This is a genomic window from Sphingomonas ginsenosidimutans (genome assembly GCF_002374835.1).
In the GTDB taxonomy this organism is placed as follows: Bacteria; Pseudomonadota; Alphaproteobacteria; order Sphingomonadales; family Sphingomonadaceae; genus Sphingomonas; species Sphingomonas ginsenosidimutans.
This window is the reverse complement of sequence record NZ_NWVD01000009.1, coordinates 1-56431: the sequence shown is the minus strand read 5'-3', so window position 1 is coordinate 56431 and position 56431 is coordinate 1. Positions and strand designations below refer to the sequence as shown.

Sequence of the window (56431 nt, the reverse complement as noted above, 5' to 3'; positions counted from 1 at the left end):
TGTACGGCGCGCTGGGCGGCGGGTGGGATCCCGCCGTCGTCCCCGAAGCGCCTGCCGCCACCGCTACCGACGGAACCCGCTGATGGCCGATCCTGCTACCGACGAATTCCTGGGCGTCACGCCGCAGCCGGCGTGGCGGCGCCGGATCAAATGGATCGTGCTGGCGGTCGTGCTGGTCGGTCTGGCGCTGCTGCTGTCGAAATGCGTGTTCGGCGGATCGGACAAGCCCGATTACGCGACCGTACCGGTCCAGCGCGGCAACCTGACCGTCACGGTATCCGCCACGGGGAAGCTGGCGCCGACCAATCAGGTGACGGTCGGCTCGCAGCTGTCCGGGCTGGTCACGCGCGTGGTGGTCGACGTCAACGACCGCGTCACCGCGGGCCAGCCGCTGGCGCTGATCGACCCCGAACAGATCGACGACCAGATCCGCGCCGGACAGGCGCAGCTGGCCGCGAACGTCGCGCAGGTCAATCAGGCGCGCGCCACCGTCGCGGAGGCGCAGGCGCAGCTGGCGCGGCTGGAGGAAGTGTCGCGGTTGTCGAACGGGCGCGTCCCGTCGAAGGCGGAATTGCAGACCGGGCAGGCCGACGCGCAGCGCGCGGTCGCCGCCTTGCGCGTGGCGGAGGCGAACGTCACCGCGGCGCGTGCCCAGCTGGCGCAGTCGCAGACGCAGCGCGCGCGGGCGATCATCCGCTCCCCCGTTAATGGCGTGGTGCTGGCGCGGCAGGTCGATCCGGGCCAGACGGTGGCCGCGTCGTTCAACACGCCAACCCTGTTCGTCATCGCCGAAGACCTGTCGAAGATGAAGCTGGAGGTCGCGATCGACGAGGCCGACGTGGGCGAGGTGCGTACCGGGCAGAAGGCGACCTTCACCGTCGATGCCTTTCCCGGGCGCACGTTCCCGGCGACCATCACGCGTGTCGATCTGGGGTCGAACCTGACGGTCAGCAACGCGACCGCATCATCCAGCTCGACCGGCAGCAGTGCGACCGCTTCGACCACCGGGCAGGTGGTGTCCTATGCCGCCGACCTGACGGTCGCCAACCCGACGTTCCAGCTGCGCCCCGGCATGACCGCGACCGCCGATATCGTCACCGCGGACAAGCGCGACGCGCTGCTCGTTCCCAATGCAGCGTTCCGGTTCAAGCCCGACAGCGGCGCCGGGGACGGCGCGCGCGGCGGGATCGCGGGATCGCTGGTGCCGCGTGGCCGGCGGCGCGGCAGCGGCGGGGATCGTACCGCGACGCTGACGCGCGGCGCGCAGCAGACAGTGTACGTCAGGGGCGACGACGGTACGCCGCAGCCGGTGCAGGTGACGACCGGCGACACCAACGGCACGCTGACCGAGGTGCTGTCCGGCGCGCTGAAGCCGGGGATGCAGGTCATCACCGGCCAGCTGGCGAGCGGCGACGATGCCGCCGTCGGCGACAGCCGGCGGCGTTCGGGCGGGCGGCCCGGCGGGGGCGGCGCGGGTGGCCAGTAACCCGCCCCTGATCGAATTGCGCGGCGTCACCAAGGTCTATGGCGAGGGCGCCACGCAGTTCCACGCGCTGAAGGGCGTCGACCTGGATATTGCCGTTGGCGATTTCGTCGCGGTGATGGGGCCGTCGGGATCGGGCAAGTCCACGACGATGAACATCCTGGGGTGCCTGGACGTGCCCAGCGGCGGCACCTTCCTGTTCCGCGGCCATCATGTCGAGGCGCTGGACCGCGACCAGCGCGCGTTGCTGCGGCGGCGCTACCTCGGGTTCGTGTTCCAGGGGTTCAACCTGCTCAGCCGCACCAGCGCGCTGGAGAATGTCGAGCTGCCGCTGCTGTACCGCGGCGACGACAAGAAGGCGCGGCGTGCCGCGGCGATGGGCGCGCTGGAGAAGGTCGGGCTGGACCGCTGGTGGGATCATACCCCCGCGGAACTGTCGGGCGGGCAGCAGCAGCGTGTGGCGATCGCGCGGGCGATCGTCACGCAGCCCGATGTGTTGCTGGCGGACGAGCCGACCGGCAACCTCGATTCCGAGCGGTCGGTGGAGATCATGGAGTTGCTGACCGGGCTGAACCGCGACAGCGGGATCACGGTGCTGATGGTGACGCACGAAGCCGACATGGCTGCCTATGCCCGTACCGTCGTGCATTTCCGCGACGGTCTGGTCGAGCGGATCGAGGCGCAGCATCCGCCCGGCGCGCCGGTGTCGGCCGCGGCCGGGGCGGGGAACGACTGATGCTGGGTACCACCTTCCTGCTGGCAATCCGCTCGATCCGCCGGCACCTCCTGCGTTCGTTCCTCACCATATTGGGGATCGTGATCGGCGTCGGCGCGGTCGTGACGATGGTGACGCTGGGCAAGGCGACGACCGCGCAGGTGCAGCAGAACATCTCGTCGCTGGGCACCAACATCCTGCAGATCCGCCCCGGACAAGGCTTCGGCCGCGGCGGCGGCGGCCCGCGCCCGCCCGATTTCAAGCCCGAGGACGTCACCGCGATTGCCACGCAGATCGCGGGCGTCACCGCGGTGGCCCCGCAGGCGCAGTCCACCGCGACCGCGATTTACGAAGGCGCGAACTGGTCGACGACGATCAACGGCACCACCAACGCCTATTTCACCGTCCAGCCGTGGCCGCTGGCCAGCGGGCGTTACTGGACCCCGGCGGAGCAATCGGCGGGCAAGGCGGTGTGCATCATCGGCAATACCGTGCGCCAGAACCTGTTCCGCGGCGGCGAGGCGGTGGGGCTGCGGTTCCGGCTGGGCAATGTCAGCTGCGACGTCATCGGCGTACTGTCGACGCGCGGGCAGGCGGGGTTCGGGGGCGACCAGGACGATGTGGTCATCATGCCGATCAACGCGGTGCAGCGCCGCTTCACCGGCACGCGCGACGTGCGGCTGATGCTGGTGGGGGTCGACCAGCGATATGCCAATGCGTCAGTGCAGGCATCGATCACCGACCTGCTGCGCGAGCGCCGCAACATCACCGGCGGCAAGCAGGACGATTTCAACATCTTCGACACCAAGCAGATCAGCGACACGCTGACCAGCACGACGCAGCTGCTCACCCGCATCGTCACCGCGGTGGCGGCGATCAGCCTGATCGTCGGGGGGATCGGGATCATGAACATCATGCTGGTGTCGGTGACCGAGCGCACACGCGAGATCGGTATCCGACTGGCGATCGGTGCCGTGGCGAACGAGGTGCTGATGCAGTTCCTGGTGGAGGCGGTGGTGCTGTCGATGCTGGGCGGGCTGGTCGGGCTGGTGCTGGCGCAGGTGGCGATCGGTGCGCTGTCGTGGGCGGGCGGGCTGCCGTTCCTGTTCGTGCCGGACATCAACGTCGTCGCCTTCGCGATTTCGGCGCTGATCGGGGTCGTTTTCGGCTATTTCCCCGCGCGCCGTGCCGCCGCGCTCAACCCGATCGACGCGCTGCGCCACGAATAGCCGTCAGTCCCCCGCCGTCCCGCGCAGCGCGTGCGAATCGGTGCGGTTAAGCGCCTCCGGCGCGTGGACCAGATCGCGCAGCGCGGCCAGATCGGCGCGCGTGTCGACGTCGATCAGTTCCGCCGCATTGGTCACGACATGCCGCCCGGCCTGGATCAGGTCGCGCGCGCCCTGGTCGCCGCGGATCGCCAGCACGTCGTCGAAGCGGTTGCGCCCGAACAGCGCCGGCGGGCGCGGCGCGACCCCGTCGCTGGAGGCGACGACCGCATCCTCGCTGTCGGCGGCGTCGAACAGGCGATAGATATGCGCGGCGGTGACGCGCGGCATGTCGGCGAGCGCGATCACCACCGCCTGCGCATCCAGCGACCTGGCGCATTCGACGCCCATCCGCACCGAGGAAGCCATGTCGCGTTCGGGATCCTCGTTATGGAGCACCCGGAACCCGTGCGCGCCGTAATCGAGCTTGCCTCCGTCGACGATCGCGATCCGTTGCTGGAAGGGCATATCCTCCAGCGCGACCGCGACGTGCAGCCCGAGCGGGCGCGCAAGGAACGGCTGGTCGAGCTTGCTGCCGACATCGCCGAACCGTTCGGACCGGCCGGCGGCGAGGAGGACGAGGACGCTGCGTTCAACCGCGATCATGGAATGCTCCCACCATGGCGGCGGCGATCGACAGGGCGATCTCCGCCGGGCCGATCGCGCCGATATCGATCCCCACCGGGCCGTCGATGCGATCGAGCTGTGCGGGGGTAACGCCCGACGCGCCCAGCCGCTCCCGCCGGGCGGCATGGCTGCGGCGGCTGCCGAGCGCGCCGACATAGGCAGCATCGCTGGCCAGCGCGGCAATGAGCGCGGGGTCGTCGATCTTGGTATCGTGGCTGAGCGTGACGACCGCGGTGGCGGGGCCGGGCTTCCATGCGGCCACCGCTTCGTCCGGCCAGCGATCGTCGAGGGTCACGCCGGGGAAGCGTTCCTCGGTCAGGAAGCGGCCGCGCGGGTCGATCACCACCGTCTCGATCCCCAATGTCTGCGCCAGTGCCGCGAGGCTCTGCGCGATCTGCACCGCGCCGACGATCAGTAGCCGCCGCGGCGGATCGTAGCGGTTGGCGAACACCGCGCCGGTTTCTAACGGACGCAGGTCGCTGTGCCCGGTGGCAAGGTCGGTATGGACCGTCAGCGAGCGGCCATCGGCGCGCGCCTGGGCGACGCGATCGAACAATTCGGGATCGAACCCGGTGGCGGACACCGGCTGGACCATCACCGAAATCTCGCCGCCGCACGGCAGGCCGACCTGCCAGGCGCTGTCGTCGGCGACGCCGTAGGTGTTCACCTGGAACGGTTTGCCCGCGATCACGCGCGCGGCGGTATCGAGAATGTCGCCTTCGACGCAGCCGCCCGACACCGATCCTTCGAACCGGCCGTCGGCATGGACCAGCATGTGGCTGCCGCGCGGACGCGGCGCCGATCCCCAGGTGGAGACGACGGTGGCGAGCGCCATCGGCGCACCTTTCCACGCGGCGGCGGCGGCGAGCACGGAGTCATTGTCGGCCATCGGCGGCAGTCCCGAATGTTGCGAATGTTGAGACGTTCGCGGGGGTGAAGCGAAGGTGGAGGGCGGGTCGAACGACGGTGTAGGCGCGGGCGCTGATGTAGGACAGGCGGCACCCGCGACCCGTCACACCGGCGGCAACCCCGCAAGCAACGTGTCGAGCGTCACCGGCACGTCGCGCACGCGGATGCCGGTGGCGTTGTAGATCGCATTGACCACCGCGGCGCCCGCTCCGGAGATGCCGAGCTCGCCGACCCCCTTCGCCCCCGCCTGATTGGCGGCATCGTCGATCTCCTCGATGAAATGGCATTCGATCTGCGGCACGTCGGCGTTCACCGCGACATGATATTCGCCGAAATCGGGGTTCACGAACCGGCCCGAGCGGGTGTCGACCACTGCCGCCTCGCCCAGCGCATAGCTGACGCCCCATACCATCCCGCCGATCAGCTGGTTGGCGGCGGTGGCGCGGTTGAGGACGCGGCCGACGTCGAACACGCCCAGCATCCGGCGCACGCGCACCTCGCCGGTCACCGCATTGACCGCGACCTCGGCGAAATGCGCGCCGTGGCTGGCCTGGCTGGTCTTCTTGGCCTGCGCGCCGGGGCTGCTCTTGCCGATGGCGTCGATCGCCTCGCCGCGCAGCAACTCGACCAGCGAGGCATCGCGCCCGCCCGCGCTGGCGCGGCCGTCCGCCAGCGTCAGCTCATCCGGGCTGGCGTTCATGCGGCGCGCCAGTTCGGCGACGATATCCTCGCACGCCAGCACCGCCGCCGACGCCGCGCTGCCCGCGCCGAACGACCCGCCGGAACCGGCGCTGCGCGGCAGATCGCTGTCGCCCAGTCGCACGTCGACGTGCGACGGGTCCAGCCCCAGCACCTCCGCCACGGTCTGCGCCAGGATGGTATAGGTGCCGGTGCCGATATCGGTCATGTCGCAGGACACCATGGCGCGACCGTCCGCGCCGAGCCGGACGCTGGCGCTGGCCTCCACGGTGAAATTGCCGCGCAGTGCGGCGGCCATGCCGATGCCGATCAGCCATTCGCCGTCGCGCACGCTGCCCGGTTTGGGTACCCGATCGGGCCAGCCGAAGCGGCGCGCGCCTTCGTCATAGCAATCGGTCAGGCGGCGGGTGGAGAAGGGCTTGCCATTGGTGGGATCGCGATCCGGCTCGTTCCGGCGGCGCAGCTCGATCGGGTCGAGCCCCAGCCGTTCGGCCAGTTCGTCCATCGCGCATTCGACCGCGAAAGTGCCGATCGCCTCGCCCGGCGCGCGCACCGCGCCGGTGGCGGGCAGGTCCAGCCGGACCAGATCGGTGCGGAAGCGCCGGTTCGCGCCGCCGTAGAGGGGCAGCGAGCCGAACGGGATCGGTTCCAGGAATCCGCCGTCGTCGTTCTGCGCGGCGGTGCCGGTATGTTCGAAGGCGGAAATGACGCCGTCATGGTCGCAGCCGATGCGGACATGCTGGACCGTCGCGCTACGGTGATGAACCAGATAGGCGGTGTCGCGGCGCGGCAGCGCGACCTTCACGGGGCGGCCGAGCCGTTCGGCGGCGATCGCGGCCAGGATCACCTCAGGCCCGACCCCGGTTTTCCCGCCGAAGCCGCCACCGACATAGGGGGCCAGGACGCGGACGCGTTCGGCGGGCAGGCCCATCGCCTTGGCGATCGTGTCGCGCGCGGCGCCGATCACCTGGTTGCTGGTGCGGACGGTCAGCACGTCGCCGTCGAACCAGACGGTGGAGGCGTGTGGTTCGAGCGCGGCGGGGAAGTGCACCGGCGTCGCATAATGTTCGTCCAGCACCACCGGCGCGGCGGCGAGCGCGGCGTCGACGTCGCCGACGTCGATCGCGGGAAGGAAGCCGAGCTTGTGGTCGCGCTGTGCCGGTTCGCCGTCCATGTCGAAGCGGCCGGCGGCGCGGTCGACATGGACGTGCACCAATGCGGCGGCCTCGCGCGCGGCGGCCTGCGTCTCGGCGACGACCAGCGCGACGGGCTGGCCGTGGTGGAAGATGCGGTCGGTGCCCCGGGCGGGCATGGCGCGGCTGTTGCCCTCCCCCACCGGCATGCGCGGATCGTCGCGGAGCACTGCGACCACGCCGGGAACGGCCAGCGCGGCGGCATCGTCGATCGCGGTGACGCGCCCGGCCCCGGCCGGAGCGCCGACCACCGCGGCATAAGCGACGCCGGCGGGGGCCTGTTCATAGGCATAGGGCGCGCGGCCGGTAACCTTCAGCGGGCCTTCGACGCGAGGCAGCGGGGTGCCCAGCACATTCTTTTGCGCGCGCGCCAGTACTCCCGGCCGCTCGCCGGAATCGATCGCCTGTTCGCTCATGCCACTCCCCTCGTCACCGTGGCCATGGATATGGGGCGGGGGCGCGGTCGCCGCCAGTTCAGCCCGGCAATCCTTCGAGCAGTTTGTCGCAGGTGATCGGATAGTCGCGCACGCGCACCCCGGTAGCGTTGTAGATCGCATTGGCGATCGCCGCGCCCGCACCCGAAATGCCCAGTTCGCCGATCCCCTTGGCATGGATCGGATTGGCATGGATGTCGCGTTCGTCGAGGAAGTGCACGTCGATCTGCGGCACGTCGGCGTTCACCGGTACATGATATTCGCCCAGGTCGCGGTTGACGACCTTGCCGTTGCGCGGATCGTGGACCAGCTCCTCGGTCAGCGCGGCGCCGATGCCGAAGGTCATGCCGCCCAGGCATTGCGAGCGCGCGGTCTTCTCGTTGAGGATGCGCCCGGCGGCGAACACACCCAGCATCCGTTCGACGCGCACCTCGCCGGTGACGGCATTGACCTTCACCTCGGCGAAATGCGCGCCGTAGCTGGCCTGGTTGAAGGCTTTCTCCTGCTTGCCCGGCGCGATCTCGCCCAGCGCGGACAGACCGTCGCCGACCAGCTCGGCGATGTCGACCGCGCGATTGTCGGCGATGGCGCGGCCGTCCTTCAGCGTCATCGATTCGGGCGAAGTGCCCATCGCCTTGGCCAGTTTCTCGCGCAGCAATTCGCAGGCGAGATAGACCGACGACCCGGCCGATCCGGCGCCCCATGACCCGCCCGATCCGGCCGAGGGCGGAGCGGCACCGTCGCCCAGCTGCACCTCGACCCGGTCGAGCGGCAGCCCCAGCGTCTCCGCCGCGATCTGCGCCAGGATCGTATAGCTGCCGGTGCCGATGTCGGTCATGTCGGTGGCGACAATCGCACGGCCCTCCGGCGTCAGCTGGACGCGCGCGGAGGATTTCTGGAGCATGTTCGACCGCACCGCCGCGGCCATGCCCATGCCGTGCCACCATTCGCCGCGACGGTCCGATGCGGGGGCCGCGTGGCGATCCGCCCAGCCGAACAGCTGCGCGCCCTTGTCCATGCACGGCACCAGCTGGCGCGAGGAGAAGGGCACCTGCTTTTCCGGGTCCTGATCGGGTTCGTTGCGGCGGCGCAGCTCGATCGGATCGAGCTGCAGCTTCTCCGCCAGTTCGTCCATCGCCGCTTCCAGCGCGAGCATCCCCACCGCCTCGCCGGGGGCGCGCATCGATCCCGCCAGCAGCCAGTTGAGCCGCACCAGCTTGTGATCGACCAGCCGGTTGGCGGCGGCATAGGCGAAATGCGTACCGATCCCGGCGGGTTCGAAGAAATCCTCCCCCGGCAGGTTGGTGGCGAGCGTTTCGTGCGCGATCGCGGTGAGGCGGCCGTCCGGGCCCGCGCCCAGCCGGATGCGCTGTTCGGTGTTCGATCGGCGGACCGTGGCGTCGAACACCTGCTGGCGCGCCATCGCAACCTTCACGGGCCGGGCGAGCTTCCTCGCGGCGACCGCGGCGGCGACGCTTTCGGGGGCGATCCCCAGCTTCGATCCGAACCCGCCGCCGACGTAGCGCGACACGATCCGCACCTTGTCCTTCGCCACGCCCAGCGCCGCGGCGAGCTGCGACTGGTCGGAGGCGACCATCTGATAGGCGCCGTGGAGGACAAGCGTGCCGTCGTCCTGCCAATGCGCGATCGACGCATGCGGCTCCATCGCGGCGCTGTTCTGGCTGGGGGTGGTGTAGGTGGCATCGACCGTCACCGCCGCGGCGGCCATCGCAGCATCGACGTCGCCTTGGCTGGTGGTCGGCGGGATCTGGTCGGGCGGGGGCGTCTCTGCCTGATCGCGATGTGCGGCGAAGACATAGGCGCCCTCCGCCGGTTCGGCATCGACATGGACCAGCGCCGCGCCTTCGCGCGCGGCCTCGAACGTGTCGGCGACCACGATGGCGACGATTTCGCCATGGTAATCGACCTTCTGCACGCCCTGCGTCGGCGCCTTCATCTCGCCGCCCTGCTGCGGGTTGCGGATGAACGTCGGGTAATCGGTGACGACGTCGATCACGCCGGGCACGCTGCGTGCGGCATCGGCGACTACGTCGCGGATCGTCCCCGACCCGAACGGCGCGCGTACCAGCACGCCATAGGCCAGATTCTCCGCGGGATATTCGGCGGCATAGGTGGCGCGGCCCGATACCTTCAGCGGCCCCTCGATCCGGTCGAGCGGGCGGCCGATCACCCCCTGCGTCCCCTGATCGAGCAGGCTGTGCGGGTGCGGCTGGTCCATCGTCAGGCTGCGCGTTTCCTCGCGACCCAGCAGGGTTCCGATCAGGCTCATCGCGTCAGTTCCTTCAGGCAGGCGGTCAGCACGCGGCGCGCGAGCGGGATCTTGAAATCGTTGGTGCCGAAGCCCTTCGCCCCGGCGAGCAGCGCATCGGCCGCCGCGGCGAACACTGCGTCGGACGGCGCCTGCCCGACCAGCGCGGCCTCCACCGCCGCATCGCGCCACGGCATGGGCGCAAGGCCGCCGAAGGCGAGCGCGGCGGAGGCGATCTTCCCGCCCTCCATCGTCACCACGCCCGCGACCGAGACGAGCGCGAAGGCATAGGAGGCACGGTCGCGGACCTTGCGGTACAGCTGCCGCCCGGCCGGCGGCGCGGGCAATTCGACATGGGTAATCAGTTCACCCGGTTCCAGCACGGTTTCCACCTGCGGCGTGTCGCCGGGCAGACGGTAGAAATCGCCGATCGCGATCCGCCGCTTGTCGCCGCCCGGCGTCTGGGTGACAATCACCGCGTCGAGCGCGCGCATCGCGACCGGCATGTCGCCGGGATGCGTGGCGATACACTGGTCGCTGGTGCCCAGGATCGCGTGGATGCGGTTGAACCCGCCGATCGCCTCGCACCCTGATCCCGGCGCGCGCTTGTTGCAGCCGGCGGCGGTATCGCAGAAATAATAGCAGCGCGTCCGCTGGAGCAGGTTGCCCCCGGTGGTCGCCTTGTTGCGCAACTGCCCGCTCGCCCCCGCCAGCAGCGCACGGCTGAGCACCTCGTATTTCGCGATGACGCGCGGATCGGCGGCCAGATCGCTGTTGGGCACCAGCGCGCCGATCGTCAGCCCGCCGTCGGCACGCTCCTCGATCCGGTTCAGGTCCAGTCGGCTGATGTCGACCAGCTTCTCGGGCGTTTCGACCTGCAGCTTCATCAGGTCGATGAGGTTGGTGCCCCCGGCGATGAAACGCCCGCGGGCGGCGACCGCATCCGCGACGCTGTCCGCGCGCGCATAGTCGAACGTCTTCATGCCGCCACCTCGTCGCGCTCGCCGGCGACCTCGCGGATCGCATCGACGATATTGGGATAGGCGGCGCAGCGGCAGATATTGCCGCTCATCCGCTCGCTGATCTCCGCATCGTCGAGCGTCACCGCGTCGAGATCGGCGCTGGCATGGCTGGGCCAGCCCTTCGCCACCTCGTCCAGCATCCCGACCGCGGAGCAGATCTGCCCCGGGGTGCAATAGCCGCACTGATAGCCGTCATGGCGAACGAACGCGGCCTGGAGCGGATGCAGCGCCTCCGGCGTGCCAAGCCCCTCGATCGTCACGATATCGTCATCCTGATGCATCACGGCGAGCGTGAGGCAGGAATTGATGCGACGGCCGTTCACCAGCATGGTGCACGCGCCGCACTGACCGTGGTCGCACCCCTTCTTGCTGCCGGTCAGCCCGAGATGCTCGCGGGCGAGATCCAGCAGCGAGGTCCGGATGTCGACCTCCGCCTCGTGGGATTGTCCATTGATGGTGAAGCGCATGTCCCTGCCTTTCGGTAACTTTCGCCCAACGCCGCCCGCTCGTTCCAGGTCCGTGCGAACGATTCTCATCGCCGCGGTCTGGTCGGGGCTGGCGGCGGCGTGCGCGCCGGTGCAGCATCGCGCGATGACCGATCCGTCGCTGCCGTCCGCCCCGCTCGTCATCGCGCATCGCGGCGCGAGTGGCGAGCGCCCCGAACATACCATCGCCAGCTACACGCTGGCCATCCGCCAGGGCGCCGACGTGATCGAGCCGGACCTGGTGCCGACGAAGGACGACGTGCTGGTCGCGCGGCACGAGAACGAGATTTCGGAAACCACCGACGTCGCGCAGCATCCCGAATTCGCGGACCGGCGCACCACGAAAACGATCGACGGCCAGACGCTGACCGGCTGGTTCGTCGAGGATTTCACGCTGGCCGAGCTGAAGACGCTGCGTGCGAAGGAACGCCTGCCGCAGCTGCGCCCCGCCAATGCCGCCTATGACGGGCAGGAGACGATCCCGACCTTCGCCGAGGTGATCGCGCTGGCCAAGGCGCATGGCGTCGGCATCTATCCCGAAACCAAGCACCCGACCTATTTCGCGTCGATCGGCCATCCCACCGACGAACTGGTTGTCACCGCGCTGCGCGAGGCGGGGTGGGACAGCGCACGGGCGCCGGTCTACCTCCAGTCGTTCGAGGTCGACAACCTCAAGCGGCTGGCGAAGATGACCAAGGTGCGGCTGATCCAGCTGGTCGCGGGGGAAGGCGCGCCCGCCGACGGGGCGGCGCCCAGCTATGCCGCGATGATGACCCCGGCGGGGCTGCACGCGGTGGCGAAATACGCCTATGGCATCGGGCCGGACAAGGCGATGCTGTGGTCGGGCGACGCCGCGTCGTCGCTGGTCAAGGATGCGCACGAGGCGGGGCTGCGCGTCCATCCATGGACGTATCGGGCGGAAAACTACTTCCTGCGCGCGCCCTTCCGCCGCGGCACCGATCCGCGCGCGCACGGCGACCTGGCGGGCGAGATCCGCGCCGCGCTGGACCAGGGAATTGACGGGTTTTTCACGGATTTTCCTGCTATCGGGGTCGCCGCCAGGGGGCGGGAGACCAAGTGACATGCGTAAGCTGATGATGGCGAGGCTGGCGGCGGCGATCGTGCTGCTGCCGGCGGCAGCAGGGTGCGTGCGCACCGTCGCCGGGGTGGTGACCGCGCCGGTCAAGCTGGCGGGCAAGGCCGTGGGCGGCACCGTCGACATGATGACCACCAGCGAGAAGGAAAAGGACGAGAAATACGTCCGCCAGATGCGCAAGCGCGACGAGGCGGAGGCCAGGGCGCAGCGCGAGCGCGAGAAGGAATGCCGCAAGCATCCGGAGCGGTGCGAGGGGTAGGGGGCGTAGGCGGGGCGGGTCGGGTTGGCGCTATCGCGGCGACACCATCGTTCGTCATGCCGGACTTGATCCGGCATCCACCGGCCCGCAGACGCACCGGCTGGTGCGCTTGCGGAACGATGGACCCCGGAACAAGTCCGGGGTGACGGGGAATGCGAGGCACGGTGCGGCGTCCTTAACGGTCTGGACGCATTCCCGCATGATCATGCCCACTCCTTCACCCCGCCAACCTCCATCATCCCCATTCGGGGTTCCTTCGGCGGGGGCATTGGGTTAACAGCCCGCCAATGACGGTCGAGGGTCAGGACCAGCCGGCGCAGGGACGGTTCGAGGGCGCGGCGCACCTGTTCGCGGTGCGCGTCTATTTCGAGGACACCGACCTGTCGGGCGTCGTCTATCACGCCAATTACCTGCGCTATATGGAACGCGCCCGGTCCGACATGCTGCGCGTCGCCGGGATCGACCAGCGCGCGCATTTCGAGGGCGGGGGCGGCGCCTACGCGATCGCCGACCTAGCCATCCGCTACCGTGCGCCGGCGCGGCTCGACGATGCCCTGCTGGTCGAAAGCCGCGTCGTCGTGGCGCGCGCCGCCAGTGTCGTCATTCATCAGACAGTCAGGCGCGGGACCCAATTGCTGACCGATGCCACCGTGACCGCGGCGCTGGTGGGGCCGGACGGCCGCCCGCGCCGCCAGCCTGCCGCGTGGATCGACCGTTTCCGCAGCCTCGTCCTCCAGGGGGAAGATACGCCGTGAACCCGATTTTGCAGACCGACGCCGCGACCCTGTCCCCGATCGCGCTGTTCCTTCAGGCCGACTGGGTGGTGAAGGGCGTGATGCTGGGGCTGCTGCTGGCCAGCATCTGGACCTGGGCGATCATCATCGCCTTCTGGGTGAAGCTGGGCCGCACGCGCAAGGCGAGCGAGACGTTCGAACAGGAATTCTGGCGCGCCGACGACATCGACGCCTTCGTCAAGACGCGCGGGACCGCCGACCTGCCGACCGCGCGCGTGCTGGCGGCGGGGGTGACCGAATGGCGCCGCTCGACCCAGGGCAACCGCATCGATCGCGACGGCACGCGCGAGCGGCTGGGCACGACGATGGGATCGGCGGTCGCCAAGGAGATCGACCAGCTGTCCGACCGGCTCAACGTGCTGGCGACGGTCGGGTCGGTGGCGCCGTTCGTCGGGCTGTTCGGCACCGTATGGGGCATCATGCGCAGCTTCACGTCGATCGCCAGCCAGCAGAACACCAGCCTGGCGGTGGTCGCGCCCGGCATCGCCGAGGCGCTGTTCGCGACCGCGATCGGGCTGTTCGCCGCGATCCCCGCGGTGATCGCGTACAATCGCTTCAGCCATGCGATCAACCGCATCGAGGCGCGGTTGATGCGCTTTGCCGACGGGTTCCACGCCACGCTGTCGCGCCAGCTCGACGGCGAGCGGTGACGCGCGCATGGCGATGAACCTTCCCTCGCAACGCGGGCGCGGGCGGCGCGCGCCGATGGCCGACATCAACGTCACCCCGCTGGTCGACGTGATGCTGGTGCTGTTGATCATCTTCATGGTCACCGCGCCGCTGCTGACGCAGGGGGTGCCGGTGAACCTGCCCGATACGCGCGCCAAGCCGCTGGACCAGGACCAGCAGCCGACCGAGATCGCGCTGGACCGCGACGGGCGGATCTTCATTGGCAAGGACGAGGTGTCGGCCGATGCGCTGCCGCCGCGGCTCGAGGCGATCGCGGGGGCGCGGACGGGCAAGGAGCCGCCGCAGGTGTTCCTGCGCGCCGACCGGGCGCTCGATTACGGCCGGGTGATGAAGGTGATGGGCGAGCTGAACCGCGCCGGGCTGACGCGCGTCGCGCTGGTGACGGTGGGCGAGGACTGACGGGCGTGGAGCGCGCCGAGAAGATCGGGCTGGCAGGGGCGGTCGCAGGGCATGTCGTCCTGTTCGGCCTGCTGTCGGTCGGGTTTCTCGACACGCCCAACCCGGTCAAGCTGAAACAGGCGCCGGTCGAGGTCAGCCTGGTCAAGGAGGTCGCGCTGGAGGCCGCCGCGCCGGCCGCGACCGAGCCGCCGTCGCAGGCGGTCGCGCCCGAAACCGGCGAGCCCGAGGACGCACCGCCTCCGGTGCCCGAACCGCAGCCGCGCCCCGAACCCGCGCCGCAGCCGGCGCCTGCGCCCGCGCCGAAGCCCGCGCCGGTACCCCCCAGGCCGACGCCGCCCAAGCCCGCACCGCCCAAGCCTGCGCCGCCCAAACCGGCCCCGGCGCCCAAGCCCGTGCCGCAGCCCAAGCCGCGGCCGAAGCCCGCCCCCCCGGCGGCGGAAAAAGCGCCCGCCAAGCCGGCGCCCGCGCGCCGGCCGGCGACCGCCGCCGCCAGCGCGACCAAGGCGCCGCCGGCCGCGTCCAAGGGCGCGGGTAAGACGCCCGCCGCCACCGCGGCGCGCCCGCGCGGCGGGCGGCTGGGCGATGATTTCCTCAAGGGGCTGACCGCGGAACCGAGCAAGGCGCGCAACAGCGATGCGCCGCCGTCGGCCGCGCGTGTCGACGGAAAGGCGCTGGCCGCGATCCAGCAGGCGATCGCGCGGCAGATCCAGCCGTGTGCCGACCGGCAGGTCGATCCGGGGCCGGGCGCCAACCAGATCGTCACCACGCTGAACCTGCGGCTCAACCGCGACGGCACCTTGTCGGCGACGCCGACGGTGGTGCGCCAGTCGGGGGTGGACGACGACAACCGTCGTTATGCGCGGCGTGTGGTCGATCTGGGCATTGCCGCGTTCAAGGGATGCTCGCCGCTGAAACTACCCGCCGAATATTATGCCACCGCCAATGGGGGGTGGAGCAACATCAACTATAATTGGAAGCTGCGCTGATGCGTCTGACGTTCCTGATCCCCGCCCTCATCGCCACCGCCGCGCCCGCCTGGGCGCAGGACGTGCCGCCGGTGACGCTTACCCCCCCAGCGGCCCAGTCCGCCGCGGCGCCCGCCGGGGCGACGCCGCCGCCGCTGGAGGTGGACGTCACCGGCGGGATCAGTGCGCCGATGCCGATCGCGATCCCGCCGATGCCGACGACGCAGGTGGTGCAGACCCCGGCCGGCTCCACCGACCAGCTGGGCCGGCAATTGTCGGAGATCGTCGCCAACGATCTGCGCAATTCCGGCCTGTTCACACCGCTCAGCCCGGCGCAGCTGCGCGCGATCGCCTTCCCCGAAGTGACCGCGCCGACGTTCGATTACTGGGGCGGCACCGGCGCGCAGGCGCTGGTCCAGGGCTATATCCGCGCCAATGGCGACGGGACGCTGACGGTCGGCTGCTATCTGTACGACGTGTCGGCGCGTACCGAGCTGACGCGGCAGGGGTTCGTCGTGCCGCCGTCCGACTGGCGCCGCGCCGCGCACAAATGCGCCGACATGGTCTATACCCGGCTGACCGGCGAGGGGCCGTATTTCGACAGCCGCGTCGTCTATGTCAGCGAAACGGGGCTGAAGGCGAACCGCATCAAGCGGCTGGCGATCATGGACCAGGACGGCGCCAACCACCGGTTCCTGACCGCCGGCTCCTCGATCGTGCTGACCCCGCGCTTCGCGCCGAACCAGCAGTCGATCGTGTACATGAGCTATGTCGGCAAGAACCCGGCGATCTACGTCTATGACATCGGGTCGGGGCGCCAGCGGCTGGTGGTGCAGAACGTCGCGACCACCTTCGCGCCGCGCTTTTCCCCCGACGGGCGGTGGATCCTGTTCTCGATGGCGCAGGCGGGCAACACCGACATCTATCGCGTTGCCGCGACCGGTGGCACGCCGCAGCGGCTGACGACGTCGCCGGGGATCGACACCGGCGGCAGCTATTCCCCCGACGGATCGAAGATCGTGTTCGAAAGCGACCGGTCGGGCGGGCAGCAATTGTACGTGATGAACGCCGACGGTTCGAACCAGCAGCGCATCAGCTTCGGCAACGGGCGCTATGCCACCCCGGTGTGGAGCCCGCGCGGCGACCTGATCGCGTTCACGAAGATCGCCGGCCCGTTCCGCATCGGCATCATGAGCCCGAACGGGTCGGGCGAGAAGCTGCTGACCAACGCCTGGCAGGACGAAGGGCCGACGTGGAGCCCGAACGGCCGGGTGCTGATGTTCTTCCGCCAGGGACAGGGCAATGCCGGCAAGGCCGACCTGTGGTCGGTCGACCTGACCGGGGTCAACGAGCGCCGCGTGCCCACCCCGCTGGACGGGTCCGACCCGGCGTGGGGACCGCTTCGTCCCTGATCGCGTTGATGGGGGCATCAACGGGGACCGACAGACCTGACATACCGCAAGGGAGAATGGCCATGGCACGACTGACGACGACGATCCTGATGGCAACCGCGCTGGTCGCCACCGCCGCCTGTTCCAAGAAGCGCCCCGAGGTGCTGCCGCCCGCACCGGGCGAAACCCCGCCCCCGCCCGCGCAGACCGGGCCGGTCGACCCCAACGGCGGGATCGCGCCGGGTTCGGCGGCCGATTTCAAGCGGTCGGCGCAGAGCGACACGGTGCATTTCGGCACCGACATGTACGATATCGATGCGACGGCGCGCGCGATCCTCGATTCGCAGGTCGACTGGCTGCAACGCTATCCGAACGTCACGATCACGATCGAGGGCCATTGCGACGAACGCGGCACGCGCGAATACAATCTCGCGCTCGGCGACCGGCGCGCCAATGCGGCCAAGAACTATCTGGCCGCGCGTGGCATCGCGCCGTCGCGGATCACCGTCATCAGCTATGGCAAGGAACGCCCGGTCGCGTTGGGATCGGACGAGGCGAGCTGGGCGGAGAACCGCCGCGCGGTGACGGTGGTGGTCAACGGCGCGTAAGGGGCGTCGTAACGGCGCGGGCGGGTTTTCCGACCCGTCAGCGCCAGGCGCGATCGATGGATCACGGGACGCGCTCGGCCGCCGCCCCGCGCGCGCCTTTACGCCCCGCGTTGCAATGCCCAGCGCAGCACGCGGTTCATCCCGCTGGCGCCCGCGCGGATCGCGGGGCGCACCATGGCGGCGGGGCGGCGGCCGTGCAGCGTCGCGGCCCAATCCGGCAGCAGGTCGATCCCCGCCGCCGCGGTCAGGCGCAGCCCGGCAGCCTGCGCGCCGTCCGGCCCGGCCGCCAGCAGCGCATCCGCGACCTCGCGCGTGCGGTGATCGGCGCGCAATTGCGGACGGATGCGGCGATAGTAATCCGCCACTTCGGTGCGTGAGCGGGGGATGTCGCGCGCGCCCAGCCGCTCCGCGACGATCGCGGCATCGGCGAAATAGCGGTCCTGCAACGCCGGCGCCAGCGCGGCGTCGCGATAGCGCAGATAGGCGCGCAGGAAGCTGTCGACCTCCGCCACATGGACCCAGGTGAGCAGCGCGGGATCGTTCGCGTCATAGCGGGTGCCGTCGGGCAGGGTGCCGTGCACGCGATCGTGGATCGTGCGGACGTGCGCGATCGCACGCTCGGCCGCGACGGTGCCGCCGAAGGTGGTGAGGCCAATGAATTGCGCGGTTCGTTTCAGCCGCCCGAGCCGGTCGCGGCGAAAATCGCTATGGTCCCACACCCCCGCCAGCGCGGCGGGGTGGAGCATCTGGAGCAGCAGCGCCGACAGGCCGCCGATCATCATCGCGGCGAAATCGCCGTGCACCAGCAAGGCGGGGCTGTCCGCATCGAACAGCCCCGGATCCCCGGGCGACCGCGCGAGGTCCACTTCCCCGCTGCCGACCAGCCCGCGCAGCCGCGCGGCCAGCGAAGCGCGAAAGCGATCGACGAACGGGTCGACGATCGCGATCGGCGCCGCGCGGGACACGCGCGCGATCGTCAGGCCTCCGTGGCCGCGGCGTTCGCCTTGCGACGGCCGCGCGGGGCGGGCGCCGGTGCGGCGGCTTCGGTCGCGGGGGCGGTATCGCCGCGGCGCTGACCGGGCTTGCGGCCCAGACCGATCTTCTTGGCCATGTCGCGACGCGCCTGCGAATAGTTTTCGGCAACCATCGGATAATCGGGCTTCAGCCCGTAACGGGTGCGATACTCATCCGGGGTCAGGCCATGACCGGCCAGATGGCGGCGCAGCGTCTTGTAGGGCTTGCCGTCGATCATCGAGATGAGATGATCCTTGGATGCGAGCGATTTGCGGACCGATACGGCCGGCGTATATTCACCCGCGCTTTCCTCCACCGGTGCCGGCGAAGTCGACGACGACAGGTTCGTCACCGCTTCGTGCATGGTGCGCAGAAACGCCGGCACGTCTTCACCCGAGGCACGGGTGTTGGGATTGGACAGCCATGCGATCGTCAGTTCGGTTGCGAGCTCGACTGCGTCGGCGCCGGCGGTCTCATCGGTCATGGTGGTGCTCCTGCTATGATAGCGTTGCCACCTAGTCAGTCATACCGGCGCGGTCAACGCGACTTTCGTTAAAGGCCTTCGCCGTTTTATTTATGTCGGGAATGGCAATATTTGCAATCGTAAAAATCGGTTAAGAGGAGCGCCGCGGGCTTGTCATGCGGCAAGGTGAGCCGGCTTGACCGCCGCCGCCGCCCCCGTCCATGGTCGCGCGCAGGGACGATAACGAACGAAAAGGGGATGGCATGAAACTGGGTCGCGGCGCGCGTGCGCTGGTGTCGATCATGGTGGCGACGACCGCCTTGTCGGCCTGTACCGACGGGGGCAGCCGGCCGCGGAGCGCATCCGCCCGTCCGGCGGGCGACGGCGGGTCGGAGAAGGCGGCGCCGGTCCGCTATGCGCGCGATCCCTATCCGTCGACCTATCACGCCTATCCCGGCGTGCCGACACTGCTGCGCAACGTCACCGTCTTCGACGGGGAGGGGCACCGCATCGACGGCGGATCGGTGCTGTTCGCCGATGGCAAGGTAGTGGCGGTCGGCACCGCGCTGGAGGCGCCCGCGGGCGCGCAGGTTATCGACGGGCAGGGCAAGTTCGTCACCCCCGGCATCGTCGATATCCACAGCCATCTGGGCGATTACCCGACCCCGTCGGTACAGGCGCATTCCGACGGAAACGAGGCGACGTCGCCGATCACCGCCGACGTATGGGCCGAACACAGTGTGTGGCCGCAGGACCCCGGCTTTGGCCGCGCGCTGGCCAACGGCGGGGTCACCACGCTGCAGATCCTGCCCGGATCGGCCAACCTGATGGGCGGGCGCTCGGTGGTGCTCAAGAACGTCTACGGCCGCACGATGCAGGCGATGAAATTCCCCGGCGCGCCTTATGGCCTGAAGATGGCGTGCGGCGAAAATCCCAAGCGCGTCTATGGCAGCCGCAACCAGAAGCCGTCGACGCGGATGGGCAATGTCGCGGTCGATCGCCAGACCTGGGCACGCGCCGCGGCGTACAAGCGCAAGTGGGACAAGTACGAGCGCGACGGCGGCGACCCGCCCGAGCGCGATATCGCGATGGATACGCTGCGCGGCGTCCTGTCGGGCGAGATCCTGGTGCAGAACCACTGCTACCGCGCCGATGAAATGGCCATCGTCCTCGATATGGCCAAGGAATTCGGCTATCACGTCACCGCGTTCCATCATGCGGTGGAAGCGTACAAGATCGCCGATTTGCTGAAGGCGAACGGCACCTGCGCGGCGGTGTGGGCCGACTGGTACGGCTTCAAGATGGAAAGCTATGACGGGATCGGCGAGAACCTGGCGATCCTGGAAAAATCGGGCGCGTGCGCGACGATCCATTCGGACGACGAGAACGGTATCCAGCGGCTGAACCAGGAAGTCGCCAAGGTATTGTCGTCGGCGCACCACGCCGGGATCGACATCGCGCCCGAAGTGGCGTGGAAGTGGCTGTCGCTCGGCCCGGCCAAGGCGCTGGGGATCGACGCGCAGACCGGCAGCCTGCGCCCCGGCAAGATGGCCGACGTGGTGTTGTGGAACGGCAATCCGTTTAGTGTCTATACCCGCCCCGAAAAGGTTTGGGTCGACGGCGCGCTGCTATACGATGCCGACAATCCGCGGTTGCGGCCGGTGAGCGATTTCGAACTGGGCCAGCCGGGCGAAGGAGACGTCAAGTGAAGCGCGCGCTCCTGATGCTCGCCACGATGCTGGCCGCCCCCGCCGGGGCGCAGACCGTCGCGATCACCGGCGGCACCGTCGCGATCGGCGACGGGTCCGCGCCGATCGAGGGCGGCACCGTCGTCATCGCCAACGGCCGCATCGTCGCCGCCGGGCGCGGTGTGGGCGTGCCTGCGGGCGCGCAGGTGATCGACGCGACCGGCAAATGGGTGGCCGCTGGCGTCGTTTCCGCGATCACCGCGCTGTCGCTGGTCGATGCCGAGGGCGTGTCCGAAAGCAACGACGCGGGCGCGCGCACTTCGCCGTTCAAGGCGGCGATCGACGTCGCCGATGCGGTGAACCCGGCCGGGGTGAAGGTGGCGAACGAGCGGCTGGGCGGCATCACCCGCGCGATCGTCGCGCCCGATGCCGCAGGGTCGATCTTCGCCGGGCAGGGCGCGGTGATCGACCTGGGCAACGATGCCAGCCCGGTCACCCGCGCGCGCGCATTCCAGTTCGTGGAACTGGGCGAGGCGGGCGGGCGGCTGGCGGGCGGCAGCCGCCCGGCGGCCTATGCGGCGTTGCGTGACGCCTTCCAGCAGGCGCAGGATTATCGTCGCAACCCGGCGAGCTTCGACGGCCGGTCGCGCGATGCGCTGGTGACGCGCGCCGATGCCGCCGCGCTGGTCAAGGTGCTGGACGGGCAGGTGCCGCTGTTCGTCCATGTCGACCGCGCCAGCGACATTCGCCAGGTGCTGTCGCTGCCGCGCGACTATCCGCGGCTGAAGCTGGTGCTGATCGGCGCGACCGAAGGGTGGCTGGTGGCCAAGGAGATCGCCGCCGCACGCGTGCCGGTGATCGCCGCGGCGCTCGCGGACCTGCCCGCCAGTTTCGAGAATCTGGCGGCGACCGAATCGAACGTCGGGCGGATGCGCGCGGCGGGCGTGCAGGTGTCGTTGATGAGCGGTGGCGGCGCGCAGGCGGGCGACCATGTGCTGCGCCAATATGCCGGCAATCTGGTGGCGATCACCCGCGTGCCGGGCGCGACCGGGCTGGACTGGGGACAGGCGTTCGCGTCGATCACCAGCGGCCCGGCCGCCGCGATCGGCATGGACGGGGAGATCGGATCGCTGCGCCCCGGCCGGCGTGCCGACGTGGTGATGTGGGACGGCGATCCGCTGGAGCTGTCGTCCGCGCCGGTGGCGATCTGGATCGACGGCCAGCCGCAGCCGATGCAGTCGCGCCAGACCAAGCTGCGCGACCGCTACCTGACCCCGACCGAGGGCGCGTTGCCCAAGGCCTACGAGCGGCGCTGACGCGCATGATGCGGATCGCGGCTGTTCAGTGCGCCGCGATCCCCGATGACGTGGCACGGGTCTGCGCGTCGGTGCGGGCGCGTGTCGCGTGGGCGGATGCGACGGGGATCGACCTGCTGCTGTTCCCGGAAGCATGGCTGACCGGCCATGCTTGGGAGCCAGAGACGATCACGCGCCGCGCCGATGCGGCGGCGGCGGCGATCGACGCGCTGTGCCGCGCGGTCGCGGGGGCGCGAGCGACGCTGGTGATCGGGGCGTTCGTTCGAGAGGCGGGACGGGTGTTCAACCGCGCGCTGGTGATCGCGGGCGGGGGCGTCGTCGGTCATTACGACAAGGCGCATCCCAACGAGCCGGGCGTGACGGCGGGCAAGGCCTTCCCGACATTCGCGGCGGGCCGCGGGCGGTTCGGGATCAATATCTGCGCCGATGCCAACCACCCCGACGCCGCGCAGCGTATCGCCGAGCAGCGCGCGGCGGCGATCCTGTATCCGTTGTCGAACATGCTGCCGGTGGCGACGGCGGCCCGGTGGCGCGCGCGCAGCGTCGACAATCTGGTCGCCCGGGCGCGGCAGACGGGCTGCTGGGTCGCCGCCGCCGACGTGACCGGCACGGCGGGCGACCTGATCAGCTTCGGCTGCACCGCGATCGTCGCGCCGGACGGCAAGCTGGTGGCGCGGGTGTCGGAAGGCGAGGAGGGCGTGGCACATTGCGCGATCGGGTGACCGCGCGCGCCGAGTCCACCGTCACGCCGCGGGGTCCGAACCGAGATGCGGTGCCAGCCAATCCGGGATCGCGGCGTCGCCCGGTGCTTCGACCCGGCGCAACGTCACCATCATTCCGCGATCGGGATAGGCGACACGCCGGCGCGTGTCACCATCGTCGATCGGCGCGACGAACAGCCGGCGGTTCACCTTCGCACGGTGATGCATCCGGGCGGTGTTTTCCTGCCCGACGTAGCAGCCCTTGGTGAAGCTGACCCCGTTCAGTTCGCGCGCATTCGCCTCCAGCCATAGCGTTTCGCCGGCGCCCAGCTCCGCCGCCCCTTCCGCCACGCCCAGCGACAGGCGGTGCGCGTGCCACCCCGCGGCCGCGGGCCCGGGCGCGGCGATCCAGCGCCAGCCCAGCGCCGCCAGCCGCGGATCAGGGACCGCGTCCGCCGCGTCGTCCGGCCGCGCCGTCGACCAGTGCACCGCCAGCGCATCATCGCGCGCAATCGTGATCGCGCGGCGCAGCCGGTACATCGCCAGCCGCCGCGCCAGCGGATCGGCCTGGTCGCGCTCGACATCGAGGAGGATGTCGTCACCATCGCTCCACACGATCATGTCGAACAGCGCCTTGCCCTGCGGCGTCAGCAGCCCCGCCCAGACCGGCAGCGCGCCGGCCACGTCATTGGTCAGCAGCCCTTGCAGAAAGCCGCGCACGTCGTCGCCCGCCAGCCGCAGCAGCGCGCGGTCGGCCAGCATGGTCCCCGGGGTAGTATCGTCCATGCCCGCAAGGTAGGGGGGCGGGCGATAGGACGAAAGAGCGGACGAGGCGACGGGTGATGGCGAGCTACGATCTTCTGCTGAGCGGCGGTACGGTGCATACCCCCGGCGGCCCTGTGGCGGCCGATGTCGGCGTCGTCGGCGGACGGATCGTGGAGATCGGCGCGCGCGGCGACGCGGGGCGGACGATCGACTGTACCGGGCTGGATATCCTGCCGGGCGTCATCGACACGCAGGTGCATTTCCGCGAGCCGGGGCTGGAGCATAAGGAAGACCTGGCGTCGGGCAGCGAGGCGGCGGTGCGCGGCGGCGTCGTCGCGGTGTTCGAGATGCCGAACACCAAGCCCAACACCGATTCGGCAGAGGCGATCGCCGACAAGCTGGCGCGCGCCAACGGGCGGATGTGGTGCGACCATGCCTTCTACGTCGGGGCGACCAATCACAATGCCCGCGACCTGACCGAGCTGGAGCGGCTGCCCGGCACCGCGGGGGTCAAGATCTTCATGGGGGCCTCGACCGGCGACCTGCTGGTCAGCGAGGATGCGCGGCTGGCCGAGGTGCTGGCGCATGGCCAGCGCCGCGTCGCCATCCATGCCGAGGACGAGGACCGGATGAACGCGCGCACCGGCGAGCGGATCACCGGCGATGCTGCGTCGCATCCGGTATGGCGCGACGACGAAAGCGCGCTGCTGGCGACGCAGCGCATCCTGCGGCTGGCGCGGGCGGCGCGGCGGCGCATCCATGTGCTGCACGTCACCACCCCCGCGGAACTGGAATTGCTGGGCCGCAACAAGGATATCGCCACCTGCGAGGTGACTCCGCAGCATCTGACGCTGGCGGGCGAGGAAGCCTATCCGCGGTTGGGCACGCTGGCGCAGATGAACCCGCCGATCCGCTCGGGCGCACATCGCGACGGCCTGTGGCACTGGCTGGCGCGCGGGGTGCCTGACGTGATCGGGTCGGACCATGCGCCGCACACGCTGGAGGAAAAGGCCAAGCCCTATCCCGCCAGCCCCAGCGGGATGCCCGGTGTGCAGACGCTGCTCCCGCTGCTGCTGGACCATGCCGCCAACGGCCGGCTGTCGTTGCAGCGGGTGATCGAGTTGACCAGCGCGGGCGCGCAGCGGATCTTCGGCCTGGCGGGCAAGGGGCGGATCGCCTGCGGCTATGACGCCGATTTCACGATCGTCGACCTGAAGAAGCGCTGGACGATCGAGGATGCGTGGCTGGCGTCGCGCGCAGGCTGGTCGCCGTTCACGGGCATGACGCTGACCGGCAAGCCGATCGGCACGATCGTGCGCGGGCATGTCGCGATGTGGGAGGACACGCTGGGCGACGCGCCGCAGGGCGCGCCGATCCGGTTCGAGGCGACCGAGTTTCCCGGCGGCCGGTAACGACCGCCGGGCGGGAGCCTATTCCTTCGCCGCGGCCTTCTTCGCAGTGGCTTTCTTCGCTGCAGGTTTTTTCGCAGCGGCTTTTTTCGCGGGCGCCTTCTTCTTCGGCTTGGCGGGGGCCGCCGCGGCGCGGGCGTCGATCAGTTGCGCGGCTTCCTCCAGCGTCAGCTGGTCGGGGGCGACCGTCTTGGGCAGCGTGGCGTTGGTGGTGCCGTCGGTGACATAGGGGCCGTAGCGTCCCTCCATCAGCCGCAGTTCGGCCTCGGTGCGCGGATGCGCGCCCAGAACCTTGAGCGGTGCGCGCGCCGCGCCGCGCGCCGGGCGTCCGCCGCCCGCCGCCGCCTCCGCCAGCTTGACCACCGCGGCGTTCATCCCGGTCTCGAACACCTCGGCGGTCGAGGACAAGCGTGCGTATTTGCCGTCATGGACCAGATAGGGGCCGTAGCGCCCGATGCTGGCGGCAATGTCCTTGCCGGTTTCGGGGTGCTGGCCGATCGTGCGCGGCAAGTGGAGCAGTTTGAGCGCCATCTCCAGATCGAGTTCGCCGATGTCCTTGGGGATCGAGGCGCGCTTGGCATCCTTGCCCTCGCCCAGCTGGATGTACGGGCCGAAGCGTCCGGACTTGCGCTCCACCGGCAGCCCGGTTTCGGGATCGTGGCCCAGCTGTTCGGGGCCGGTATCCTCGCCCGCTGCCTCGCCGCCCTGCGCGAAGCGGCGCGTGAACTTGCATTCCGGATAGTTGCTGCACGCGATGAACGCGCCGAACCGGCCGCCGCGCAGCGCCAGCTGTCCCGCACCGCAGGCCGGGCACAGGCGCGGGTCCGATCCGTCGGCCTTTTCGGGGAACAGGAACGGCGCCAGGAACTGGTCGAGCGCGGCGGTGACCTCGCTCGGCTTCTGCTCCATCACCTCGGAGGTACGCGGCTTGAAATCGCGCCAGAAGGCGGCGAGCACGTCCTGCCACTGCGCGCGCCCGCCGGACACGTCGTCCAGCTCCTCCTCCAGCTCGGCGGTGTAATCATAGCCGACATAGCGTTCGAAGAAGCGTTCGAGGAATGCCGTCACCAACCGCCCGCTCTCCTCCGCGAAGAAACGGTTCTTCTCGACGCGCACATAGGTGCGGTCTTTCAGCGTCTTGATGATCGAGGCGTAGGTGGAGGGGCGGCCGATCCCCAATTCCTCCATCCGTTTGACCAGCGACGCCTCGGAGAAGCGCGGTGGCGGCTGGGTGAAATGCTGCTCGGCGAGGACGTCCTTCTTCGCCGGGGCGTCGCCCTCGCGCAGGCGCGGCAGGCGCTTGGCATCCTCGTCCTGGCTGTCGTCCTGCCCTTCCTCGTAGAGCGCGAGGTAGCCGGGGAACAGCACCACCTGCCCGGTCGCGCGCAGCACGTTGCGGCCGGTGCCGTCGGCGAGCTCGACCGTGGTGCGCTCCATCCGCGCCGATGCCATCTGCGACGCCATCGCGCGCTTCCATACCAGGTCGTAGAGGCGCGCATGGTCGCCCGAGCCGACGCGGTCCTTCGCGAAATCGGTCGGGCGGATCGCCTCGTGCGCTTCCTGCGCGTTCTTCGCCTTGCTCTGATACTGGCGCGGCTTGTCGGGGACGTAGCCGCCGTCATAGCGATTGGCGATCGCGGCGCGCGCGGCGGAGATGGCGCTGGCGTCCATCTGCACGCCGTCGGTCCGCATATAGGTGATCGCGCCATCCTCGTAGAGCTGCTGCGCGATCCGCATGGTGTGGTCGGCGGAGAAGCCGAGCTTGCGCGCCGCCTCCTGCTGGAGCGTCGAGGTGGTGAAGGGCGGCGGCGGGTTGCGCGTCGCCGGCCGCGTATCGACCGACTGGACGGAGAAGCGCCCGGCCTCGACATCCGCCTTCGCCTTCAGCGCGTCGTCTTCGTTGCCGATCGACAGCCGGTCAAGCTTCTGCCCGTTCCACTGCACCAGCCGCGTGGTGAAGGGTGTGCCGTCCTGCTCCATCGCGGCGGTGACCGACCAATATTCGACGCTGCGGAATGCCTCGATCTCGCGCTCGCGGTCGACGATCAGGCGCAGCGCGACCGACTGGACGCGGCCCGCCGACTTGGCGCCCGGCAGCTTGCGCCACAGCACGGGCGACAGCGTGAAGCCGACGAGATAATCGAGCGCGCGGCGCGCGCGATAGGCGTCGATCAGGTCGGTATCCAGCTCACGCGGGTTCGCCATCGCCTGCGTCACCGCCGGCTTGGTGATCGCGTTGAAGGTCACGCGCTGGACGTCCTTCGGCAGCGCCTTGCGCTTGGCCAGCACCTCCTGGACGTGCCACGATATCGCCTCCCCCTCGCGATCGGGGTCGGTGGCCAGGATCAGGCGGTCGGCTTTCTTCGCCTCGTCGGCGATCGCCTTCAGCTGCTTGGCCTTGTCGGCGTAATTCTCCCATTCCATCGCGAACCCGTCATCCGGGTTCACCGATCCGTCCTTCGCGGGCAGGTCGCGGATGTGGCCGTAGCTGGCGAGGACGCGGTAATCCGGGCCGAGGTACTTTTCGATGGTTTTCGCCTTGGCGGGCGATTCGACGATGACGAGTTGCATTGTACCTAACTAGGAAGCCTCACGTACACGCGCGAGGGTGGAGGGGAGCGTCGGGAGGCGTCAAGTCCGCCGCTCAGCGCCGGTCGGGGGTGGTGCGCCAGGCCAGCAGGAAGCCGGCGCCCAACGCAAGGTCGATGATCGCGAACGGCGCGATAGCGCGACCGGCGCCGCCGGTCGCTATCAGCCACAGCGCAGGGGCGCCGAACGCCAGCTTTTCGGCCACACCCGCCAGCATGACCGGGCGGTAGCGGACGGGATCGCCGCCGATGATCCAGAAAACGATCTGGAACGCCAGTGCGGTAAAGGCGAAGGCCAGCGGCGGCAGTGGCGGCCCCGGCGCGCCGGCGGGCGAGGCCAGCAGGCTGGCGAGCAATGCGACCGTTCCATACAGCGCGGCGCCGCGAAACCAGCGCCCGACCCAGCGCGGCGCGATATCCTCCCTCAGCACAGGCTCACCCGCCCGCCGGCGTGGCGTTCTAGCCGGCCGGCTAGTTCCAGTTCCAGCAGCACCATCTGCACGATCGCGGGTGACAGGCCGGACTGGCGGACGATCTCGTCCACGCCCACCGCGACGGGGGCGAGCAGCCCTTCGACCCGGCGCCGATCGGCGTCGCTGGCATCCTCCGGCGGGGGCGGCAGCCAGGGGGCGGCGGGGGCGTGGACCGCGGCGCGGGCGTCGATCGGGCGGATCTGTTCCAGCACGTCGTCGGCGGTCTGGATCAGCGTCGCGCCGTCGCGGATCAGCGCGTTGCAGCCGTGCGCGCGCGGATCGAGCGGGTGGCCGGGCACCGCCATCACCTCGCGCCCCGCCTCGCCCGCCAGCCGCGCGGTGATGAGCGAGCCGGACCGCGGCGCCGCCTCCACCACCAATGTCCCCAGCGACAGGCCGGCGATAATGCGGTTGCGATGCGGGAAATGCCGGGCGCGCGGCTCGGTCCCCGGCGGCATTTCGGCGAGCAGCAGCCCTTCCTGGGCGATCCGTTCCTGCACCGCGGCATTCTCGGGCGGATAGACCACGTCGATCCCGCCCGCGATGACGCCGATCGTCGCGGGCAGCGCGCCTTCGTGCGCGGCGGTGTCGATTCCGCGCGCCAGCCCCGACACGATCGTCGCGCCGCGCGCCGACAGCGCGTGCGCGATCTGCCGCGCGAAGCGGCACGCCGCGGCGGAGGCGTTGCGCGCGCCGACTATCGCCACCGGCAGCCGCGCCGCCAGCGACAGGTCGCCGCGCGCGGTCAGCACCGCCGGGGGATTGTCGCTTTCGGCCAGCAGGCGCGGATAATCGGCATCGCCCAGGAACAGGTGGCGCGCGCCGATCCGCGCCAGCAGCGCGCTTTCGCGTTCCGCCAGCGCGACCGGCGGTACCACCGGCGCGCGCCCGCCGCCGCGCCGCGCCAGATCGGGAAGCGCGTCGATCGCGGCGGCGGCGGTGCCGAAGCGTGCGATCAGCTGACGATAGGTGACCGGCCCGATCGACGGCGTGCGGATCAACCGCAGCCTCGCCAGCGCCTCACTCACCCGCGCCGCTCTCCGCCGGACCGTCGGTGGGCGCCGCCTTCTTCGCGCCGACGCGCGGTTCGGTCCCGTCGATCAGCCGCGCGACATTGGCGCGATGCTTCCACAGGACGATCCCGGCCAGCGCCATCAGCAGCGGGACGATGTCGAACCGCCCCAGCATCGCGGCGGCCACCGGCGTCCCGATCGCCGCAGTCATCCCCGCCAGCGAGGAGATGCGCGTCGCGGCGAGCAGCCCCAGCCACAGCGCCGCGAACACCAGCCCCAGCGGCCACCACAGCCCCAGCGCGATGCCCATCAGCGTTGCCACGCCCTTGCCCCCGCGGAACCCCAGCCACACCGGATAGCAATGGCCGACGAACGCGCCCGCCGCGGCCAGCGGTGCCTCGCCCGGCAGCAGCCACGCCGCCAGCAGTACCGCCGCCAGCCCCTTGCCCATGTCGAGCAGCAATGTGGCAGCGGCCAGCCCCTTGCGCCCGGTGCGCAGCACGTTGGTGGCGCCGATATTGCCCGAGCCGATCTGCCGCAGGTCGCCCGCCCCGAACGCGCGTGTCAGCAGCACCCCGAACGGGATCGACCCCAGCAGATAGCCGCCGAGCAGCGCCGCGGCGGGCGGCATCCAGACGATGGCGTTGGTCAGCGTTGATCCCCTTTTGTCCCGCTTCTAGCGAAAAGCCCGGCGCGATGCCATGCCCAGATTTGCGTCATCTGATTGCCGGGCGCGGGTCCTGACCCTAAGCGCGGCAGGATGAGCGATGCGCGCCCGATCCTGTTTTTCGATTCCGGTGTCGGCGGCCTGTCGGTGGTGGCGCCGACCCATGCGCTGCTGCCGACCGCGCCGATCGTCTACGCTGCCGATTCGGCGTTCTTCCCTTATGGCATCCGCAGCGAGGCGGAGATCGCCGCGCGCGTCCCCGCGCTGCTGGGGCGGCTGGTCGAACGGTATCGCCCGCGGCTGGCGGTGATCGCGTGCAACACCGCCTCGACGATCGCGCTGCCTGCGGTGCGCGCCGCGCTGGACGTACCCGTCGTCGGCACCGTGCCTGCGATCAAGCCCGCCGCCGCGATGAGCGCGACGCGCGTCATCGGCGTGCTGGGGACGGAGGCGACCGTGCGCCAGCCCTATGTGGACGATCTGGCGGCGCGCTTCGCCGCGGATTGCACGGTACTGCGCCACGGATCGGCGGGGCTGGTGACGCTGGCGGAGTCGGAACTGGCCGGGCAGGTCGCGCCGGAGACGGCGGTGGCGCACGAGCTTGACGGCTTGTTCGCCCAGCCGGGCGGGGACCGGATCGACGTGATCGTCAACGCCTGCACGCATTTTCCGCTGCTGGCGGCGCAGATGGCGGCGGTCGCGCCCGGCGTGCGGTTCGTCGATGGCGGGCCGGGGATCGCCCGGCGCATCGCATCGCTGACGGAGGGGCAGTCGTGGCCCCGCCGCGCCGCGCCCGGCACGCTGGTGTTTACCGCCGGCGGCGAGCGCGAATCGCGGATCGCCGCGACCCTGTCGGGTAGAGGTTTCGGCAAGACGGAGTTGCTATAAGGCGCGCGGGTGGGACAATTTGTCCTAGTCGATCGATCAGAGAGACCATTGATCCCGACTGGTCAGGCGACAGAGAGGGGAGTAGGGGTACGGCCCATGACCAGCGATAGCGATACGCGCGCCGTGGATTACTCGCGCGTGTTCACCCAGGCGATCGACCGGCTCCATGCGGAGGGCCGCTATCGCGTGTTCATCGACATCCTGCGCAACAAGGGCATGTTCCCCAATGCGCGGTGCTTCGCCGGGCACAACGGGCCGAAGCCGATCACGGTGTGGTGTTCGAACGACTATCTTGCGATGGGCCAGCACCCCAAGGTGATCGCCGCGATGGAGGAGGCGCTGCACGATGTCGGCGCCGGTTCGGGCGGCACGCGCAACATCGGCGGCAACACCCATTACCATGTCGACCTGGAAGGCGAGCTGGCCGACCTGCACGGCAAGCAGGCGGCGCTGCTGTTCACGTCGGGCTATGTCTCGAACGAGGCGACGCTGTCGACGCTGGCCAAGGTACTGCCCGGCTGCATCATCTATTCGGACGAACTCAACCACGCCTCGATGATCGCGGGCATTCGCAACGCGGGCTGCGAGAAGCGCGTGTTCCGCCATAACGACCTGGCGCACCTGGAAGAATTGCTGGCCGCCGACGATCCCGCCAGCCCCAAGCTGATCGCGTTCGAGAGCGTCTATTCGATGGAGGGCGACGTCGCCCCGATCGGTGCGATCTGCGACCTGGCGGACAAGTATAACGCGCTGACCTATCTGGACGAGGTCCATGCGGTCGGCATGTACGGCGCGCGCGGCGGCGGTATTTCGGAGCGCGACGGCGTCGCCCACCGGCTGACGATCATCGAGGGGACGCTGGGCAAGGCGTTCGGGGTGATGGGCGGCTATATCGCCGCGGACCGCACGATCGTGGACGTCATCCGCAGCTATGCGCCCGGTTTCATCTTCACCACCTCGCTGTCGCCGGTACTGGTCGCGGGCGTGCTGGCGAGCGTGCGCCACCTGAAGCAGTCGAGCGTCGAGCGCGAGGGGCAGCAGGCCGCCGCCGCCACGCTGAAGGCGATGATGCGCGATGCCGGGCTGCCGGTAATGATCGGCGAGACGCATATCGTCCCCGTGATGGTCGGCGATCCCGTCAAGGCCAAGAAGATCAGCGACATCCTGCTCGCCGAATATGGCGTCTACGTGCAGCCGATCAATTATCCGACGGTGCCGCGCGGGACCGAGCGGCTGCGCTTCACCCCAGGCCCGGCGCATGACGAGGCGATGATGCGCGAACTGACCGCCGCGCTGGTCGAAATCTGGGACCGGCTGGAACTGCGCATCGCCGCCTGAGGGCGTGCGCGGCGCGACGGATCAATCCTCTCGCCGAGCGCCGTCCACTGTCGCCTCATGCCGCGCGCGCTCGCGCGCATCGGCCTGTTTCTGCGCCTTCGTCCGGCCGAAGGCGGCGCGACTCGCCGCCGCCTGCACCGTCGCGGCGGCGCGCGCCCTGGCCTTGCGGGCGCGGTTCAGGTTGACCACGTCCGCCATCGCGGTCAGCCGCGCACCTGCCGGGCGATGCCGTCGAGCAGGCCGTTGACGAACCCCGCCTCGCGCCGTTCGTAGAAGGCGTGGGCGACATCGACATATTCGGTGATGACCGCGCCGACCGGCACGTCGGCACGCGCCAGCAATTCCCACGTGCCCGCGCGCAGGATCGCCTTCATCGGCCGGTCGAGCCGCTCCAGCGTCCAGCCGCTGGCCAGCTTCCCCTCGACCAGCCGGTCGATCTCGCCCAACCGCGCGTGCGCGCCCGTGACGATATCGTCGAAGAACTGGACGTCGGCCTCGGCATATTCGACGTCCTCGATGACGGCGCCCAGGCGGTGGTGGTGGAATTCGTGGAGCAGCGCGGGGATCGCGGTGCCTTCCATCTCATGCTGGTACAGCGCCTGGACGGCGGCGAGGCGCGCGGCGGCGCGGCTCTTGGATCGGGCAGCGGTTCGGGACATGGGGGCGCGCTGTACGCCCGTCGCGCGCGTTCGTCACCCCCGCGCGGCGTGTTGATCCGCATCAGGCAGTTTTCCGGCAACGTCGGCGCGCGGCCTTCGTTCGTTCACGGTCCGCCATCGCGGGCGCCATCGCATGACCATCGGATAGAAGAGGAGAGCAGACATGGGACTGTTCACCAAGGATATCGAAACGCTCCACGACCTGTTCCTGCACCAGCTGCAGGACATCTATTATGCGGAGAACCAGATCACCAAGGCGCTGCCCAAGATGATCGACAAGGCGACGTCGCCCGAACTGAAGCAGGGCTTCGAAACGCACCTGCGCGAAACCGACGGGCAGATCGCCCGGCTGGAGCAGGCGTTCGAGGCGCTGGGCGAAAAGGCCAAGGCGGTGACCTGCCCCGCGATCGACGGCATCATCAAGGAAGCCAATGAGGTCGCGGGCGAAATCGCCGACAAGGCGGTGCTCGACGCCGCGCTGATCGCGGCGGCGCAGGCGGTCGAACATTATGAGATCACGCGCTACGGCACGCTGATCGCCTGGGCGCGCCAGCTGGGCCATACGCAGGTCGCCGGGCTGCTGGAGGAGACGCTGGCGGAGGAAAAGGCCACTGACGACAAGCTGACGACGCTGGCCGAAAGCAAGGCCAATGCCGCGGCGGAATTGGCCACCGCCTGACCGGCCGGAAGGGGCGCCTGATCGGGCGCCCCTTTCTGCTTCACTGATTGGTGCGGATGCGCAGCGCCACCGAGCGCGCGTGCGCCGGCAACCCCTCGGCCTGCGCCAACGCGATCGTCGCCGGGCCGAGTTCGTTGAGCGCGCTTTCATCGAGATGCAGGAAGCTGGTGCGCTTCATGAAATCGGTGACGCCAAGTCCGCTGGCGAACCGGGCACGTCGGCCGGTCGGCAGGACGTGATTTGGCCCCGCGACGTAATCACCGATCGCCTCTGGCGTGAACCGCCCCAGGAACGCCGATCCGGCGTGCCGCAACCGGTCGAACAGCGCCTGCGGATCGTCGCACGCCAGTTCGACATGCTCGGGTGCCAGCCGGTCGACCAATGGTATCGCGTCCGACAAGGTCGGAACGATCACGATCGCGCCGTTGTCTTCCCACGCGACGCGCGCCACGGCGGCGGTGGGCAGGGTTTCCAGCTCTGCGGCCACCGCATCGGCTACGCGCGTCGCGAAACCGGCATCGTCGGTGAACAGGATCGACTGCGTCGTCGTGTCGTGTTCGGCTTGGCTGAGCAGGTCGGCGGCGATCCAGTCGGGGTCGTTGGCGCCGTCCGCCACGACCACGATCTCGCTGGGGCCGGCGACCATGTCGATTCCGACGACGCCATAGACCTGCCGCTTGGCCTCCGCGACCCAGGCGTTGCCGGGGCCGGTGACGACATCGACGCGCGCGATCCGGTCGGTACCGTAGGCGAGCGCAGCGATCGCCTGCGCGCCGCCCACCCGCCACACCTCGTTCGCCTGCGCCAGATGCGCGGCGGCAAGCACCAGCGGGTTGACGGTGCCGTCGGGGGTGGGAGTGACGACGACCAGCCGCTCCACCCCGGCGACGCGCGCGGGGATCGCATTCATCAGCAGCGTGGAGGGATAGGCGGCGCGGCCGCCGGGGACATAGATCCCCGCCGCATCGACCGCGCGCCACCGCGCGCCCAGCCGCACGCCGGCGGCGTCGGTGAAGGTGGTATCCTCCGGCCGCTGCTTCTCATGATAGGCGCGGATGCGCGCGGCGGCGAGCTCCAGCGCCGTGCGCAGTTCCGGCTCCAGCCCAGCGAACGCCGTGGCGCAGGCGGCGGCGTCGATCCGCCAGCCGGTGTCGTTCAGGTCGTGGCGGTCGAGCTTCTGCGTGAAGGCGTGCAGTGCCGCGTCGCCGTCGTCGCGGACGGCGCGGATGATCGTGGCGACGTCGCGGGCGACGTCGACGGCGGTTTCGCGGCGGGCGTCGACCAGGGCGTCGAAGCGGGTGGCGAAATCGGCGTCGGTGGTGTCGAGGCGGATCATGCCGCGCGTGCCCGGTCGACCGCGGCGCGGAACGCCTCCACCAGCGGGAAGACGTGCGCGCGTGTCTTCATCGCGGCGCGGTTGACGACCAGCCGCGCGGACACCTGCATGATCCGTTCCACTTCCACCAGCCCGTTTTCCTGGAGCGTGCGGCCCGACGAGACGAGGTCGACGATCCGCGTCGCCAGCCCCAGCGTCGGCGCCAGTTCCATCGCGCCGTTGAGCTTGATGCACTCCGCCTGCACCCCGCGGCGCGCGAAGTAACCCGCTGTCACATGGGGATATTTGGTGGCGACGCGGACATGGCTCCACCCGCGCGGATCGTTACTGGCGGCCAGGTCCGCCGGCTCCGCCACCGACAGCCGGCAATGACCGATGTCGAGGTCGACGGGGGCGTAAAGCTCCGCATAGTCGAATTCGGCGAGCACGTCGGAGCCGACGATGCCGAGCTGCGCGGCGCCGTGCGCGACGAAGGTGGCGACGTCGAAGGCGCGTACGCGGATCAGTTCGATGCCCGGATCCTGCGTGCGGAAGCGCAGCGCGCGGCTCTTTTCGTCGCCGAACGCGGGTTCGGGCACCACCCCGGCGGCGGCGAGCAGCGGCAGCGCCTCGGCCAGGATGCGCCCCTTGGGCACCGCGATGACGATGGGAGAGGGCGAAGGCGACGGCTGGGACATGGTCCGGCGCTTTACGGAAGGGGGAAACAGCGCGCAATGATGCGTTGAACGAGGAGGAAGCGCATGGCCGGAGAAGCCGAAAACCGCGCAGCATTCGAGGTGCAGGCGCAATATTGCGACGCGATGGCCGCGCCGATCACCGCACGGATCAGCCGCGCGCTGGGTAAAACGCTCGACCGGACAACGAAAACGGGCGTTCGCGTGCTCGACTGGAAGGGCGAACCGGTGGCGGATGCGGTGGTTCTGCGGCTGATCGGCGGGGTCCATGCGCTGTTCCGGCGCGGTGGCGACGACGATCTGGCGCGGTTGTTCGCGCCCGATGCGTTGGATTCGGCGCGGACGGACGCGGTCATCGCGCGCATCGTGGCACGATATGACGCGGATTTGCTGCCGTGGCTCGACGGACCGCCGCAGACCAACGAGGCGGCGCGCTCCGCCGGGCTGATGACGGGGCTGCTCCACGTCGCCGCCACGATGGGTCCGCGGATCGAGGTGATCGAGATCGGATCGAGCGCGGGGCTGAACCTGCTGATCGGGCGGATGCGCTTCGACCTGGGCGGGGTGATGGCCGGGCCGGCGGATTCGCCGCTGAAGATCCGCCCCGAGTGGCGCGGCCCGCCGCCGCCGGCGGTGCCGGTCGCGGTCACGCGCGCGCGGGGCGTGGACATCGCGCCGGTCGATATCGCCGATCCGCGCGCGGCGGAGCGACTGGAGGCCTATGTCTGGGCCGATGCCGCCGAGCGACAGGCGCGGCTGGCGACCGCGATCGCGATGGTGCGTGCGGGCGGTGTCGACCTGGTGCAGGGCGATGCGCCCGACTGGGTCGAGGCGCGGCTGGTCGAGCCGCAGGACGCCGGGGTGACACGCGTTCTGATGCATTCGGTGGTGTGGCAATATCTGCCCGCGGCCGGGCGCGACCGCATCCGCGCGGCGATGGCCGCGGCAGGCGCGCGGGCGACCGCCGAGCGCCCGCTGGCGTGGGTGATGATGGAGCCGAACCGCGACCTCCACCGGCATGAGGTGCGCGTGCAATGCTGGCCATCCGACGCGGCGATGCAGCTGGTCGCGCTGACCCATGCGCATGGCGCGTGGGTGGAGGGATTGGCACCGCCGTATGAGACGCGCGATTATGTGATGCGACGCGGGGCGTATGAGTGAGGGCGCGGGGCGGGCGTCTTGAACGGTGCGTCGAGACGCGGCGGCGCGCGCTTACGGCCGGTACAGTCGCCGGCCACGCGCGTCGCCCCGGCGCAGGCTGGGGCCTTTCGGTGACCGGGTGGGGCGGGGGCAGGAGCGGTGGGAGATCCCGGCCTTCGCCGGGATGACGTGCGCGGCGGGGGATGACGTGTGTGGCGGGACGACCATCGGGGCGGGGTGGCTCGGGCTACCCCGCCCCGATCGTGTCACCGCCCCAGCAGGACGCGCGCCTGGCCGGCGATCTGGGCGAGCATCGCGGCGTTGGGGGCGGCGGCGTTGCGGGCGCGGTCGATGACGGCGCGGAACTGGCCGATGCGCGCGGTATTGGCGGCCAGCCAGCGGTCGACCAGCTCCTGCGGATCGGTCTTCCCGCCGCGGTGCAGGAAGTCGAGCCGCAGCTGCTGGAAATCGCGCGCCAGCCCGGCGATCAGCAGGCGTTCCCACGGATCGCTGGAGGTGATGCGCATCGCCGCGCCCTGCGCCCAGTCCAGCCCCAGTGCCTGACCCAGCCGGGTGAAGGCCTGCGCCAGCTTGGTTTCGTCCACCTTCGTGCGATGGCCGAGGTCCGCCAGCCCGATCGCGCCGTCCAGCTGAAACAACCGCACGACGCGCGCGGTGAGGTCCGCCGGCGCGCCGGCCTGTTCGAGCATGTCGGCGATGCGGCGGCTGTGGGCGCGCGCCTCGTCCATCAGCAGTTCGTCGGCGGCGGCGTCGAGCCGCGCCACCCCCTTCGACAGGCGATCCAGCGCGTCGGAGGGCGCGGTGCCCGAGATGGTGGCGCGCAACAGGTCGGCGATGTGCGAGCGCACCGCGACCGCGACCTGATCGAACAGCGCCAGCCGCCCGCTTTCGGGCATCGCGGCGGTTTCGATCGCCTGCCACAGCGCGGCAAGGCCGAACTGGCGTTCGACGACGACGAACATCGCGGCGATATCCGCCAGCGCGGCGCCTTCCTCCTCCGCCAGTTCGAACGGGTGGAGGATGCCGATCCGGTTGACGATGCGGTTGGCCAGCTTCGTCGCGACGATCTCGCCGCGCAGCCGGTGGTCGTCGATCGCCTTGGCGAAGCGCTCGCGCATCGCGGTGGGGAAGGCGGCATGCAGGTCGGGGAGCAGCGCGGGGTCGCTGCCCAGCGGCGAGCGTTCCAGTTCGTCCTGCAACGCCAGCTTCGCGGTCGCCAGCAGCACCGCCAGTTCGGGGCGGGTCAGCCCGCGACCGTCGCCGACGCGGCGCAACAGGTCGACGTTGCTGCCCAGCCCCTCGACCCGGCGGTCGAGCCGGCCGGCATCCTCGAACACCTCGATCAGGCGGACGTAGCTGGGCAGCCCCTGCGCGCCGTCGCGCTCGGCGATCGACAGCGCCAGCGTCTGGAGCCGGTTATCCTCCAGCACCAGATGCGCGACATCGTCGGTCATGCTGCCGAGCAGCGCGTTGCGATCCTCGAACGCGAGGCGCCCTTCGATCATCTCGCGGTTGAGCGCGATCTTGATGTTGACCTCATTGTCCGAACAATCGACGCCGGCCGAATTGTCGATGAAGTCGGTGTTGATCCGGCCCCCGGCGGCGGCGAAGGCGATGCGCGCCGCCTGGGTGACGCCGAGGTTCGCGCCCTCGCCGATGGCGACCGCGCGCAGATCCTCGGCATCGACGCGCAGGCGGTCGTTGGCGGGATCGCCGACGGTGGCGTTGTTTTCCGCCGCCGCCTTCACATAGGTGCCGATGCCGCCGAACCAGATCAGGTCGACCGGGCTTTTGAGGATCGCGGCGATCAGCTGCGTCGGTTCCAGCGCCTCGGCCTGGATGTCGAGCGCGGCCCTGATCTCCGGCGAGAGCGGGATCGACTTCATGTCGCGCGCGAACACCCCGCCGCCGGGCGAGATCAGCGAGCGATCGTAATCGAGCCAGCTGGAGCGCGGCAGCGCGAACAGCCGCGCGCGCTCGTCCCAGCTGGTCGCCGCATCGGGCGCGGGATCGAGGAAGATGTGGCGGTGGTCGAACGCGGCGACCAGCCTGATCGCCTTCGACAGCAGCATCCCGTTGCCGAACACGTCGCCCGACATGTCGCCGCAGCCGACGACGCGGATCGGCTGGGTCTGCACATCCACCCCGCGTTCGGCGAAGTGGCGCTGGACCGACACCCACGCGCCCTTGGCGGTGATGCCCATCGCCTTGTGGTCATAGCCCTGCGACCCGCCCGAGGCGAAGGCGTCGCCCAGCCAGAAGCCGCGTTCGAGCGCGATCGCGTTGGCGACGTCGGAGAAGGTCGCGGTGCCCTTGTCCGCGGCGACGACGAAATAGGGATCCTCGCCGTCGTGGATCGCGACGCCGTCCGGGTGCACCACCTTGCCGCCGACGATATTGTCGGTGATCGACAGCAGCGTGCGGATGAAGATGCGATACGCCTCCGTCCCCTCCGCCAGCCAGGCGTCGCGGTTCGACGGGCTGGGCAGCTGCTTGGCATAGAAGCCGCCCTTCGCGCCGGTGGGGACGATGACCGCGTTCTTCACCCGCTGCGCCTTCATCAGGCCCAGGATCTCGGTACGGAAATCGTCCCGCCGGTCCGACCAGCGCAGGCCGCCGCGCGCGACCGGGCCGGCGCGCAGGTGGATGCCCTCCACGCGCGGCGAATAGACCCAGATCTCGCGCCACGGCAGCGGGGCGGGCAGGCCGGGAATCTTCGCGCTGTCCAGCTTGAACGCCAGCGCCTCCGCGGCGGCGGGGGTGAAGGCATTGGTGCGCAGCGTCGCGTCGATCACCGCGCGGAAGGCGCGCAGGATGCGATCGTCGTCGATCCCGGTGATCGCATCCAGCCCGGCGGCGATCGCGGCGTCCGCGGCATCCGCATCGCCTGTGGCGGCGGGATCGTGGCGCGCGGTGAAGCGGTCGACCAGCGCCTGCGTCACCGCCGGGTTGCGCGCCAGCGTGTCGACGACATTGGCGATGCCGTAGCTCATCCCCGCCTGCCGGAGGTAGCGGAACCACGCGCGGAACAGCACCACCGCCGACGGGGCCAGCCCCGCGTCCAGCATCAGGCGGTTGAACAGGTCGTCCTCGGCACGGCCCTCCAGCACCTGCGCGATCGCCTCGCGCAGCGTGTCGGCGGCGGCGAGCACGGCGGGAATGTCCGCCGCGGTTTCCAGCGTGAAATCGTGGATCGAGGAGCGTTCCTCGTCGCTGAGCGATGTCGGCACCTCCTCGATCACGCGGAAGCCGAAATGCTCCAGCGCGGGGACCGCATCGGACAGCGCGAGCGCGCCGCCCTGGCGATACACCTTGAGGTGGAGCATCCCGTCGCCGCCGCTGGTGAAGCGCACCTCGCGGTCGGCATCGCCCTCCAGCTGCGCGATCGAGACGATGTCGCGCGCCGCCTCGTCCGCGGTGGCGCCGGTGCGGTAGCGCGCCGGGAAGGCGGCGGCGTGGCGCAGCGCGAGCCGCGCGGCGCGCGCCGGCCCGACCTCGTCCGCCAGCGCCGCCTCGATCGAGGGCGCCCAGCCGCGCACCATCTTCTCCAGCTGGTCGTCGAGCGTGGTGGCGTCCGGCAGGCGGCCGGGGCCGCGCAGGTCGATCGTGTAGCGGACCAGCGCGATGCGCCCGTCGTCGACGCTGGTCGCCCAGTTGAGCAGCTGGCCGTTGGCGGCCTCCGCCAGCATCTGCGCGATGGCGGTGCGGCGCGCGGTGGTCAGCTCGTCACGCGGCAGCCACACGAAGGCATAGAGGTGCCGGCCGAGCGGGGAGGGGGTGAGCACCAGCTTGGGGCGCGGGCGGTCGGCCAGGCTCATCGCGGTGAGCGCCAGCTCCTCCATCGCCGCGGCGCCGACCGCGACCATCACGTCATGCGGCAGCGTGGCGATGGCATGGGTCAGCGCCTTGCCGGTGTGGCCGGTCGGGTCGAAGCCGAACTTCTGCTCGCTCGCCGCCAGCCGCTGGCGCAGCACCGGCACGCTGCGCGGCGGCGCGTTGAGCGCGGCAGACGTCCACAGTCCGGCGTGGATCGACAGGCCCGTCACCGTGCCCCCGGTCAGCACCGGCACCACCACCAGGTCCAGCGGCACGCGGCGGTGGACGGGGGAGATCAGGCTCGACTTCAGCAGCAGCGGCGCGGCATTGCCCGCGACGAAATAATCGATCGCCAGCCGGCGCGAGCGGTCGGCCAGGATCGGCACCGCATGGTCGTGGCGCATGATCCCCAGCGGCGTTTCCGCATCGGCATGGCCGTCGACATGCCAGCGTTCGTGGCCCAGCAGCGTGAAATGCCGGTCCAGGAACCAGCGCAGCAGGCTGGCCCCCTCCGCATCGCCGCCGGTGTCGTCGAGCATCCCGGCATCGGCGGCCAGCCGCGCCTGCATCGCGCGCCAGTCGGCCACCGCGACGCGCACGTCCGCCAGCAGCCGCTCGATCTCCTCGGTCAGCGCGCGGCGGTCCTTGGCGTCGACGCGCTCCAGCTCGATGTAGATCATCGATTCGTGCGCGCCGCCGTCGTCCTCGATCCCCGTCAGCCGGCCGGCGGCGTCGCGGGTGACGCGGATCACCGGGTGGATGACGCGATCGACCGCAATGTCGCGGTCGCCGATCGCCGCGGCGACCGAATCGACCAGGAAGGGCATGTCGTCGTTGACGATCGCCAGCCGCATCCGCCGCCGCGTGCCGTCGCCTGGCAACGCCTCCAGCGCGATCGCGGGGGTGCCGGGCGCGCGCTCGGCGGCGGTCTGCGCCAGGAATTCGGCTGCCTCCGCCTGCTGGTCCTCGCCGAAGCCGATCAGCTCGCCGGGCAGGGCGCGATGGGTGAGCCGCTCCGCCAGCGCGCGCGACAGTATCTTGAGAGACTTTTCGACCATGAAGCGGGCTATGCGCCCGCCGCGCTACCGGCTCAAGGCTTGCTGCACCGCAATATTACATCGCGTCAGCCGAGCCGGCGCAGCACCCGGTCGGCCAGCTTCGCATCGTCCGCGATCGTGCCGACCACCGCGATGCCGCCCGCGGTGACGCGGCCCAGCAGCACGACGGGCGCGCCGTCCTCCAGCCCGCAATCGATCGCGACCTCGGCCAGCGTCGCGCGCTCCGCCAGCGGCGCGGCGGGCTGGCGCGGGGCGGGGGCGGGGCGGCGCGCGGCGCGTTCGTCGGCGACAATGCCCTTGATCCCGCCCTCGGCCGCTTCCAGCACGCGCGCCAGCCCGCCTTCGGGCACGCCGATCCGCTGGGCATAGGAAAGCACGGTCGCGACCTCGGTCAGCCGCGTCTTGTCGTGATCGGCGCCGAACACCAGCTTGGCGATGGCGGTCATCGGCGCGCGCGGCTGTGCCTTGATCCCGGCATCTTCCAGCATCGCGGCCAGCCGCTCGCCGTCCTGCGCGGCGGCGAGCGCGAAATCGTGCGCGCGGCCCAGCGCCCGGTACAAGGCGGCATGGCTGCGCGTCGCGGCGGCGCGCGCGGAGGCGGCGCTGTCGCGCGCGGCGGCCAGCCGGTCGTCGAGCGAATCGGTCGCCTCGCCTTCGTCCTGCGTTCCCGCGCTCGGCCCGTCGGCCCAGGCGCGCGACGGCGCGGGCACCGGGTCGTGGCGCGGCCCGCGCACCGCGGCGGCCAGTTCGGCATCCAGCGCGGCCTGATCGTCGGCGGCGATCATCTCGCGCCAGTTGATGACGCCGTAGATGAAGTCGATCGTTTCCGCATCCGAGGAAAAGGGCATCAGGATGCCGCGGTACAGTGTCGTGTGCCCGCGCGCGCCGATGAACTCCGCCTCGAACCCGATCGGCGCGCGATTGGCGATGATCTGCAGATAATGGTCGGTCAGCCGCGACAGCAGCGAGCGCGCGGGCACGTCGCTGATCCGCGCCAGCGGCCCGTCGACCCCGCATTCGTCGCGCAGCGCCTTGCCGATGAACTGGATCGAGGGATTGTCGAGCCCGCCGCTGAAATCGAGCAGCACGCTGTTCGGCCCGAAATCGGCGATGCTCTCCGGCTCCAGATCCGCGATCGCGGGATAGGGCCGGTCGCGCAGCAGCGACACCCAATGGTTGTAGGCGCGCACGTGCATGCGGCGCTCGTCGCCGCCGATCGCCAGCTCCGCCTCGCCCACCCCGCCATGGGTCGGCTCGCCATCGTCGTGGCGGGGATCGTCATAGCCGCGCGCGGTGTCCATCGTCGTCGTCCCGGTGGAGGGCATCCGATTGCCCTGTCCAGACCGACATGTGCACCGCGCATAGTAAACGCGGCGTAAAGGCGCACGACGCTTGCCAGCCTCCCGATCACCTGTTAAGCGCGCCCTCCACGACGCCCCCGGGCGGTTCGTTGGCCGCTTTAGCTCAGCTGGTAGAGCACATCATTCGTAATGATGGGGTCACAGGTTCGAGTCCTGTAAGCGGCACCATTCCCGGTCTAACGATGGGCACCGTCCCTTCCAGACGCGGGACACGATTGGTGACGCCGGTTCCAGTGCAGCCTTCGAGCCTGAGATTCTAATTTCGCCTTTCCAGACGGTGACCTCCGACACCAGCATTCGCAGATAGGCCGCGCGTAGGGCCGGATGTCGTCGCGCTGTCTCTCCGACAAAAACTTGCCGAACCGTGCGACGGTGTTCGCGGCGATCCGCCGCGATCCACGAGCACGTTGTGTCTCTAGCGTATCTATCCGTGCCGCCGCGGCAGCAAGGGCAGACCGGTTTTCGCGCATTCGCGCGCGAACGCGGCGCCCGCACAGGCCGCGGTGATCCCCCGAAGATGGCGGCGGGAGAATTTCAGGTGCGTGGATGCACGTCCGGCCCATCGCGTTCCGCGCTCGATGGTCAGGCTTTGGGCAGGGCAAACGCCAGGGTGTAGTCGCCGTAGCGCGTGCCGAGAGCGCCGTGGCCGCCGGCCGTGATAACGACATACTGCCGCCCGTCGCGTCCGCGATAGGTCATCGGCGTCGCCTGAGCGCCGGCGGGCAGGCGGGCCTTCCACACGACCTCGCCTGTGTTGAGGTCGAAGGCGCGCAGATACTGATCCGTGGTGGCGCCGATGAAGGCCAGCCCACCCGCGGTGATGATCGACCCGCCCAGGTTGGGCACGCCGGTCTTGATCGGCACGCCCAGATGCGAGCCGAACAACCCGGTGTCGCGCGCGGTGCCCAGCACCTTCTTCCACAGCACGCGGCGGGTCCCCAGATCGACCGCGGTCAGATGTCCCCAAGGAGGCGCGACGCACGGCGCGCCGAAGATCCCAACCCACGCCTTGACCACCGCGACATACGGGGTGTTGTATTGCGTCTGGAGTTGGGCCTGCATGGCATTCTCGCCGCCCTTCTTCTGCTTCATCATGGGTGCGACGCGGGGGTCGTCGCGGCGCATCAGCCACAGCTTGAACGGCATCTCCATCGTGTTGACCGTCATCACGCCGCGTACGGGATCGACCGCGGCGCCACCCCAGTCGGTGACGCCATCGAAGGCCGGGTGGCCGATGATCGGCTTCAGCCCCATCGGCTGGTAGATGCCGGTCCCCTGCGCACGCCGGATGTCGATGCGGCAGAACAATTGGTCGATCGGCGTCGCGCCCCAGGTGGCGACTTCGGTCGGCGCGGCTGGGGTGAAGCTCGGCATCCCGGTCGAGAAGGGCTGCGTCGGCGACACGCGTACGCCGGGTGTGGCGCCGTCGGTACGAACTGGCCGTTCCGCGATCGCGGCGATCGGAGCACCGGTCAGACGGTTCAAGAAGAACACCTGCCCCATCTTTGTCGTCTGGATGAGCGCGGGGATCATCCGACCATTGGGCGCGCGATAGTCGAACAATGACGGACCGATCGGCAGGTCCATGTCCCACATGTCGCGATGGACCAATTGCCTCGTCCAGCGCAGCTTGCCGGTTGCGATCTCGAGTGCGACGATCGACGACCCGAAGCGATCGTCGAACGGCCGGCGATAGCCGATCCAATAATCGGGCGAGGCGTTTCCCGTCCCAAGATAGACGAGGCCGTTCGCCGCATCCGCGGTGATCGCGCCCCAAACGTTGGGCGTGCCGCGCGTATAGGTCTGGCCCGCCGGCAGCGGCTTGATCGCATCCGGCGAGCGGCCCACGTCCCACGCCCAGACCGGCGCGCCCGAGATGGGATCATAGGCTCGCACGACGCCAGACGGGATGTCGCGGTTGACGTTGTCGATGATGCGTTCGCCGATGATGAGGCGGTTGTTGACGACCACCGGCGGGGTCGTGCCGATCTGGTCCGAAGGCTTGGACGTGCCCATGTTCGCGCGCAGGTTGATCGCGCCGCCGTTGGCAAAGCTGGGGCACGGCCGCCCCGTGTCGGCATCCAGCGCCACCAGACGCGCATTGAAGGTCGGCGCGAAGATGCGCCGCGGACACGGCGTGCCGGACGGCGCCTCGAAATAAGTGACGCCTCTGCAGACCAGGTAATTGTTACCTTGGACCGGCGCTTCTTCGTGCCAGCTCCACTTGGTGCGGCCGGTCGTCGCGTCGATCGCCTGAACGAAAGAATGCGGTGTGCAGGTATAGAGCGTGTCGCCGATGTGGATGGGCGTCGCTTCCGAGTGATATTCGCGCTTGTGTTCCTTCGTCTCGGCCGCAACCGGCAGATCGCCGGTCCGCTGCGTCCAGGCAAGCTCCAGCCGGCCGACGTTCTGCGGGGTGATGTCGGCTAGAGCGGAATAGCGGCGCCCCGCCAAGGTGCCGCCATAGTCGCGCCAGTCCGCATCCGCCTCTCCGGTCGGAGCGGCGGGCAGTGTGGCGGCGCCAGGCGCTTTCTGCGCCGTGACCGCGTCTCCGTGGAGGAAGAGGCCGCCGATACCGAGCGCGACGATCGCCACCGCGACGGCGGGCGCAGCACGGGTATGTGAGCGCCAGGACCGCGATCGCCAGCCGGTCAGCAGCACGAGCACCAGCAGCACGGTCGGCGCGACCAGGCGCGGCACAAGCTGCAGGCCGTCGAGACCAACCTCCCACAGCGACCAAATAAGGGTGCCGACCCAGATCGCGACGAACAGCCAGCGCCCCAGCGGATTGCGGCGACCGATCAACGCCCCGCTCGCGATCATCGCGAGCCCGGCAATGACGTAATAGGGCGAACCGCCGATCAATGCGAGCACGCCGCCCGCCACCGTGAAGAAGCCGCCGAGAATGGCGACGAACCAAGCCAGGCCCCGGACCAACAACCGTTTCATCACCCGTTCTCCCGGCGCCTACGGCTGCTCAACGCCAACCGCGCCAGAAAGTCGCCTGAGTGGCCACGAACCGGCAATCATCATTCGACTGCGCATCAAGACGACCCATGAAGCGACATTCGGCGGTTGGCCGTTGCTGCCGAGAACCCACCGTTCGTTCATCTCAGCGAGGGGTGAAGCGCTTCAACCCCGCTGTCGTCACCAGGGCACCGTTGCCCCGTGACGATCGATGAAGCGCAAGCCGGCAGTCCCCAGCTGCGCGAGGAGGGTGTCGACCAGTTCGGGAATGGCGTCTTCGACATTGAGAGGCGCCTTGTCGCCGCCGAGATCGGTCCTGATCCAGCCCGGCGCCATTAGCACCAGCGCGCGCCGCGTCTCCGCGTGGCGAGCGGCATAGCTGCGCATATATTGGTTCAAGGCCGCCTTGCTGCCGCGGTAAACCTCGTGACCGCCCTTCTCGTTGTTGGCGATGCTGCCCTGGCCCGACGACATGACGCCGATCAGTCCGTCTTCGCGAACCACATCCTGCAGCCCCTCAACGGTTCGCATCACGCCGAGCGCATTGGTCACCATCACGCGAACGAACTCCTCGGTCGAGGTTTCCGCGATGGTTTCGTCTTGGTTGCTGTTGGCGGTGCCGGCGTTGACAAACAGCATGTCGACGCTCGTGCCGAATAGGCGGCCACGAAGTGCAGCGATCTGCGCCAGGTCGGTGATGTCCAGGTGCTCGATGCGGACTTGGTCGCCATGACGCTGGGCGAGATCGTCGAGAGTGGTCGGCCCATTGCCACGAACGGTGCCGATTACATGCCAGCCCTTCTCAACGAACGCCACCGCCATCGCCTCGCCCAGACCGCGGGAAGCGCCGATGAGGAGAAGCGTGCGCCGGCTTGCGATATTCGTGTCTGTCATCGGTCAAGCTCCTATCGGCAAAGATCGGCAAAGGTTCGGGCGAACTCGGCCCCGCCATCGTCCAGCGCCCCGAGGCGGGCGGTTCGCGCGTAGGCGAAGCGTCGGAATGCCTGTCCGGGGGAAGCCTGCACCTGTCCGCACAGGGTCTGCGCGAAGGGCGTCACGTCACGCACACGCGCGTCCTTGGTTAGGGCGAGTGCTCGGAGGACGGCGTCGCGCTCGGGTCCAGCCCAGTCGGGGTCCGGATCGACCGCGGGGGTCGTCGACCGGACCTGTTCGTGCGACGGCGCCGTCAACTCCCGGCCTGCCGTCACGACGCGGACCGCGTTTTGCGAGGGCTCCAGAGACGGCGAGCGCTCGAGCCTTGACGGACCGAGCAGCACGGCAGCCGCGAGCATGCCGACAACACAAGGAACGACCCACGCTGCTCGACCCATGATCTTTCCGCGACTCAGGGCCGGCGACGCACGTTGCTGAGCACACCCAGCCATCCGGGCGCGTTCGTCGCCAGCTCACCGTCCTCGGCAAAGGCGGCCGGACCGTCTTCGACGCCTTGCAGCTTCCACATGAACCAGGCGGTCGGATAGCCGAGCAGGGGGTAGACGCCCAGGTTGCAGGAAGCCGGAACGCCGCCGCTCGCGCAGTCCGGACTGCCCTCGATCTCGGTGTGGCCGCCGAGCGCGATCATGCCCATCACCTTGTCCACGCCATTGGCGGTCGGCAGATAATAGCCAACATTGGTCGGCAAGCTGGAGACCACGTCGAGATCGCCGCCAACGTAGAAGATCGAGCCGCTTGTCACCTTTGGCAGCGCACCAAGATCGATCGTGCAATCCGCGACGACGCACACGGCGCGCAACGGCGTCGCGATCGGTACGTAGGTTTTGAAGAGCAAGGAATTGCGCGAGAACAGCCGGGCCGCAGTCGCCGCGCCCTGCGAATGGCCCGCCAGCCCGATCTTCCCGGCATCGACCTTGCCGTAGAAGACGGAGGACGGGTTCCGGGACAGATCAAGCAGATGGTTGGTCGCATCGATGACGGTGTCGCCTTGCCCGGTGGATCCATCGCGGGAGCGAATGACGATGAAGCCCCAACTGGCCAGGTGTCGAAGGAAATAGGCGTTCTTTGGGTCGGCACCTGTTCGGCCGTACCATTCGCGAAGACCACCACCGGATGGCGGAAGCCGCTCGTCATCCCCGTCAACGGATTCGAACCGAGAGGGGTCGGATACCAGATGTCGCAGACGTTGTTCTCCCGGTCGCACGCGCTGGTCGAGACGGTCGTGGTGGTGCCCCAAGGACCCTCGGCGGCGTAGCGTCGCTCGATCGGCCCGCTTGCGCGATAGGATGCGGCCGCCGCCGGCGGCACCGATGACCACAGCGCCGCCAATGCCAGGATCGCCCATCGCATCGCTCCGTCTCCTTCGTGTGTGTTGTGCCTATTTCGTCAGCCAGCCATGCGCGCCGAGCCAGCCGAGCAGCGCCGCGTTCCAGCCGGCGCTGGTGGTTCCCGGCTTGCCGTCGAAGCCGAAGCCATGGCCGCCGCGCTCGTACACGTGCAGTTCGACCGCGCCTCCGGCACGGCGCCAGCTTTCGGGAAGGCCATAGCCTTGCTTGCCGAACAGCTCGTCGTCGCTCGCCACGGCCACAAACAGAGGAGGCGCCCCCGCCGGCACCGGCGTCGGCGCCATGGCCGGATAGATGGCCGCGAACAGGTCGGGTGTGGTGCCCGGCGCGGCGGCCTTCACCAAATCGATGCCCATGATCGCGCCTGCGGAGAAGCCCATGTACGCCACGCGTCGCGGATCGACGCCCCATCGCGTCGTCTGCGCGCGCACCAGCCGCATCGCCGCCTGGGCGTCCGCCAGCGCCGCGGGCGGAGCCGCCACGCTCGCGCCGCCCTTTGCCCCTGCCGCCGCCGCGGCGGCGAAGCGGGCGAGTGCCGCCTGCTTGAATGCCTCCATCGGGGCGGGAGTCGGATCGAGCCGGTATTTGAGGACGAAGGCGGCGATGCCATGATCCGCCAGCCATCGCGCCGGCTTCATCGCCTCGGCCTCCATCGATTCCATCACGAACCCGCCGCCCGCCGCGATCACCACCGCTGCGCCCGTTGCATTCGCCTTGTCGGGCAGGACCGGCAGCAGCGTGGCGGTGGCCACGTTGCGCACGGTCGGGCGTCCGGCGAGGGTGAACCAGCTTTCAGGCGGCATCTCGGCCACGCCGCCGGTGCCCAGCGGGATCGCGCCGGCCTGGGGCGGGGCAGCCATGGGCGCGACCGGGATCGACTGCGCCGTGGCGGCGGCTGGAACCGCCAGCGCCCAGGTGGCGAGGATGGATCGTATCGACGTCATCGGGAACGCCCTTTTTCCTGGGTTCAGCGCCATTGCCGCGCCGGCAAGGTGATGGTGACGGTTGGTCCCAGATCTGTTGCCGACCGACCGAGGGCGAAGCCATAGCGCCCGGCAGGCATGGTCCAGCGTCCATCCCTGCTCTGTGCCACGACGCGGGGCTCGATCGGGATCGTCGCCGTTGCCGTCGCGCCGGGCTCGACCGCCAGCTTGGCGAAGCCCGCGAGCCGGCGCGTCGCGCCGGCCGGCGTCGAGACAAGGTAGAGCTGCACTACCTCGCTGCCGGCGCGCGCACCGGCGTTGCGGACCGTCACGCTGGCGCGCGGCTGTGCGCCGCCTGCGATCCTGACCGGGCCGTGATCGAAGCGGGTATAGCTGAGGCCGAAGCCGAAAGGGAACAAGGGCGTCAGCGACTTGCGCGCGAACCAGCGATAGCCGACGTCGGCGCCCTCGATGTCATAGTCGATCGGGTAGCTCTTGCCCGCCGCCAGACCGGCAGCAAATTCGCGGTCGATCATGCCGGCATAGGGCAGCGCGGGGCGCGGCAATTGGTCGACCGCAGCCGGAAAGGTGACCGGCAGCCGGCCGGACGGATTGACGTCGCCGAACAGCGTCGCCGCGATCGCATCGCCGCCGCGAACACCGCCGTACCACGCTTCCAGCACGGCGCCGGTGCGGTCGAGCCATGGCATCAGGACCGGCCCGCCCGTCTCAAGCACGACGATGGACTTCGGGTTGGCGGCGGCGACCGCCGCGATCAGCGTATCCTGGCCACCGGGCAGCGACAGGTCGGGGACATCCGACCCTTCGGCCATCCATTGCGTCGCGAATACGATGGCGACGTCGGCCGCCTTCGCCTGCGCCGCCGCCTCGGCAGGGTAGCGGCCATCGACGAACGTGACCTTCGCTTTCGGCGCCAGCGCCCGGATCGCGGCCAGCGGCGCGGTGCCGTGATAGGTTTGGTTGTTGTACTTGGCGAGCAGGCCTTCGCCGCCCATCGGCAGCGACACCGACGGTCCGCCCTCCGGTTGGACCTGGGTCGAGCCGCCGCCGGACAGAACGCCAGCGTCGGCATAGCCGCCGATCACCACGATCGAGCGCACGTCCTTCGACAGTGGCAACAAGCCGCCGCGATTGCGCAGCAGCACGATGCCTTGGTCCGCGACAGCGCGCGCAACCGCCCCGTTGACGGCGAAATCGATCGGCGCCTTGACCGGGGGGTATGCATCAAGCCCGACCGCAAAGATCGAGCGCAGAATGCGCCGATTCATGTCCGCCAGCCGCGTAGCGTAAGCAGGGTCGCGCGCGGCGGCGTCGGCCAGCGGCTTGGCGAAGAAGATCTGCTTGTCGATCTGTGCGCCCGATTGTTGGTCCAGGCCCGCCAATGCGAATTCGACCGCGTCGACCGCGCCCCAGTCCGACATGACGAAACCGGAGTATCGCCAATCGGCCTTGAGCACGCGATTGAGCAGATAGTCGCTGCCGCAGGCGGGCGCGCCGTTGACCCGATTGTAGGCGCACATGACCGATCCGGGCTGGCCCCGCTCAATCGCCAGTTCGAACGCGAGCAGGTCGCTCATGCGGAACGCATCGTCGGCGATCCGCCCATCCACCGCGTGCCGTCCGGTCTCCTGCGCGTTGAGCGCGAAATGCTTCACCGTCGACATGACGTGCTGCGACTGGGTGCCTTCGATCGCCGCACCCCCGAGCAGCCCGGAATGCAGCGGGTCCTCGCCGAAATATTCGAAGGTGCGGCCGTTGCGGGGGTCGCGCATCAGGTTGATCCCGCCGCCAAGCAAGACGTTAAACCCCTTGGCGCGCGCCTCGCTGGCAATAAGCGCGCCACCGCGGCGGATCAGATCGAGATTCCAGGTTGATCCCATCGCCGTCGCGGACGGCATCGCGGTCGCGCCGTCGTTCCGCAGATTGGCGATATAGGAGACGCCGAGGCTGGCATCCGTTTCGCGCAGCGCAGGAACTCCGAGCCGCGGGATGCCTGCGATATAGCCCGCACCCAGCACGGCGTCCGACGGGATGCGAATCTTGGGGATGAGCGGGATCGCCCACAGTCCGTGGGTTAGCACCGTCCGCTCCTCCGGGCGCATGCGACGCTCGATCTCGTCGGCCCTGACGTCGGCCGAGGCGGCATCACCGGCGCCTGCGCGCAACGGCGTCGCTGGCCGCTGCTGCGCGACCGCCGCGCCCGCGCACAGCGCAAGGCCGCCCGCCAGCAATATCGATCCCAAGTCCCCTCGCGGCATCACCCCTCCCGGCTGCATACTTTTTACGTGCGTGCTTGACAGTATGTTTTCTACAGACGATGCTTGTTGTCAAGCGGCAGGGACCGCGCGACGGAGAGGGGATTGACGATCATGCGGGCAGTGGCAGCGTTCTTCGGCTCGAGTTTGCTGGCGTTGGCGAGCACCGCCCATGCGCAGACGACAACGCCCTCTTCCACAGCGGATAGCGAAGCGATGCCCGCCGATACCGGCTCCGCGCCGGACGGTGACATCGTGGTCACGGCGCAGCGCCGCACCGAATATCTGCGCGACGTGCCCATCGCTATCACCGTGGTGAACGGGCAATCGATCCGCGAGACCGGCGCCACCCAGCTCGCCGACATCACGCAACGCGCGCCCAGCCTCAATTTCACGGCCACGCCCGGCGTGCCCAACTTTGCGATCCGCGGCGTCGGGACCAATTCCTTCGACTATGGCATCGAGTCGGCGGTCGGCATCGCGGTCGACGACGTCAACATCACCCTGCCCCGCTACGTACCGCTGAATTCGCTCGCGGACGTCGAGCGCGTCGAGGTGCTGCGTGGGCCGCAGGGCCTGTTGTTCGGCAAGAACACCACCGCCGGCCTGATCTCCATCGCCACCGCCAAGCCGGAATTGGGCGCGTTCGGCAGCAGCGGGCGCGTCCAGGCGGGTAGCCGGGACCAGGTGCAGGCGCAGGCGGTCGTCAATCTTCCGCTTGGCATGAACGCGGCGATGCGCATCAGCGGCGGCTATCAATATCAGAAGACGTCGACCCAGTTGGTCGGTCCCGGACGCCTCGACCCGGTGCGACGCTATTTCGGCAGCGCCAAGCTGCTGTGGGAACCGACCGACCGGCTCTCGCTCTACGCCATCGTCGATTATCAGAACAATTCCGGCGTCGAGGCCTATTCGACCATCCGCAAGTTCGGCGGCAACGATCCGACGCCAATCCCCGCCGCCTTCCGTCCCTTCGCGCCGCCCGATTTCGTCGTCCTGCGCAACACCGCGCTGGGCGTCGTCGCCTCGCCGACCAACAACAGGACTGCGATCGGCAGTACCGACGTGCGGCGTGACGAACGCAGCCTCGGCGCGCAATTGTCGGCCAGCTACGACGCCGGACCGCTGACGGTCACCTCGGTCACCGCCTATCGCGACCTCAACGCGCGCGCCAACAACGACGTCGATCAGACCCCGGTCGCCTTCTTCGACACCAACATCGCCGCTTCGCAATCCTATCAGCTGTCGCAGGAGTTGCGCGTCTCAAACAACGGCAGCGGCTTCCTCGACTACACCGCCGGGCTCTACTTCTTCCGCCAGCATATCGATGCGCAGATCCTGCAGGCGGGAACGTTCGGCGTATTCCCCGCCTCCGCCGCCCTCCGCCTCTCGCCGATCAACGGCCAGTCGAACTTCGACTATGGCACCAAGAGCTACGCCGGCTTCGCGCAGCTTACCTTCAACCTGACCTCGTCGCTGCGCCTGATCGCCGGTGGCCGGTACACGCGCGACGAGATCGATTCGACCACCACGGTCACCGCAAAGCCGGGGGTGTGCAACCTCGTCACCTTCCTGTCGAGCGGGGGCCAGCGCTGTATCGGGACGTTGGCATCGCCGCTGGTCGCCAACCGCGACGCCGACGGCTTTTCCGCCCGCGCCGGGATCGAATATGCGCTCGCCCCGACCGCCAACCTCTACGCGACCTATACGCGCGGGTATAAGGGCCCTGCGGTCAGCTCGGCTGCCGGAATCGCCTTCGCGGTCGATCCGGAGACGGTCGACGCCTATGAGATCGGTGCCAAGCTCGACCTCGCCGATCGCCGCGTCAGCCTGAACATCGCCGGCTTTATCAATGATTTCCGCGACTTCCAGGCACAGGTATTCGATCCCACGCTCAATGGCGGCCTGGGCAGCTTCCGCACCGGCAACGCGAGCACATTGAAGACGCGCGGCGTCGAGGCGGAGGCGGTCGTCCGTCCGGCGCGCGGCTTCAGCCTGTCCGGCGGCATCACCTATCTCGACACCGAGTATGGCGACTATAACGTCGCCTGCTATTTCGGGCAGACCGCGGCGCAGGGCTGTTCCCTTCCCGGCCCCAGCTTCAACGCCGCGGGCTGGCCGCTCGTCGGCGCGTCGAAGTGGACGACCAGCCTCGCCGCGAACGTCGACCAGCCGATCGGTGGCGACCTGAAGGTCTTCGTCAACGCCGACTGGCGCTATCGCAGCCGCTTCTACTACGCGATCAACGATCCCAGCACGATCCAGGAGGGCTATTCGCTGGTCAACGCGACGGTCGGGATCGGCGACATCGGCGATCACGCGCGCGTCAGCATCTTCGTGCGCAACCTCTTCGACAAGCGTTACGCCGCCGCCATCTTCCCAGGCAACTTCTCGGTCGGTCAATACGTCCAGACATTGCCCGACAACGCCTTTCGTCGCATCGGCGGCGCCTTCGAGTGGCGCTTCTGACGCGCGCGGTGGCTTCTGGCTTGTCTGGGGGCGGCCGATCCGCCATCAGGACGCCAGGAGCAAAGATGGGCGCCACCAAAACGCCGCGACGGACCCAGGAACAGCGCACCGCGGAGACACGTACGGCCCTGTTCGGGGCCGCGGTGCGCGCGATCAGCCGGCTGGGGTACACGCGGGCGAGCAACGCCGAGATCGCCGACGAAGCGGGGGTCAGCCGCGGCGCGATCACGCACCACTTCGCGACGCGCGCCGCGTTCATCGCCGAGGTCGTGCGCTGGGTGTTCGAGCAGGAGGTCGTCGCTTATCGCGAGCTTCAACAGGAATGGGGCAGCGGCTCGCGCGTGTCCGACTGGCCACGCATTTCTTGGGAAGTTCTTTCGCGCCCCTCTGGCGTCGCCGTGCTGGAGATCTTCGTGGCCTCTCGCAGCGATCCCGAACTCGCCGCCCTGATCAAGCCGGTGCAGTCCGCGATCGAGCAGCTGGCGGCGACGGCCTTCCTCGATCGATTGGGCGCGACAACGCACGATACGACCGCGATCCGTCTCGTCGTCTGGGCGATGCGGGGTCTCTCGCTGGGACGCGAGTTCGTTGAAAAGCCCGAACAGATCCGCGATGCGGTCGATCTTCTGACCAATATCCTCGAGCGTGCGGCACCGAGCGGAACGGTGGAGGAGCTCGTCGACTTGCGTCCCGCTCAGAGCTGAGTGCTTCGAATGCCGGGCGCAGACGGTACGCCGGATCGCTCGTCAGGTTGTGAGGAGTCGGTATGTCGATACATGATGTCAAAGCGGTGGTCCGCCGCTTCAATGAAGACGTGATCGAGCGTGGTGATCGCGCCGCATTCGAAGAACTGATGGCGCCGGATTTCGTCAATCGCTCCGCACCGCCGGGCGCGCCGGCAGATGGCGAAAGCATGTGGAACACCTTCGCGAACGTTCTCCGCCCCGCAATCGCAGGCCTGATCGTCACGATCCACGACCAGATCGCCGAGGGCGACAAGGTGACAACCCGCAAGTCGATTTCGGGCACGCACGAAGGCTCGCTGCTCGGCGTCGAGGCGACGGGCAGGCCTATCCACATCGACGTGATAGACATCGTGCGGGTTGAGGAAGGCAGGTATGCGGAGCATTGGGGCGTCAACACGCTCTCGACGGTGATCGCGAACCTGAAGAGGGGCGATCCTTACAACGGCTGAAGGCAAACGTCATGGCCACTGGCAGCTTTTGACATCGCTACTGTGCGGCAAACCGCAGAATCTCGTACAAGCTGATTGGTCGCTTCACGGCTACCTCGACCCATTTCCAGTCGCTCATGTGCCCGGGCAGGCGCACCGAAACCGGTCGTTGGTTCATCTTATCGCGGATCGAGATCGCTGAGCATCGGCAGTCACGTGGCCTGTCGCGGCAGCCAGCCCCGCACGGAATTGTCGGCCCATCCGCGACGCTTGCATCGTAATCGGCCGGTCGAGCGCGCTTCGAGCCGTTGCCGTTAGGGGTTTGCGAATCCGCTCTCAGCGAACGCTGATGCGAGCGGACCTGAAGCATCGCTGACAGGCATCACCAGACGACGTCAGATCAAAGCGCACCTAACGATCAGCCGGTCCAAGGCACAGTCACCGCCACCGTGCGCGACGAGTGGCAGAAGGATCGCCAGCCAGGTCAGATGCGTCGGCCAAGCGTCTGGATAGACGAAAAGCTGGATGACCAGCGTCATTCCGATCAGTGCCAGCGCGGCGAATCGGGTGCCGAGGCCGAGGACCAGCAGGATCGGAAACAGATGCTCGGCACCTGTCGCCGCGATCGCGGCGACCTCCGGCGACACGATCGGCAGCGCATATTCGCTACGGAACAGCTCATAGGTGCCGTCGGTAATCGTCAGCAGGCCCTCGACCTTCGTTCGCCCTGACAGGAAGAAGATGGCGGCGATCGCCAGTCGCGCGATCAGCAGCAGCAACGCGTCCGGTAACACGCTTCGCAAGGCGGCCGAGCCGCTTCGATAGAGTTTGACGGCGTGCATGGTCGTCCCTCCAACAAGGAGAGGACCGGCACGCCGCAGCGCACCGGTCCCGTGCCGATCAGGCCTTGATCGGGGTCAGCGAACCTTTGCCCTTGGGCGTCTTGATCGCGGTGCAGGTGCCGGCCTTCACCAGCTTCCAGGCGTTGCCCTGATAATCGACCTTCGACGTGCCCGCGCAGCTCGTGCCTGCGCCGGCGGCGCAGTCGTTCTTGCCCGCGAGCGAGACGCCATAGCATTTCTCCATCGCCGGCTTCTGCTGCGCGTTGGCGGGAACCGCGAGCGATGCGGCGGCGATGGCGATGGTGGCGGCAAGTGCGGCGGGGGTGGCGTACATACAGGATCCTTTCGATGGGTCGCCTCGTCACGCGACCCGGCAGAGAGAAGCCGGGTCGCGCGGTGACGGGGAAGGAGGCGGGGCCCCACGTCACGCCGGGCTATTCGCGGCGACAGCCGCATCGGTTACAGCGGCTGCTGCGGGAAAGTTGGGCGCCCATCTGTAACCAAGCGGCCCGCTCGCCCGAACAAGGCGGCGAGGAGGACGGATGGGGACCACCGAAGCGGCATTGCGGGACCTGATGGTCGCGGGCCTGAGCGGCGATGCGGGGGCGCACGCCGCGCTGCTTCGCGCGCTCGTGCCCCTGCTTCGCGGCTTCTATCGCCGGCGCGTGCGCGGCGGCGACGACGATATCGAGGATCTGGTGCAGGAAACGCTGATGGCCGTTCATACCCGCCGGGCGACCTGGGATCCGGACCGCCCGTTCACCGCGTGGCTGTTCGCGATCGCGCGCTACAAGATGGTCGACCAGTTCCGCCGCCACGCGCGCCTGTCGCCAATCGAGGATGCGGCTGCGATCGCCGCAGCTGTCAATCGGCGTCCAAAAAGGACCCCCTATCGGCGTCCAAAAGGGACCCCGTTTGTCGAGCGGTGTGACGGGTATGGCGGGCGTGCCGTTCGCGCTGGTTGCGGCGTAGGGCGGGCGTAGCCCGACCGGAGGCGCAACCAGCGCGAAGCATCTTCTGCCGGTGGTCCCGCGCGTCAGCTGCGGTGCTTGAATCGCCAGCTGTCGTTGCCGGTCTCGACGATGTCGCAGTGGTGGGTAATGCGGTCGA

General features: G+C 69.4%; 52 protein-coding genes and 1 tRNA gene (1 of these 53 cut by a window edge). 25 read left to right on the top strand and 28 right to left on the bottom strand.

Annotation, left to right across the window (positions count from 1 at the left end):
• The 4 genes in view from COA17_RS15700 to COA17_RS15685 are tightly spaced (each overlapping or abutting the next) and all read left to right on the top strand, a layout consistent with a single transcriptional unit that may run on beyond the window.
• Positions 1 to 83, top strand: partial view of an efflux transporter outer membrane subunit gene (locus tag COA17_RS15700; RefSeq protein WP_096613741.1) — the end only. 1384 nt of this gene lie to the left of the window's left edge; the window shows 83 of its 1467 coding nt (coding positions 1385–1467); its start codon lies off the left edge, out of view; the stop codon is at positions 81 to 83.
• The gene (locus COA17_RS15695; RefSeq protein ID WP_096613739.1) at positions 83 to 1486 is read left to right on the top strand and encodes an efflux RND transporter periplasmic adaptor subunit; all 1404 of its coding nucleotides are present in this window, start codon (positions 83 to 85) and stop codon (positions 1484 to 1486) included. The genes COA17_RS15700 and COA17_RS15695 overlap by 1 nt, the downstream gene beginning before the upstream one ends.
• Positions 1476 to 2219 carry an ABC transporter ATP-binding protein gene (locus COA17_RS15690; protein WP_096613810.1) on the top strand — a complete coding sequence of 248 codons (744 nt, stop codon included), beginning with the start codon at positions 1476 to 1478 and terminating at the stop codon, positions 2217 to 2219. The genes COA17_RS15695 and COA17_RS15690 overlap by 11 nt, the downstream gene beginning before the upstream one ends.
• Complete coding sequence (locus tag COA17_RS15685) at positions 2219 to 3427, top strand: ABC transporter permease (RefSeq protein ID WP_066487909.1); 1209 nt, start codon at positions 2219 to 2221, stop codon at positions 3425 to 3427. The genes COA17_RS15690 and COA17_RS15685 overlap by 1 nt, the downstream gene beginning before the upstream one ends.
• Before the next feature lie 3 nt (positions 3428 to 3430).
• On the opposite strand, the gene COA17_RS15680 is transcribed toward COA17_RS15685, so the two are convergent.
• The 6 genes from COA17_RS15680 to COA17_RS15655 form a co-directional block, all read right to left on the bottom strand.
• Positions 3431 to 4069, bottom strand: coding sequence for a nucleotidyltransferase family protein (locus COA17_RS15680; protein ID WP_096613737.1), 639 nt, complete (start codon positions 4067 to 4069; stop codon positions 3431 to 3433).
• Positions 4056 to 4979 (bottom strand): XdhC family protein, encoded by a 924-nt coding sequence (locus COA17_RS15675; protein ID WP_096613735.1) that lies wholly within the window; start codon positions 4977 to 4979, stop codon positions 4056 to 4058. Before COA17_RS15675 ends, COA17_RS15680 begins: the two co-directional genes overlap by 14 nt.
• Before the next feature lie 123 nt (positions 4980 to 5102).
• The gene (locus COA17_RS15670; RefSeq protein WP_096613733.1) at positions 5103 to 7307 is read right to left on the bottom strand and encodes a xanthine dehydrogenase family protein molybdopterin-binding subunit; all 2205 of its coding nucleotides are present in this window, start codon (positions 7305 to 7307) and stop codon (positions 5103 to 5105) included.
• Positions 7308 to 7365: 58 nt separating this feature from the next.
• Positions 7366 to 9615: a xanthine dehydrogenase family protein molybdopterin-binding subunit gene (locus COA17_RS15665; RefSeq protein ID WP_096613731.1), complete on the bottom strand. Its 2250-nt coding sequence runs from the start codon at positions 9613 to 9615 to the stop codon at positions 7366 to 7368.
• On the bottom strand, positions 9612 to 10577 hold the full coding sequence (locus COA17_RS15660; RefSeq protein ID WP_096613729.1) for an FAD binding domain-containing protein: 966 nt from the start codon (positions 10575 to 10577) through the stop codon (positions 9612 to 9614). Before COA17_RS15660 ends, COA17_RS15665 begins: the two co-directional genes overlap by 4 nt.
• A complete protein-coding gene (locus COA17_RS15655) occupies positions 10574 to 11083 on the bottom strand; it encodes a 2Fe-2S iron-sulfur cluster-binding protein (protein WP_066487895.1) in 510 nt (169 codons plus the stop codon). Before COA17_RS15655 ends, COA17_RS15660 begins: the two co-directional genes overlap by 4 nt.
• Positions 11084 to 11207: 124 nt before the next feature.
• On the opposite strand from COA17_RS15655, the gene COA17_RS15650 reads away from it, so the two are divergent.
• From COA17_RS15650 to pal, 8 genes are all read left to right on the top strand, one after another.
• Complete coding sequence (locus tag COA17_RS15650) at positions 11208 to 12182, top strand: glycerophosphodiester phosphodiesterase (RefSeq protein ID WP_096613808.1); 975 nt, start codon at positions 11208 to 11210, stop codon at positions 12180 to 12182.
• Between the two features lies 1 nt (position 12183).
• Positions 12184 to 12456 carry a hypothetical protein gene (locus COA17_RS15645; protein WP_245857860.1) on the top strand — a complete coding sequence of 91 codons (273 nt, stop codon included), beginning with the start codon at positions 12184 to 12186 and terminating at the stop codon, positions 12454 to 12456.
• Positions 12457 to 12743: 287 nt separating this feature from the next.
• Positions 12744 to 13211, top strand: coding sequence for a YbgC/FadM family acyl-CoA thioesterase (locus tag COA17_RS15640; protein WP_096613727.1), 468 nt, complete (start codon positions 12744 to 12746; stop codon positions 13209 to 13211).
• Positions 13208 to 13900 carry a protein TolQ gene (gene tolQ, locus COA17_RS15635; RefSeq protein WP_070321858.1) on the top strand — a complete coding sequence of 231 codons (693 nt, stop codon included), beginning with the start codon at positions 13208 to 13210 and terminating at the stop codon, positions 13898 to 13900. The genes COA17_RS15640 and tolQ overlap by 4 nt, the downstream gene beginning before the upstream one ends.
• 7 nt (positions 13901 to 13907) lie before the next feature.
• Positions 13908 to 14339 carry a protein TolR gene (gene tolR, locus COA17_RS15630; protein ID WP_066490695.1) on the top strand — a complete coding sequence of 144 codons (432 nt, stop codon included), beginning with the start codon at positions 13908 to 13910 and terminating at the stop codon, positions 14337 to 14339.
• Positions 14340 to 14344: 5 nt separating this feature from the next.
• Entirely contained in the window at positions 14345 to 15325 is a 981-nt protein-coding gene (locus COA17_RS15625; protein ID WP_096613725.1) for a cell envelope biogenesis protein TolA, read from the top strand.
• Positions 15325 to 16716: a Tol-Pal system beta propeller repeat protein TolB gene (gene tolB, locus COA17_RS15620; protein WP_096613723.1), complete on the top strand. Its 1392-nt coding sequence runs from the start codon at positions 15325 to 15327 to the stop codon at positions 16714 to 16716. The genes COA17_RS15625 and tolB overlap by 1 nt, the downstream gene beginning before the upstream one ends.
• 62 nt (positions 16717 to 16778) lie before the next feature.
• On the top strand, positions 16779 to 17303 hold the full coding sequence (gene pal, locus COA17_RS15615; RefSeq protein ID WP_066491845.1) for a peptidoglycan-associated lipoprotein Pal: 525 nt from the start codon (positions 16779 to 16781) through the stop codon (positions 17301 to 17303).
• Positions 17304 to 17401: 98 nt separating this feature from the next.
• On the opposite strand, the gene COA17_RS15610 is transcribed toward pal, so the two are convergent.
• Positions 17402 to 18268 (bottom strand): oxygenase MpaB family protein, encoded by an 867-nt coding sequence (locus COA17_RS15610; RefSeq protein WP_245857859.1) that lies wholly within the window; start codon positions 18266 to 18268, stop codon positions 17402 to 17404.
• Positions 18269 to 18279: 11 nt separating this feature from the next.
• Positions 18280 to 18801, bottom strand: a complete 522-nt coding sequence (locus COA17_RS15605) for a Ros/MucR family transcriptional regulator (RefSeq protein WP_096613721.1) — start codon at positions 18799 to 18801, stop codon at positions 18280 to 18282.
• Positions 18802 to 19082: 281 nt separating this feature from the next.
• Between COA17_RS15605 and COA17_RS15600 the strand changes: the two genes are divergently transcribed.
• From COA17_RS15600 to COA17_RS15590, 3 genes are read left to right on the top strand one after another with little or no spacing between them, the layout of a single operon-like run.
• The gene (locus tag COA17_RS15600) at positions 19083 to 20489 is read left to right on the top strand and encodes an amidohydrolase (RefSeq protein WP_176484940.1); all 1407 of its coding nucleotides are present in this window, start codon (positions 19083 to 19085) and stop codon (positions 20487 to 20489) included.
• Positions 20486 to 21784 carry an amidohydrolase family protein gene (locus COA17_RS15595; protein WP_176484939.1) on the top strand — a complete coding sequence of 433 codons (1299 nt, stop codon included), beginning with the start codon at positions 20486 to 20488 and terminating at the stop codon, positions 21782 to 21784. Before COA17_RS15600 ends, COA17_RS15595 begins: the two co-directional genes overlap by 4 nt.
• A 5-nt stretch (positions 21785 to 21789) precedes the next feature.
• Positions 21790 to 22506: a carbon-nitrogen hydrolase family protein gene (locus COA17_RS15590; RefSeq protein WP_096613719.1), complete on the top strand. Its 717-nt coding sequence runs from the start codon at positions 21790 to 21792 to the stop codon at positions 22504 to 22506.
• Positions 22507 to 22527: 21 nt separating this feature from the next.
• Here the strand turns inward: COA17_RS15590 and ygfZ are convergent, their stop codons facing one another.
• Entirely contained in the window at positions 22528 to 23271 is a 744-nt protein-coding gene (ygfZ, locus tag COA17_RS15585; RefSeq protein ID WP_096613717.1) for a CAF17-like 4Fe-4S cluster assembly/insertion protein YgfZ, read from the bottom strand.
• 56 nt (positions 23272 to 23327) lie between these two features.
• Here ygfZ and COA17_RS15580 point away from each other — a divergent pair, with 56 nt between their 5' ends.
• Positions 23328 to 24662, top strand: a complete 1335-nt coding sequence (locus COA17_RS15580) for a dihydroorotase (RefSeq protein ID WP_096613715.1) — start codon at positions 23328 to 23330, stop codon at positions 24660 to 24662.
• An 18-nt stretch (positions 24663 to 24680) separates the two neighbouring features.
• Here the strand turns inward: COA17_RS15580 and topA are convergent, their stop codons facing one another.
• The 4 genes from topA to plsY all read right to left on the bottom strand — a co-directional run bounded on the left by topA (position 24681) and on the right by plsY (position 29364).
• A complete protein-coding gene (topA, locus tag COA17_RS15575) occupies positions 24681 to 27230 on the bottom strand; it encodes a type I DNA topoisomerase (protein WP_096613713.1) in 2550 nt (849 codons plus the stop codon).
• 73 nt (positions 27231 to 27303) lie between these two features.
• Positions 27304 to 27678, bottom strand: coding sequence for a hypothetical protein (locus tag COA17_RS15570; RefSeq protein WP_217991020.1), 375 nt, complete (start codon positions 27676 to 27678; stop codon positions 27304 to 27306).
• A complete protein-coding gene (gene dprA, locus COA17_RS15565) occupies positions 27672 to 28748 on the bottom strand; it encodes a DNA-processing protein DprA (protein ID WP_096613711.1) in 1077 nt (358 codons plus the stop codon). The genes COA17_RS15570 and dprA overlap by 7 nt, the downstream gene beginning before the upstream one ends.
• Entirely contained in the window at positions 28741 to 29364 is a 624-nt protein-coding gene (plsY, locus tag COA17_RS15560; RefSeq protein ID WP_096613710.1) for a glycerol-3-phosphate 1-O-acyltransferase PlsY, read from the bottom strand. The genes dprA and plsY overlap by 8 nt, the downstream gene beginning before the upstream one ends.
• A 129-nt stretch (positions 29365 to 29493) precedes the next feature.
• Here plsY and murI point away from each other — a divergent pair, with 129 nt between their 5' ends.
• Positions 29494 to 30288, top strand: a complete 795-nt coding sequence (murI, locus tag COA17_RS15555) for a glutamate racemase (protein WP_096613708.1) — start codon at positions 29494 to 29496, stop codon at positions 30286 to 30288.
• A 96-nt stretch (positions 30289 to 30384) separates the two neighbouring features.
• On the top strand, positions 30385 to 31626 hold the full coding sequence (hemA, locus tag COA17_RS15550) for a 5-aminolevulinate synthase (protein ID WP_066485569.1): 1242 nt from the start codon (positions 30385 to 30387) through the stop codon (positions 31624 to 31626).
• A 21-nt stretch (positions 31627 to 31647) separates the two neighbouring features.
• Here the strand turns inward: hemA and COA17_RS15545 are convergent, their stop codons facing one another.
• Together COA17_RS15545 and nusB are read right to left on the bottom strand one after the other, a co-directional pair.
• Complete coding sequence (locus tag COA17_RS15545; protein ID WP_082740512.1) at positions 31648 to 31824, bottom strand: DUF4169 family protein; 177 nt, start codon at positions 31822 to 31824, stop codon at positions 31648 to 31650.
• A gap of 5 nt (positions 31825 to 31829) precedes the next feature.
• Positions 31830 to 32285, bottom strand: coding sequence for a transcription antitermination factor NusB (nusB, locus tag COA17_RS15540; RefSeq protein WP_066485571.1), 456 nt, complete (start codon positions 32283 to 32285; stop codon positions 31830 to 31832).
• A gap of 163 nt (positions 32286 to 32448) precedes the next feature.
• Here nusB and COA17_RS15535 point away from each other — a divergent pair, with 163 nt between their 5' ends.
• Complete coding sequence (locus tag COA17_RS15535; RefSeq protein WP_096613706.1) at positions 32449 to 32964, top strand: YciE/YciF ferroxidase family protein; 516 nt, start codon at positions 32449 to 32451, stop codon at positions 32962 to 32964.
• Between the two features lie 40 nt (positions 32965 to 33004).
• Here the strand turns inward: COA17_RS15535 and hisD are convergent, their stop codons facing one another.
• Positions 33005 to 34300, bottom strand: coding sequence for a histidinol dehydrogenase (gene hisD, locus COA17_RS15530; RefSeq protein WP_096613705.1), 1296 nt, complete (start codon positions 34298 to 34300; stop codon positions 33005 to 33007).
• Positions 34297 to 34977 (bottom strand): ATP phosphoribosyltransferase, encoded by a 681-nt coding sequence (gene hisG, locus COA17_RS15525; RefSeq protein WP_096613703.1) that lies wholly within the window; start codon positions 34975 to 34977, stop codon positions 34297 to 34299. Before hisG ends, hisD begins: the two co-directional genes overlap by 4 nt.
• Before the next feature lie 63 nt (positions 34978 to 35040).
• On the opposite strand from hisG, the gene COA17_RS15520 reads away from it, so the two are divergent.
• On the top strand, positions 35041 to 36135 hold the full coding sequence (locus tag COA17_RS15520; protein ID WP_096613701.1) for a DUF2332 domain-containing protein: 1095 nt from the start codon (positions 35041 to 35043) through the stop codon (positions 36133 to 36135).
• A 245-nt stretch (positions 36136 to 36380) separates the two neighbouring features.
• Here the strand turns inward: COA17_RS15520 and COA17_RS15515 are convergent, their stop codons facing one another.
• Positions 36381 to 41009, bottom strand: coding sequence for an NAD-glutamate dehydrogenase (locus COA17_RS15515; RefSeq protein ID WP_096613699.1), 4629 nt, complete (start codon positions 41007 to 41009; stop codon positions 36381 to 36383).
• A gap of 65 nt (positions 41010 to 41074) precedes the next feature.
• Positions 41075 to 42310, bottom strand: a complete 1236-nt coding sequence (locus tag COA17_RS15510; RefSeq protein WP_096613794.1) for a PAS domain-containing protein — start codon at positions 42308 to 42310, stop codon at positions 41075 to 41077.
• A 152-nt stretch (positions 42311 to 42462) separates the two neighbouring features.
• On the opposite strand from COA17_RS15510, the gene COA17_RS15505 reads away from it, so the two are divergent.
• Positions 42463 to 42538: transfer RNA gene (locus tag COA17_RS15505), tRNA-Thr, on the top strand.
• 414 nt (positions 42539 to 42952) lie between these two features.
• On the opposite strand, the gene COA17_RS15500 is transcribed toward COA17_RS15505, so the two are convergent.
• From COA17_RS15500 to COA17_RS15475, 6 genes are all read right to left on the bottom strand, one after another.
• Positions 42953 to 45319: a membrane-bound PQQ-dependent dehydrogenase, glucose/quinate/shikimate family gene (locus COA17_RS15500; protein WP_096613697.1), complete on the bottom strand. Its 2367-nt coding sequence runs from the start codon at positions 45317 to 45319 to the stop codon at positions 42953 to 42955.
• Between the two features lie 198 nt (positions 45320 to 45517).
• On the bottom strand, positions 45518 to 46231 hold the full coding sequence (locus COA17_RS15495; protein ID WP_066487390.1) for an SDR family NAD(P)-dependent oxidoreductase: 714 nt from the start codon (positions 46229 to 46231) through the stop codon (positions 45518 to 45520).
• Between the two features lie 11 nt (positions 46232 to 46242).
• Positions 46243 to 46629, bottom strand: a complete 387-nt coding sequence (locus tag COA17_RS15490) for a hypothetical protein (protein ID WP_066487388.1) — start codon at positions 46627 to 46629, stop codon at positions 46243 to 46245.
• A gap of 53 nt (positions 46630 to 46682) precedes the next feature.
• Positions 46683 to 47636 (bottom strand): alpha/beta hydrolase family protein, encoded by a 954-nt coding sequence (locus COA17_RS15485; RefSeq protein ID WP_141397117.1) that lies wholly within the window; start codon positions 47634 to 47636, stop codon positions 46683 to 46685.
• A 33-nt stretch (positions 47637 to 47669) separates the two neighbouring features.
• A complete protein-coding gene (locus COA17_RS15480) occupies positions 47670 to 48581 on the bottom strand; it encodes an alpha/beta hydrolase (protein ID WP_176484938.1) in 912 nt (303 codons plus the stop codon).
• 23 nt (positions 48582 to 48604) lie between these two features.
• Positions 48605 to 50839, bottom strand: coding sequence for a beta-glucosidase (locus COA17_RS15475; protein ID WP_096613691.1), 2235 nt, complete (start codon positions 50837 to 50839; stop codon positions 48605 to 48607).
• Between the two features lie 213 nt (positions 50840 to 51052).
• Here COA17_RS15475 and COA17_RS15470 point away from each other — a divergent pair, with 213 nt between their 5' ends.
• The 3 genes from COA17_RS15470 (at position 51053) to COA17_RS15460 (ending at position 54500) form a co-directional block, all read left to right on the top strand.
• Positions 51053 to 53305, top strand: a complete 2253-nt coding sequence (locus COA17_RS15470; RefSeq protein ID WP_176484937.1) for a TonB-dependent receptor — start codon at positions 51053 to 51055, stop codon at positions 53303 to 53305.
• 65 nt (positions 53306 to 53370) lie between these two features.
• Complete coding sequence (locus COA17_RS15465) at positions 53371 to 54009, top strand: TetR/AcrR family transcriptional regulator (RefSeq protein WP_096613687.1); 639 nt, start codon at positions 53371 to 53373, stop codon at positions 54007 to 54009.
• Between the two features lie 62 nt (positions 54010 to 54071).
• Positions 54072 to 54500, top strand: a complete 429-nt coding sequence (locus tag COA17_RS15460; protein WP_096613685.1) for an ester cyclase — start codon at positions 54072 to 54074, stop codon at positions 54498 to 54500.
• A 374-nt stretch (positions 54501 to 54874) separates the two neighbouring features.
• Here COA17_RS15460 and COA17_RS15455 read toward each other — a convergent pair whose 3' ends face one another.
• Both COA17_RS15455 and COA17_RS15450 read right to left on the bottom strand, forming a co-directional pair.
• Positions 54875 to 55321 carry a DoxX family protein gene (locus COA17_RS15455; protein ID WP_096613683.1) on the bottom strand — a complete coding sequence of 149 codons (447 nt, stop codon included), beginning with the start codon at positions 55319 to 55321 and terminating at the stop codon, positions 54875 to 54877.
• 58 nt (positions 55322 to 55379) lie between these two features.
• Entirely contained in the window at positions 55380 to 55655 is a 276-nt protein-coding gene (locus COA17_RS15450; protein ID WP_096613681.1) for a BufA1 family periplasmic bufferin-type metallophore, read from the bottom strand.
• Between the two features lie 208 nt (positions 55656 to 55863).
• Between COA17_RS15450 and COA17_RS15445 the strand changes: the two genes are divergently transcribed.
• The gene (locus COA17_RS15445; protein ID WP_096613679.1) at positions 55864 to 56304 is read left to right on the top strand and encodes a sigma factor; all 441 of its coding nucleotides are present in this window, start codon (positions 55864 to 55866) and stop codon (positions 56302 to 56304) included.
• A gap of 53 nt (positions 56305 to 56357) precedes the next feature.
• Here COA17_RS15445 and COA17_RS20175 read toward each other — a convergent pair.
• A partial coding sequence (locus COA17_RS20175; protein WP_217991017.1) for an ATP-binding protein occupies positions 56358 to 56431 on the bottom strand: 74 nt, incomplete at its 5' end.

What these genes read in the sequence shown, in the direction of transcription:
- COA17_RS15695 (WP_096613739.1), top strand. Translation starts at nt 83, where the DNA reads ATGGCCGATCCTGCTACCGACGAATTCCTGGGCGTCACGCCGCAGCCG.
- COA17_RS15685 (WP_066487909.1), top strand. Translation starts at nt 2,219, where the DNA reads ATGCTGGGTACCACCTTCCTGCTGGCAATCCGCTCGATCCGCCGGCAC.
- COA17_RS15680 (WP_096613737.1), bottom strand. Translation starts at nt 4,069, where the DNA reads ATGATCGCGGTTGAACGCAGCGTCCTCGTCCTCCTCGCCGCCGGCCGG.
- COA17_RS15675 (WP_096613735.1), bottom strand. Translation starts at nt 4,979, where the DNA reads ATGGCCGACAATGACTCCGTGCTCGCCGCCGCCGCCGCGTGGAAAGGT.
- COA17_RS15670 (WP_096613733.1), bottom strand. Translation starts at nt 7,307, where the DNA reads ATGAGCGAACAGGCGATCGATTCCGGCGAGCGGCCGGGAGTACTGGCG.
- COA17_RS15665 (WP_096613731.1), bottom strand. Translation starts at nt 9,615, where the DNA reads ATGAGCCTGATCGGAACCCTGCTGGGTCGCGAGGAAACGCGCAGCCTG.
- COA17_RS15660 (WP_096613729.1), bottom strand. Translation starts at nt 10,577, where the DNA reads ATGAAGACGTTCGACTATGCGCGCGCGGACAGCGTCGCGGATGCGGTC.
- COA17_RS15655 (WP_066487895.1), bottom strand. Translation starts at nt 11,083, where the DNA reads ATGCGCTTCACCATCAATGGACAATCCCACGAGGCGGAGGTCGACATC.
- COA17_RS15650 (WP_096613808.1), top strand. Translation starts at nt 11,208, where the DNA reads ATGACCGATCCGTCGCTGCCGTCCGCCCCGCTCGTCATCGCGCATCGC.
- COA17_RS15645 (WP_245857860.1), top strand. Translation starts at nt 12,184, where the DNA reads ATGCGTAAGCTGATGATGGCGAGGCTGGCGGCGGCGATCGTGCTGCTG.
- COA17_RS15640 (WP_096613727.1), top strand. Translation starts at nt 12,744, where the DNA reads ATGACGGTCGAGGGTCAGGACCAGCCGGCGCAGGGACGGTTCGAGGGC.
- tolR (WP_066490695.1), top strand. Translation starts at nt 13,908, where the DNA reads ATGGCGATGAACCTTCCCTCGCAACGCGGGCGCGGGCGGCGCGCGCCG.
- tolB (WP_096613723.1), top strand. Translation starts at nt 15,325, where the DNA reads ATGCGTCTGACGTTCCTGATCCCCGCCCTCATCGCCACCGCCGCGCCC.
- pal (WP_066491845.1), top strand. Translation starts at nt 16,779, where the DNA reads ATGGCACGACTGACGACGACGATCCTGATGGCAACCGCGCTGGTCGCC.
- COA17_RS15605 (WP_096613721.1), bottom strand. Translation starts at nt 18,801, where the DNA reads ATGACCGATGAGACCGCCGGCGCCGACGCAGTCGAGCTCGCAACCGAA.
- COA17_RS15600 (WP_176484940.1), top strand. Translation starts at nt 19,083, where the DNA reads ATGGTGGCGACGACCGCCTTGTCGGCCTGTACCGACGGGGGCAGCCGG.
- COA17_RS15590 (WP_096613719.1), top strand. Translation starts at nt 21,790, where the DNA reads ATGATGCGGATCGCGGCTGTTCAGTGCGCCGCGATCCCCGATGACGTG.
- ygfZ (WP_096613717.1), bottom strand. Translation starts at nt 23,271, where the DNA reads ATGGACGATACTACCCCGGGGACCATGCTGGCCGACCGCGCGCTGCTG.
- COA17_RS15580 (WP_096613715.1), top strand. Translation starts at nt 23,328, where the DNA reads ATGGCGAGCTACGATCTTCTGCTGAGCGGCGGTACGGTGCATACCCCC.
- topA (WP_096613713.1), bottom strand. Translation starts at nt 27,230, where the DNA reads ATGCAACTCGTCATCGTCGAATCGCCCGCCAAGGCGAAAACCATCGAA.
- plsY (WP_096613710.1), bottom strand. Translation starts at nt 29,364, where the DNA reads ATGCCGCCCGCCGCGGCGCTGCTCGGCGGCTATCTGCTGGGGTCGATC.
- murI (WP_096613708.1), top strand. Translation starts at nt 29,494, where the DNA reads ATGAGCGATGCGCGCCCGATCCTGTTTTTCGATTCCGGTGTCGGCGGC.
- hemA (WP_066485569.1), top strand. Translation starts at nt 30,385, where the DNA reads ATGACCAGCGATAGCGATACGCGCGCCGTGGATTACTCGCGCGTGTTC.
- COA17_RS15545 (WP_082740512.1), bottom strand. Translation starts at nt 31,824, where the DNA reads ATGGCGGACGTGGTCAACCTGAACCGCGCCCGCAAGGCCAGGGCGCGC.
- nusB (WP_066485571.1), bottom strand. Translation starts at nt 32,285, where the DNA reads ATGTCCCGAACCGCTGCCCGATCCAAGAGCCGCGCCGCCGCGCGCCTC.
- COA17_RS15535 (WP_096613706.1), top strand. Translation starts at nt 32,449, where the DNA reads ATGGGACTGTTCACCAAGGATATCGAAACGCTCCACGACCTGTTCCTG.
- hisD (WP_096613705.1), bottom strand. Translation starts at nt 34,300, where the DNA reads ATGATCCGCCTCGACACCACCGACGCCGATTTCGCCACCCGCTTCGAC.
- hisG (WP_096613703.1), bottom strand. Translation starts at nt 34,977, where the DNA reads ATGTCCCAGCCGTCGCCTTCGCCCTCTCCCATCGTCATCGCGGTGCCC.
- COA17_RS15520 (WP_096613701.1), top strand. Translation starts at nt 35,041, where the DNA reads ATGGCCGGAGAAGCCGAAAACCGCGCAGCATTCGAGGTGCAGGCGCAA.
- COA17_RS15515 (WP_096613699.1), bottom strand. Translation starts at nt 41,009, where the DNA reads ATGGTCGAAAAGTCTCTCAAGATACTGTCGCGCGCGCTGGCGGAGCGG.
- COA17_RS15510 (WP_096613794.1), bottom strand. Translation starts at nt 42,310, where the DNA reads ATGGACACCGCGCGCGGCTATGACGATCCCCGCCACGACGATGGCGAG.
- COA17_RS15500 (WP_096613697.1), bottom strand. Translation starts at nt 45,319, where the DNA reads ATGAAACGGTTGTTGGTCCGGGGCCTGGCTTGGTTCGTCGCCATTCTC.
- COA17_RS15495 (WP_066487390.1), bottom strand. Translation starts at nt 46,231, where the DNA reads ATGACAGACACGAATATCGCAAGCCGGCGCACGCTTCTCCTCATCGGC.
- COA17_RS15490 (WP_066487388.1), bottom strand. Translation starts at nt 46,629, where the DNA reads ATGCTCGCGGCTGCCGTGCTGCTCGGTCCGTCAAGGCTCGAGCGCTCG.
- COA17_RS15485 (WP_141397117.1), bottom strand. Translation starts at nt 47,636, where the DNA reads ATGGGCGATCCTGGCATTGGCGGCGCTGTGGTCATCGGTGCCGCCGGC.
- COA17_RS15480 (WP_176484938.1), bottom strand. Translation starts at nt 48,581, where the DNA reads ATGACGTCGATACGATCCATCCTCGCCACCTGGGCGCTGGCGGTTCCA.
- COA17_RS15475 (WP_096613691.1), bottom strand. Translation starts at nt 50,839, where the DNA reads ATGCCGCGAGGGGACTTGGGATCGATATTGCTGGCGGGCGGCCTTGCG.
- COA17_RS15470 (WP_176484937.1), top strand. Translation starts at nt 51,053, where the DNA reads ATGCCCGCCGATACCGGCTCCGCGCCGGACGGTGACATCGTGGTCACG.
- COA17_RS15465 (WP_096613687.1), top strand. Translation starts at nt 53,371, where the DNA reads ATGGGCGCCACCAAAACGCCGCGACGGACCCAGGAACAGCGCACCGCG.
- COA17_RS15460 (WP_096613685.1), top strand. Translation starts at nt 54,072, where the DNA reads ATGTCGATACATGATGTCAAAGCGGTGGTCCGCCGCTTCAATGAAGAC.
- COA17_RS15455 (WP_096613683.1), bottom strand. Translation starts at nt 55,321, where the DNA reads ATGCACGCCGTCAAACTCTATCGAAGCGGCTCGGCCGCCTTGCGAAGC.
- COA17_RS15450 (WP_096613681.1), bottom strand. Translation starts at nt 55,655, where the DNA reads ATGTACGCCACCCCCGCCGCACTTGCCGCCACCATCGCCATCGCCGCC.
- COA17_RS15445 (WP_096613679.1), top strand. Translation starts at nt 55,864, where the DNA reads ATGGGGACCACCGAAGCGGCATTGCGGGACCTGATGGTCGCGGGCCTG.